Below are 52,454 nucleotides of genomic sequence, written 5' to 3'. Positions count from 1 at the left end.
GGTAGGCAGGGGGGCGCGTGGCGGGCCCTTCACGGGTTCTTCGCCCCTGCTCGTCCCCGTCCTGCGGGGCCGCGCCCGAGGGGCTGCAGCCGGGTGGGCCCGGCCGCCCGCGGGCCGCTCGCCGTCGCACCCCGCCCACTGCCGGAGGCCTTCCACCGGGTGCCGGGTGAAGATGGAGTCGAGAGGTGATGGAGGACTCTCGGGATTCTTGAGGACTCTCAGCGACTTCGGAGCGCGACGGAGAGGGCGGCCGTGGGCAGTCACGACGTGGACAATGGTGCCCGTCGGTGGTTCGACGTGGCGGATGCCGTGCCGCTGCTCCTCGACGCGCGCGGTGTGGTGACCAGCTGGACCAGGGACGCCGAGCGGCTGTTCGGCTATGCGGCCGCCGAGGCGGTCGGCAAGGACCTGGCCGGCCTGCTGACCGTCGGTGACGCCGCGCGGGTCCCCGACGTGCTGGAACTGTGCCGGCGGTCCGGCGGGTGGGCCGGGCTGCTGTCGGCCCGCCGCAAGGACCAGCACCCGGTGCCGGTGATGGCACGGTTCACCTCGGCGGACGAGCCCGGCGGCCCGGGGCGCTGGCTGGTCCTGGTGAACGAGATGGGCGAGGCGCACGGCTGGAGCATGAGCCGCTCCGTGCTGGAGCAGATGGTCTCCGGGTCACCGATCGGCATCGCGATCGTGGACACGGACCTGCGCTTCGTGTGGTCGAACGAGACCCTGGCCCAGTTCGGCGGCGGTGCGCCCGAGAGCCGCCTCGGGCTGCGGCTGGCGGACGTCCAGCCGGGCTTCGACGCGGAGGCGGTCGAGGCACGGATGCGGCAGGTGCTGGAGACCGGCGAGCCCGTCGTCGGCTACGAGCACGTCGGGCGCCTGCGGGCCGCGCCGTTCCGGGAGACGGCGCACATGCTGTCGTTCACCCGTCTCGACGACGACCGCCATCGGCCGATGGGCGTGTACTACACGGTCGTGGACATCACCGACCGGCACCGCGCCCGGCAGCGCCTCGCCCTGCTGGACCGGGCGGGCCGGCACATCGGCCGCAGCCTCGACACCGCCCGGACCGCGCGGGAACTCGCCGAGGTGGTGGTGCCGGGATTCGCCGACGCCGTAGCGGTGGATCTGCTGGAGTCGGTGCTGCGGGGCGCCGAGCCCGTGGTGGAGCGGGCCGAGGCGCCGGACGGGTCCGTCGCGCTGCGCCGGGCGGGGCTGCGGTCGGCGGGCGGTGGCCCGGAAGAGGGTGCCGGGGCCGTCGTGTCCCATCCCGCCGGGTCCCCCGTGGTCGGCTGTCTGACCACCGGGCTGGCCTGGCGCGCGCAGCGGCTCGGACCGGACGCCGCGGACGAGAACTGGTACCTGCCCCCGGTGGGCGCCGGGGCGGGGCCGCCCAGCGCGCTGATCGTGCCCGTGCGGGCGCGCGGCGCCACCCTCGGCGTGACCACGTTCCTGCGCCGCTCCACGCACGAGCCCTTCGACGAGGACGATCTGACGCTGGCCGAGGATCTCGTCTCGCGCGCCGCGGTCTGCCTGGACAACGCCCGCCGCTACACCCGCGAGCGCGACGCGGCCCTGGTGCTGCAGCGCAGTCTGCTGCCGCGCCGGCTGCCCGAGCAGGACGCGGTCGAGGTGGCCGCCTGCTACCGGCCGGCCGACACGCTGACCGGTCTCGGCGGTGACTGGTACGACCTCATCCCGCTCTCGGGAGCCCGGGTGGCCCTCGTCGTGGGCGAGGTGCAGGGGCACGGCATCGACGCCGCCGCGGCCATGGGACGGCTGCGCACCGCCGTCCGTACGCTCGCCGCCCTGGAACTGCCGCCCGACGAGGTCCTCGCCCACCTCGACGACCTGGTGTCCCGCGCGCAGGAGGACGGAGACGCCCCGGAACAGGGCGACGGGGAGCCGGCGCGGGCCGCGGAGGCCCTGGGGGCCGGGTGTCTCTACGTGGTGTACGACCCCGTCGACGGGCGGTGTGCCATGGCGGCCGCGGGCCATCCCGCCCCTGCGGTCGTCCTGCCCGACGGCACGATCACCTTCGTCGACCTGCCGCAGGGGCCGCCGCTCGGCGCGGGCGGACCGCCGTTCGAATCGACCGAGCTGTTGCTGCCGGAGGGCAGCACGCTGGCGCTGCACACGGACGGGCTGCTGTCCCAGGGCGAACAGTGGACGCCGGAGGCCGGGCGGGAGCGGCTGGTAGGAGCCCTGACGGCACGGGCGGACTCCCTCGACCTGCGCTGCCGGACGGTGATCGACGCGCTGGTCCCGGACCGCCCGCGCGACGACGTGGCCCTGCTGATGGCCCGCACCCGGCGCCTGTCCCCGGACCGGGTCGCTCAGTGGGAGCTGCCCGCCGATCCGGCCGCGGTAGCCGAGGCCCGCAAGGCCGCCGCCCGCCGGCTCGCCGACTGGGACCTGGCGGAGCTGGCGTTCACGACCGAGCTGGTCGTCAGCGAGCTGGTCACCAACGCCATCCGGTACGCCACCGGCCCGATCCGGCTGCGTCTGATCCGCGAGCGCGCCCTCGTCTGCGAGGTGCACGACGGCGGCGCCACGACCCCGCACGTACGCCATCCGCGCACCACCGACGAGGGCGGGCGCGGGCTCCTGCTGGTCTCGCAGGTCACCCGGCGCTGGGGCACGCGTTTCGTCCCCGACGGGAAGATCATCTGGGCCGAGCAGTCACTCACGGACCCCGGGGTCTGACAGAGCTATCGCCGCACAGCGTGCGAAAATAGCGCAATACCGGCAGATGGGGCGTGGTCATGGACGACTCGGCGATCGACTACGCGGCGGTCTTCCAGGCCCTGCCCGGCATGGTGGCCCTGATCACCCCGGCCCTGGTGTACGCCGACGCCAACGAGGAGTTCCTGCGGGTGTCGGGCCGGCGGCGCGATCAGGTGGTCGGCCGGCACCTGTTCGAGGTCTTCCCCGACAACCCGGAGAACCCCGGCGCCAACGGGATGCGCAACCTGGAGGCCTCGCTGCGCCGGGTCATGGCCACCGGCGAACGCGACGCGATGGCCCTGCAGCGCTACGACGTGGAGTCCCCGGACCGGCCCGGGGAGTGGGACGAACGGTACTGGAGTCCCATCAACGCGCCCGTACGCGGCCGCGACGGCTCGGTGGTCCTGCTGGTGCACCGCGTCGAGGAGGTCACCGAGCTGATCCGGGCCCGTGGCGGTGGCGCGCACGACCGTAGGGGAAGCGGCCGTACGGGGAGCCGGGCCCAAGTGCTGGAGGCCGAGCTGTACACCCGCGCGCGGGAACTCCAGGAACTCAACGACCGTCTGCGGCTGGCGCACGCCCGTGAGCGCGAGGTGGCCCTCGCCCTCCAGGAGGCGATGCTGCCCGCCCGCCGCCAGGTCGGGCACCACCGGGCGGCGGTGCGCTACCGTCCCGCGGCCGGCTCGCTCAACGTGTGCGGCGACTGGTACGACCTCGTCGACCTGGTCGGCGGCAACCGGTTCGGGGTGTCGGTGGGCGATGTCGTCGGGCACGGTCTGGCGGCCGCGGGCGTCATGGGCCAGCTGCGCAGCGCGCTCAGCGCCGCCTCCCGGGTCGCGGCGGGCCCCGCCCAGGCGCTGGACGTACTGGGCAGCTACGCCCACGTCGTGGACGGCGCCGAGTCGGCCACGGCGGTGACGACGTTCATCGACTGCGACCACCACACCATCACCTACAGCAGTGCCGGCCACCCCCCGCCGGCGCTGGTGCACCCGGACGGCCACGTGGAGTTCCTGGACCGGGCCACCGATCCCCCGCTCGACGCCCGGCCCGACCCGCGGCCCCGGCCGCAGGCGGTCACCGCCTACACCCCGGGCGCCCTGCTGGCCCTGTACACCGACGGCCTGGTGGAACGGCGGCGCGAGGACATCGACACCGGCCTGGCGCGTCTCGCCGACTCCCTCACCCGGCACCGGGGCGCGGACCCGGAGGAACTCGCCGACGCCGTCCTGCTGGAACTGCTGCCGCACGGGGGCGCGACCGACGACACGGCCCTGGTCATCGTCCGGCTCTGAGCATCCGCGGCACGACGCGGGACGTCCATGCGCGCGGGTTCCGGCCGCACCGGGCCCCGCCTAGACTTGCACCCCACACATGCCGGTTGACCTGCTGGAACACGGCGGTTGAGCCGATCCGCCGGATTGAGGAGCCACCCGTTGTTCTACTACCTCCTGAAATATGTGGTGCTGGGACCGCTGCTGCGCCTGGTGTTCCGGCCCCGCATCGAGGGACTCGAACATGTGCCGGCGTCGGGAGCGGCGATCATCGCCGGCAACCATCTGTCGTTCTCCGACCACTTCCTGATGCCGGCGATCCTCAAACGGCGCATCACGTTCCTGGCGAAGGCCGAGTACTTCACGGGCCCCGGCCTCAAGGGGAGGCTGACCGCGGCCTTCTTCCGCAGCGCGGGGCAGATCCCGGTCGACCGCTCCGGCAAGGACGCGGGCCAGGCGGCCATCCGTGAGGGACTCGGTGTCCTGAGCAAGGACGAGTTGCTCGGCATCTACCCGGAGGGCACGCGCTCGCACGACGGCCGCCTCTACAAGGGCAAGGTCGGCGTCGCGGTGATGGCACTGCGGGCCGGGGTGCCCGTCGTGCCCTGCGCGATGATCGGCACCTTCGAGGCCCAGCCGCCCGGTAAGAAGATCCCGAACATCCACCCCGTGGCGATCCGCTTCGGCGAGCCCCTGGACTTCTCCCGCTACGCCGGGATGGAGGGCGAGAAGGCCGTCCTGCGCGCGATCACCGACGAGATCATGTACGCGATCCTGACCCTGTCGGGGCAGGAGTACGTCGACCGGTACGCGGCCGAGGTCAAGGCGGAGGAAGCGGCGGCGGCGAAGGAGAAGGCACGCAAGTTCCCCCGGCTGCCGAGGCGTTGAAGACGAACCGAGGGTGAACGGCATGGATGAGGGGCGGCCGGAATGATCCGGCCGCCCCTCGCTGTCGTATCAGCCGCCGGCTACGGCTTGGGCGTGGCGTGCGGGGCGCAGGTCACGTCCGCGGCGTCCAGCCTGCCCGTGAGGAGGTAGGCGTCCACCCGGGAGTTGATGCAGGTGTTGACCAGGCCGGTCACGCCGTGCGAGCCGGCATCCTTCTCGGTGATCATGCGGGAGCCCTTGAAGCGCTGGTGCAGTTCGACGGCGCCCTCGTACGGCGTGGCCGCGTCATTCGTGGACTGCACGATAAGCACCTGGGGCAGCCCCTTGTGGGTCTTGACCTCCACCGGCGTCTGCTGCTTGACGGGCCAGAAGGCGCACGGCAGGTTCATCCACGCGTTGGCCCACGTCATGAACGGGTAGTCCTTGTGGAGCCGCGTGTTGTCGCTGTTCCACTTGCGCCAGCTGGTGGGCCACTTGGCGTCGGTGCACTCGACGGCCGTGTAGACGGCGTTGCCGTTCTCCGAGGAGATGTTGCCGGCCGTGTCCGTCAGGTCCGGGGCCGCCGCGTCGACGAGTGCCTGGGTGTCCCCGGCGACGTACTTGCTGAAGACGGTGGCGACCGGGATCCACGAGGAGTCGTAGTACGGGGCGCTCTGGAAGAAGGAGATCAGCTCGGCCGGGCCGACGAGACCGCCGAGGGGGCTCTTCTTGGCGGCGGCGCGCAGCTGGAGCCACTTGGCCTGGACGGCGGCACGGGTGGTACCGAGGTGGAAGGTCGCGTCGTTGGCGGCGACCCAGTCCTGCCATTCCTTCCAGCGGCCCTCGAAGGCGATGTCCTGGTCGAGGTTGGCCTCGTACCAGATCTTCTCGCGGGAGGGGTTGACCACGCTGTCGACGATCATGCGGCGCACGTGGCCCGGGAACATGGTGCCGTAGACGGCGCCGATGTAGGTGCCGTAGGAGACGCCCAGGTAGTTGAGCTTCTTCTCACCGAGGGCGGCGCGGATGACGTCCAGGTCGCGCACGGTGTTCGGCGTGGTCATGTGCGGCAGCATCTCGCCGCTGCGCTCGTAGCAGCCGTCGGCGTACGCGCGGGCGAGCTTGATCTGGGCGAGCTTGTCGGCCTCGGTGTCCGGGACCGGATCGGCCTTGGGCGCCTTGACGAACTCCTGCGGGTCGACACAGGAGATGGGCGCGGAGTGGCCGACGCCCCGCGGGTCGAAGCCCACGAAGTCGTAGGCCTTGGCGGTGTTGGCCCAGACGGGGGCCTTGGTGGTGACCCGGCGGGGGAAGCGCAGGCCGGAGCCGCCGGGGCCGCCCGGGTTGTAGACGAGCGCGCCCTGGCGCTCCTCCTTCGTCCCGGTGTTGCCGATGCGGTCGACGGCGATCTTGATCTGCTTGCCGTGGGGCTTGGCGTAGTCGAGCGGCACGGTCACATAGCCGCACTGGATGGGCTTCTCCAGCCCCCAGTCGGCCGGACAGTCCTGCCAGTCGATGCCGGCCTTCGCGGCCCGTTCGGCGGCGATCGCGGCGCCGCGCGTCTCGCGGTCCTGCCCCGACCGGTCGCCGGTCGCGCTCGCGGTCGGTGCCATGACGGCGCCGGCGACCAGCGTGGCGGCGACGAGCGCGCCGGCCGAGCCGAGCGCCGCCGTCCGTCTGGTCGGTCGTATGTCCCTCAAGTGGGCCCTCCCCGTATCTCAGTTCGTCAGTTGGTCAGCTGCAGAACGTCAGTACGGGGATCCTTGCTGCTGTGAGGTCCCTGAGAACAGAGGTCGTTGACCTTCTTTGCCAATCCGATAACCGGAGAAGCGCGTCCCGCTCACCGGATGAACGGCGGTTCAGGGCAAGGACTTGAGGGCCTCGTCCAGAACGCGTCGCAGTCGCAGACCGTCCGGCGCGACCGCGGTGACCAGGGCGGCCGGCCCGGCCAGCGGTACGAGCGTGGCGCTCTCGCCGAGCATCCGGGCGGTGACGGGCTCCGCCGCCAACTCCGGCCGTACGACGACGATCTGGCCGACGGCTCGATGTCCCGCGAGAACGGCGGGCCCGTCCCAGCCGCCGGGAGCACCCGGCCCGCAGGAGAGTTCCTGATCGAGGACGGCGCGTCCGCCCACCCGGACGACGAGCCGGCTCGTGAGGCGGCCGGGTTCCTCACCCGCCCGGCCGAGCACCTGCTCCTCACGCAGGACGAGCCGGGCGCCGGGCGCGAGGTCGGCGCGGGTGGTGACGTACAGGTCGCTGCCCCGTGCCGAGATCAACTGCTCGGGCAGCCAACGCAGTTCACCGCCTTCGGCGACGTCGAGCCGGACGGCGTAATGGGCCTCGCCCTTGACCTGGCCGGGCAGGGCGATGGTGGCGGCGGCTGAGCCGACGCGCAGCCGGGCACCGCTGCCGACGTCCGCCTCGACGGCGAAGCGGTCACCGCCGAGGGGCCCGCTCATCGCGCCGACCAGCAGGACACGGGCCTCACCGGCGTCACCGCGGGTCCGCCGCAGCGCGAGCGGCCCGTCGCTCTCCAGCACGGGCAGGGCGGTGCCGCCGCGGCCGTCGTCCCGCGCCATGATCCGCGCGGTGGCGTGCACACCGCTCATGTCACGCCGTCCACGCGGCGAGCTGCGCCCGCACCCACGCGGCGACCTCCCGCACCCCGTCCTGGCTCCTCAACGACTGGAACACGACGGGCAGTTCGGCTCGCTGCGCCTTGGCGTCGGCGGCCATCCGGGCGAGGTCGGAGCCGACGTACGGCGCGAGGTCGGTCTTGTTGACGACGAGGAGGTCTGCGGTGGTCACGCCTGGCCCGCCCTTGCGGGGGATGTCGTCCCCGCCGGCCACGTCGATGACGAAGATCTGCGCGTCCACCAGCCCTTTGGAGAAGGTGGCGGTCAGGTTGTCCCCACCGGACTCGACGAGCACGAGATCCAGCGGCCCGACCTCGTCCTCCAGGTCCTCCACGGCTTCCAGGTTGGCCGAGATGTCGTCCCGGATGGCGGTGTGCGGGCAGGCCCCCGTTTCGACGGCGGTGATCCGCTCGGGCGGCAGCACGGCCTCCCGCAGCAGGAACTCGGCGTCCTCACGGGTGTAGATGTCATTGGTGACGACAGCCAGCGAGAACTCGTCACGCAGGGCCCGGCAGAGCGCGGCGACAGTGGCGGTCTTCCCGGACCCGACGGGCCCCCCGAGCCCGACCCGCAGGGCACGGCGCCCTCCGTCGCCCCGCCGGGCATCGGCACTGACGGCGGCGGGCCCGTGGGAGGAATGGTCACGATGCATGTACGGCTCCTATTCGACTGGCTGGGATCGTCCAGCCCGTCCGGCGATCGAGGACGAGGCCGTTCAGGCCGAAAGCGGGGTCTGAGGGCGCAGCCCCCAGGGACGGGAAGGGAAGGGAAGGGGCGGCGGGGGCGGAACCCTCAGGACGCGAACAACCGCACACCCCACCCCGCATGCGCCTGCGCCCCGATCTCCAGCAACGGCGCGGACGCGGAAGGCAGCGCGTCGACCCCGTCGGCAAGGACAGCCTCCCCCGCCGACACCGCCCGATCGACCACCAGGTCCACCTGCGGAGCAACCCGCGCCAGCACGGCCGTAGCCTCGAACGGATCGAGACTCAACAGCCGCACCACCGCGGAAGCGGACCCGCTCACACTCTCGTACGCCGCGCAGTACGCCGCGTCGAGAGCCCCGAGTCCGGCCGCACGGGCCGTCAGCCCGAGTACCACCGGCTGATGCGCACCCTTGGGGAACCCCCGGGCGAGGGCGTCCAGTTCGGGGTCGGGCCAGGTGGCCCGCGCGGCCCGCATCAGCTGCCGTCCGAGCCGGCGCGCGGCCACTCGCAGCGCGGGCGACGGCGTCCGCGCGTCGGCGGCGGCGTCCAGTTCGACGGGGTCGGCGCCGGCCGCCGTGGCCGCGGCCAGGGCCGCCGCGACGAGTCCGGCCGTGTGCAGCCGGCCCCGGCAGAAGTCCTCCAGGCTCGCCGCGTCGGTGATCCGCCCCGCCTTGACGGCCTCCTCCGCCCCGCCGGAGTGCGCGTGCCCGCCGGCGGGGAAACGTCCGTCGGCCAGGACGAGAAGCGCGGCCCTGCTCATCGCCAACCCGTCTTCCGGCTCATCAGAAGAGGAAGTAACGCTGGGCCATGGGCAGTTCGGCCGCCGGCGTCGCCTCGACCAGTTCGCCGTCGATGCGTACGGCGAAGCTGTCGGGGTCGACCTCGACCCGCGGGCGGGCGTCGTTCTCCCGCATGTGGGCCTTGGTCACGCCGCGTGTGGAGTCGATGACGAGGAACTTCTTGCCGAGCTGGAGCCGTTCCGGGAGCCCGTCCTCGATCGCCGGCGGGGCCACGAAGTTGAACGAGTTGGAGGCCGGTGCCCGCCCGATGGCCCCGAACATGGGGCGAGGCAGGATCGGCTGCGGGGTGGGGATGGACGCGTTGGCATCGCCCATCTGCGCGTACGCGATCTGCCCGCCCTTGATGACGAGGTGCGGCTTGACGCCGAAGAACGCCGGTTCCCACAGGACGAGGTCGGCCAGCTTGCCGGTCTCGACGGAGCCGATCTCGCGCGCCAGGCCCTGCGCGAGCGCGGGGTTGATCGTGTACTTGGCGATGTAACGGCGTACGCGGTGGTTGTCCGCGTGGCCGTCCCCCGGCAGTGCGCCCCGGCGTCGCTTCATCACATGTGCCGTCTGCCAGGTCCGCAGGATCACCTCGCCGACCCGGCCCATCGCCTGGGCGTCGGAGGAGATGATCGAGATGGCGCCGAGGTCGTGGAGGATGTCCTCCGCGCCGATCGTGGAGGGCCGGATCCGGGACTCGGCGAAGGCGAGGTCCTCGGGCACCGCCGGGTTCAGGTGGTGGCACACCATCAGCATGTCGAGGTGTTCCTCGGCGGTGTTGACGGTGTACGGCCGGGTCGGGTTCGTCGAACTCGGCAGCACGTGCGGCTGGGAGACGACCGTCATGATGTCCGGCGCGTGCCCGCCGCCCGCGCCCTCGGTGTGGTACGCGTGGATGCCGCGCCCGGCGATCGCCGCGAGGGTGTCGCCGACGAATCCGGCCTCGTTCAGCGTGTCCGTGTGGATGGCGACCTGGATGCCGGTGCGGTCGGCGACCGTGAGGGAGGCGTCGATGACGGCAGGCGTGGAGCCCCAGTCCTCGTGCAGTTTCAGGCCCAGCGCGCCGCCCCGGATCTGGGAGAGCATCGCCTCGTGGGAGACGGTGTTGCCCTTGCCGAGGAAGCCGATGTTGAGCGGGTACTGCTCCATCGCCTCCATCATGCGGGCCAGGTGCCAGGGGCCGGGCGTGACGGTCGTCGCCTTCGAGCCCTCGGCCGGTCCGGTGCCGCCGCCGACCAGGGTGGTCACGCCCGAGGACAGCGCCTCGTCGGCGATCTGGGGGCAGATGAAGTGGACGTGCGCGTCGACCGCGCCGGCCGTGAGGATGCGTCCGTTGCCGGCGATGACCTCGGTCTCCGGCCCGATCACCAGGTCCGGGTGCACCCCGTCCATGGTGTCCGGGTTGCCGGCCTTACCGATGCCGGTGATACGGCCGTCGCGGATGCCGATGTCGGCCTTGACGATTCCCCAGTGGTCGATGACGACGGCACCGGTGATCACGGTGTCCGGGGTGCCCTCCGCGCGCGTGGCACGCGCCTGGCCCATCGACTCGCGGATGACCTTGCCGCCGCCGAACACGGCCTCGTCCCCGGCGAGACCGGGGCCGCCGCTGCGGTCCTCCTCGATCTCGACGATCAGATCGGTGTCGGCGAGCCGGATGCGGTCCCCGGTGGTCGGGCCGAACAGGTCCGCGTACACGGCGCGCGAGATCTCAGGCATCGAGGGCACCTCCGGTCTCCCCGCGCAGTCCGGGCACGATCCGGGCGCCGGCGAGCGGGACGAGTTCGACGTCGACGGGGATCCCGGGTTCGAAGCGCACGGCGGTGCCGGCGGCGACGTTCAGCCGCTTGCCGCGCGCGGCGGCGCGGTCGAACTCCAGGCCGGGGTTGGCCTCGGCGAAGTGGTAGTGGGAGCCGACCTGCACGGGCCGGTCGGCGGCGTTCAGGACGGTCAGCCGGGTGACCTCGCGGCCCGCGTTGCAGACGATCGGGTCCGAGGCGAACAGGAACTCTCCGGGAATCATCGAGGCCCCTCTCAGACGATCGGGTCGTGGACGGTGACGAGCTTGGTGCCGTCCGGGAAGGTCGCCTCGACCTGGACGTCGTGGATCATCTCGGGGATGCCCTCCATGACGTCGTCGCGGGTGAGCAGCTTGCGGCCGGAGGCCATCAGCTCGGCGACGGTACGGCCGTCCCGGGCGCCCTCCAGGATGTGTGCCGTGATGAGCGCGACGGCCTCGGGGTGGTTGAGCCTGAGCCCACGGGCCCGGCGCTTCTCGGCGACGTCGGCCGCCACATGGATCAGCAGCCTCTCCTGCTCGTGCGGGGTCAGTTGCACGTCCCACCTCACATCCTCGCTCCGGACCGTGCGGGGCCCGGTTGCCGCGGCCATTCGGCAAAGTGCCTGGTGGCGTGGAGGGGCAGGCTAGTTGGACCGCATTTCGGCGACGTTAACCGAGCGGTGATCCCGAAGGGCGCGGCTGTTCGGCCGGCACGCTCATCAGGGCGCGCAGGCCGTCGCGCAGGACGTCGACGGGGGCCGGGCCGAAGAGGGCCTGCTGGGCGATGAAGCCCGTCACGGCGGCGATCATCGTGCGGGCGACGTGGTCCGGGGCGATGTCCGTGCGCATCCGGCCGGCCTTCTGGTAGCCCTCGACGATGCGGCCCCAGGCCGCGCGGACCGAGTCGTACCCCTCGCGCAGGACTGCCGCCAGTTCGGCGTTGCGGGGGATCTCCGACCAGGCCTGGACGACCAGGCGTGGGAAGGCGGGCACACCGTCGACGATCAGGGACTCGCGGGCGGCGAGGGTGCGGCCGAGGACCGAGGCCACCAGGAGGTCGAGGGGTGGCGGCGGGCTCTGCCGGGCCGCCTCCTCGAAGGCCTCGCGGACCCCGCCGAGCACCTCGAAGACGATCGCGGCGATCAGTTCGTCCTTGCCGCTGAAGTAGCGGTAGACCGCTCCGGCCGAAAGGTCGGCCTCCTTGAGCACGTCCTGCATGGACGTGGCGTGGAAGCCGTTGCGGGCGAAGCAGAGCGCGGCTGCGTCGAGGATCTGCCGGCGGCGGGCGTCTAGGTGGGCCTGGGATACACGTGCCATGACGCCCAAACTAAAACGAACATTCCTTCTTGACAAGCCGCATCGATCCGGCGCACGGTGGTGGTCACCTAAAACGAACGATCCTTCTTTTTGATCGCCCTCCTGGAGGAACCCCATGTCCACCGCTTCCGCCCCCGCCGCGAGGGGCCCGGCCCTGCGAGCGATCGCGGTCGTCCTCCTCGTCCCGCTCCTTTCCGCGCTCGCCCTGTGGGCCTTCGCGTGGCCCGCCGCGCGCACCGCGCCCCGCGACCTCCCGCTCGGCGTGGCGGGACCGCCCGCCGCCACGGCGGGCATCGAGGAGAAGCTGACTCGGCAGCAGGGCGCCTTCGAGATCCATCACTACGCCGACGAGGCCGCCGCCCGCGCCGCCATCGAGGACCGGACCGTATACGGCGCCGTGGTCGTGACCGCCCAGGGCCCCGAGCTGCTCACGGCCTCGGCCGCGAGCCCCGTGGTCGCCCAGTTGCTGCAGCAGGCGGTGACCGGACAGGCCGCCGCCGAAGGGGGTGAGGTGCCGACGGTGGACGTCGTCGCCGCCCCGGCCTCGGATCCGCGCGGCGCGGCGCTCAACGCGAGCGTGCTGCCGCTGGCGATCGCCGGTATCGCGGCGGGCGCGGTGGTGACCCTGCTCGGGCTCCGCGGGGTCCGCGCCGCGCTCGCGCTCGTCGGGGCGGCGGCCCTGGTGGGCGTGGTCGCCGCGGCGCTCGCACACAGCTGGCTCGGCGTGCTCACGGGCCCGTGGTGGGCGGAGGCGGCGACGCTCGGCCTGTCCATGCTGGCGGTGGGTGCGGCCGTGGCCGGGTGCGCGGCCCTCCTGGGCCCGCCGGGCATCGGGGCGATGGCGTTTGTGGTGATGTTCCTCGGCAACCCCTTCTCCGGGGCGGCCTCGGCGCCGCAGATGCTGCCCGAGCCCGTCGGGGCGATCGGCCAGTGGCTGCCGCCGGGCGCGGGGAGCACGCTGCTGCGCTCCGTGGCGTTCTTCGACGGCGCGGCGGCGACCGGCCCCGCCCTGACCCTCACCTGGTGGGCCGTACTCGGCCTGGGTGCGGTCGGGCTGGGCGACGCACTCAAGCGGCGGCGCAAGGAGGACGGACCGACTCCGGAGCGCAAGCCCGCACTGGCCGGCTGAGGCACGCCACCCCGCGGCGCTGACCCGCGCCGAGGCCGAGCTGATCGACCGTTACCTGGAGGTGGTCGACCTGGTCGGCCGCATCAACCCCGCCCGGCACGGCGACACCTACGGCGGGCTGCGGGCCGCCCAGGCGCTGGTGAGCCGGGCGACCGCGCTGCGGGACGCGCTGACGCTGATGCATCAGCGGGGCGAGAGCGAACTGCACGCGCCGACGCTCGCGCGGGCGCTGCGCGTGCTCGACGGGGAGCGCCGTACGGCGCGCGTCACGATGCCGCCGCTCTCCGACAGTTGACCCGGGGCCATCCGGTCCGGGCGGCCGGCGCCGTGTGGGTGACGTCCGGGCCACGACTCAAACGGACCAAATGGCGTACCCCTGTTCGGAGTACAGGTGATTGCCTTCTCCGACGCCCAGAAGTTGCGCGCAGCGGGGAGGAAGTGGGCGGAATCCAGGGTTCCCGCGCTGGTCGGAGGCCCTATGGCACCTTGACACCTGATCGAACATCAGGGTGTCCACCCGAACGGGTGAGTGGTGAGTAACCCCACAAATCCCCGGTTCCGTTGGGATTTTCGGACATCGGTGAGCCAAGATCCCTGACTGACGACAAGCCCCCGCCACAAGCGGCGGGGCGGTCCGGGCGGACGCCGAGTCCTGCCGCCGCCCGGATGCCCGAGTCGACAGAAGTGCATCGGCAGGAGTGGAGGACCCGAGCAAGACGGGTCGCCGGACCGGAACGTCCCCGCGAGGGGAGGCGCCGGGCCGAGCAGCCCTTGGGGTGAAGCCGCAGCTGCGGCCGGGCAACTTCGCCAGCCCGAATCCGACAGGTCATCCTTCACAGGCGGCTGACGAAGGGTTGCGCATGACTGCGCTCAATCGTGTCCCGTCGCTCATGGCCCGGGCCGGTACGGCCTCGGCGTTCGCCATCGCCGCCGTGGGCGGCTCGATCGTGGTGCCGGGTGTCGCCTCCGATGCGGCGGCTGCCACGCCGGCGACGAAGGCACTTCAGATCGCGGCTTCGAAGAAGGGCTCCCCGTATCGGTACGGGGCCGTCGGGCCGAACAGGTTCGACTGCTCCGGGCTGACCATGTACTCGTTCAAGAAGGCGGGCAAGAAGCTGCCGCGCACCGCCGCCCAGCAGTACAACAAGACGCGACACATCTCCGCCGGCAGCCGCAAGGCCGGGGACCTGGTGTTCTTCCACTCGGGGTCGAACGTCTACCACGTCGGGATCTACGCCGGTAAGGGCAAGATCTGGCACTCACCGAAGACCGGGGACGTGGTGCGGCTCCAGAAGATCTGGACCAAGAGCGTCTGGTACGGCCGGGTCAAGTGATCTCCCGGGGCGGTGGCGGCGTCCTGACGCGCCTCCACCGCCCCGGGATCCACTCGTGGCCCCTGGGGCCCGCTTTGCGGGTGCCAGCGGCCCCTGGCGCCCGTCAGGGCTCCTGCTGCCCCACCGCCGGCACCGGTTCCACACGCCCGACGGGACCGGTCTGCTCGGCGGGGACCGTCCAGGGCAGCTCGATGAAGACGGTCTTGCCGCCCTCGCGCGTGGGGCGGACCCGGAGCCTGCCGCCGCACTCGGCGGTCAGCCATCTGATGATCACCATGCCTCGGCCGTTGTCCTGCTGGACGGCGGCCGGCAGTCGCTGGGGAAAGCGCGGATGACTGTCGGTGACTCCGATGTGCAGCCGCTCGTCACGGTCGAGGACCACGTCCACCGTGAAGGTGGGTGACTGCCCGAAGGTGTGCTGCACGGCGTTGGTGGCGAGTTCGGAGACGATCAGCCGGACGGTGTCGGCCAGCTCGGCGGTGGCGGGAAGACCCCACTGCGCGAGGGTGTCGAGCACGTAGTTGCGGGCCGTGGACACCGAGGCGGGATCGCTCGGCAGAGTGACGGATGCTTCCAGGTGGTCTGCCATGGCGACGTCGTCCCTTTCCCACGGGACCGGAGTCCGACACGGTGCGGATGGTTCGAGTACGGTCCCGGACTGGTGCTTCGTCGCCAGAGTGCCATCACCGCACCGGTCACGGGTGAGGATCCACCAAGATGTGCATATATCTGTCGCTCGATGCGGTGAACTCTGGTAGGGCGGAGCGTATATGGGGGGCCCTGAAGGAGTAAGGAGGATCCCATGCAGCACGGTCCCGCGGTGCGCCGCCGGAAGCTGGGCGCCGAACTGCGGGCGCTGCGGTCCCGCGCGGGGCTCACCAGTGGTGAGGCGGCCCGGCTCGTGGGCTGGCACCAGTCCAAGGTGAGCCGGATCGAGACCGGCACCAGCAGTACGAAACCGGCCGATGTGCGGTTACTGCTCGACGCCTACGGCGTGGACGACGCGCAACTGCGGGAACTGATGCTGGCTTTGGCCGGCTCGGTCGAGGGTGACGGGCGGGAGCACTGGTGGCACGCCTATCGCGGGGTCCTGCCGCCCACCTACCGGGACTTCATCAGCCTGGAGTCGCAGGCGAGCGCGATGCGCACCCTGGAGACGACCGTCGTGCCGGGACTGTTGCAGACCCCGGCGTACGCCCGCGCGGTGACCCGGGCCGCGGTGGAGGGCCTTGACGAGGACCGGCTGGACACGCTGGTGGAGGTGCGGCTGGCCAGGCAGGACGTCCTGCGGGCCCGGCCTCCGCTGAGGATGGACGCGGTGCTCGACGAGGCGGTGCTGCGGCGGGAGGTGGGCGGCCCCGAGGTCATGGCGCAGCAGCTGGAGCGACTGGTGGAGGCGGCGCGGTTGCCCCAGGTCAGGCTGCAGGTGCTGCCGTTCAGCGCCGGGGCGCACATCGGCGTCACCGGCCCTTTCGTAATCTTCTCGTTTTCGAGCGCTTCTGATCTGGATGTGGTTGTTCTCGACCACTTGACGAGTAGCCTCTATCTCGAACGGAAAGAAGACCTCCAGGCCTACACCGAGGCCTTCAACGCCCTTCGGGCACACGCTCTTTCGCCCGGGGACTCACTGGATTACCTCGCCGCGCTAGGTGACGCGCGTAAGGAGGCACCATGACCGCTCCGCCTCGCAACGTCCCCTCCAGCACCGATCCGCCCGGTCTCCCCCAGCCGTGTGAATTGCGGTGGCTGCGCAGCAGCTACAGCACGGGAGCCAACAACTGCGTCGAGACGGCCCGCCCGGCCTCCGGGCCATGGGCCGGTCTGCTCGCCGTACGAGACTCCAAGGACCCGGCCGGGCCCGCCCTGCTCTTCTCCCCCGAGAGCTGGACGGACTTCACGGCCGCGTTCCGCTGACCCCTGCCCGACCAGCGGCCACCGTCCGCCGGCGCCCGGCCGTGTCACGCCGACTCATGGTCGTGTCTCGCCGATCACCCGTACAGCGCGTTCGATCTGCTCCTGAGTGAGGTCGGCGCGGGCGGTCAGCCTCAGGCGTGAGATGCCGTCGGGCACGGAAGGAGGGCGGAAGCAGCCCACGGCCAGGCCTGCCGACCGGCAGTCCGCCGCCCATCGCAGGGCCCCCTCCGGGGACGGAGCCCGCACGGAGACGACCGCGGCGTCCGGACGCACCGCTTCCAGACCCGCGGCCGTCAGGCGTGCGTGCAGTTCGCCCGCCACCTCACGCGCGCGCGCCGCTCGTTCCGGCTCGCGGCGCAGCAGCGTCAGGGCGGCTAGGGCCGCGCCCGCCGCCGCCGGGGCGAGGCCCGTGTCGAAGATGAACGTCCGGGCCGCGTTGACCAGATGGTCGATCACGCGTGCGGGGCCGAGCACGGCGCCGCCCTGGCTGCCCAGCGACTTGGACAGCGTGAGGGTGACGACCACGTCGTCGGCGCCCGCCAGTCCCGCCGCGTGCGGGGCCCCCCGGCCGCCGCCGCCGAGGACGCCGAGGCCGTGGGCGTCGTCGACGACCAGCCCGGCGCCGTGCTCCCGGCAGACCTCGGCGAGGGCGGCCAGCGGGGCCGCGTCCCCGTCGACGGAGAAGACCGTGTCGGAGACCGCCACGGCCGGGCCCCCGTCCCAGGTGTCCAGCGCCTTGCGCACGGCGTCCGGGTCGGCGTGCGCGACGACCTGCGTCGTCGCGCGCGCCAGCCGGCAGCCGTCGATGAGCGAGGCGTGGTTGCCCGCGTCGGACACGAGCAGGGAGCCGTGCGGAGCCAGCGCGGTGACCGCGGCGAGGTTGGCGGCGTACCCGGAGGAGAAGACGAGGGCCGCCTCGAAGCCGCAGAAGTCGGCCAGTTCCCGCTCCAGTTCGGCGTGGAGTTCGGTGGTGCCGGTGACGAGCCGGGAGCCGGTCGCGCCACCGCCCCAGGTCCGCGCGGCCCTCGCCGCGCCCTCGGTGACCTCGGGGTGCCGGGCCAGGCCCAGGTAGTCGTTGCTCGCGAGGTCGAGGAGCGGCGACTCGGCCGGACGGGGGCGCAGCGTCCGTACGAGTCCGGCGCTCCGGCGCAGCCGCGCCTGCTCGTCGATCCAGCCGAACGCCATGGCTCGTCCTCCGCGGAATTTGTAGGCAGTGGACAGACACTAGCCGCACGGCTCGTATCCCATGGTGTGGCAATACCCACACCTCCAATGCCCTGTGTTGTACGAACTCTCCCTGGCCCGGAAACGGCCGGTAAGACAGGATCGGCTCTCATGGACCTGCTGAACACGCTGGTGGACAAGGGGCTTCGGCGCGAGCTGCCGACCCGCGAAGAGGCGTTGGCCGTCCTGGCCACGTCCGACGACGACCTGCTCGACGTGGTGGCCGCGGCCGGAAAGGTGCGCCGTCACTGGTTCGGGCGACGGGTGAAACTCAACTATCTCGTCAACCTGAAGTCGGGCCTGTGCCCGGAGGACTGCTCCTACTGCTCCCAGCGACTCGGCTCCACGGCCGGGATCCTCAAGTACACCTGGCTCAAGCCCGACGAGGCCTCGCGGGCCGCCGCCGCGGGGCTGGCCGGGGGCGCAAAGCGCGTCTGTCTGGTGGCGTCCGGGCGCGGCCCGACCGACCGGGATGTCGACCGGGTCTCCGAGACCATCAGGACGATCAAGGACCAGCACGAGAGCGTCGAGGTGTGCGCCTGCCTGGGCCTGCTCTCCGACGGTCAGGCGGAGCGGCTGCGCGAGGCGGGCGCGGACGCCTACAACCACAACCTGAACACGTCCGAGGAGACGTACGCGGACATCACGACCACCCACACGTACGCCGACCGGGTGGACACGGTGCAAAAGGCGCACGCGGCCGGTCTCTCGGCCTGCTCGGGGCTGATCGCCGGCATGGGCGAGTCGGACGAGGACCTGGTCGACGTCGTCTACTCGCTGCGCGAACTGGACCCGGACTCCGTGCCGGTGAACTTCCTGATCCCGGTCGAGGGAACCCCGCTGGCCACGGAGTGGAACCTCACCCCGCAGCGCTGTCTGCGCATCCTGGCCATGGTGCGGTTCGTCTGCCCGGACGTGGAGGTGCGCATCGCGGGCGGCCGTGAGGTCCATCTGCGCTCGATGCAGCCGCTCGCGCTGAACCTGGCCAACTCCATCTTCCTCGGCGACTACCTCACCACCGAGGGCCAGGCCGGACAGGCCGACCTCGACATGATCGCGGACGCCGGGTTCGAGGTGGAGGGCGCGGGCGAGGTGACCCTGCCGGAGCACCGGGCGAGTGCCGGCTGCGGGTCCCACGAGGCCGCAGGCGGCTGCGGTTCGCACCAGGGCGGCGGTGTCTGCGGGTCCCACGAGGACGGCGGCGGCGTCTGCGGGTCCCACGAGGACGGCGGCGGTGTCTGCGGGTCGGTTCCCGCGGCGCCGGCGAACGAGGCCCGTACGGACCTGGTCGCCGTCCGTCGCCGGGGCGCCGGTACGGACCTCGCTCCCAATGCCTGAGGGGGCCGTGTCCGAGCTGCTGGATCTGGACCGGCGGCACGTGTGGCATCCGTACGGTCCGATGCCGGGCAGGGTGGACCCGCTCGTCGTGGAGTCGGCGAGCGGGGTGCGGCTGCGGCTCGCGGACGGCTCGGGCGAACTGGTCGACGGCATGTCGTCCTGGTGGTCGGCGATCCACGGCTACGGCCACCCGGTGCTCGACGAGGCCGCGCGGTCCCAGGTCGGGCGGATGAGCCATGTGATGTTCGGCGGGCTCACCCACGAGCCCGCCGTCCGGCTGGCGAAGCTGCTTGTCGACATGTCGCCCGAGGGTCTTGAGCATGTGTTCCTCGCCGACTCCGGGTCGGTGTCGGTCGAGGTCGCGGTGAAGATGTGCCTCCAGTACTGGCGCTCGCTGGGCCACCCCCGCAAGCAGCGGCTGCTGACCTGGCGCGGCGGCTACCACGGCGACACCTGGCAGCCGATGACCGTGTGCGACCCCGAGGGCGGGATGCACGACCTGTGGACCGGGGTCCTGCCCCGGCAGGTCTTCGTCGGCCCGCCCCCCGCGGAGTACGACGAGGCGTACGCCGGTGAGCTGCGGGCGGCGATCGGGCGGCACGCCGACGAGCTGGCCGCGGTGATCGTGGAACCGGTGGTGCAGGGCGCGGGCGGGATGCGGTTCCACTCCCCCGCGTATCTGCAGGTGCTGCGCGAGGCGTGCGACGCGCATGACGTGCTGCTGGTGTTCGACGAGATCGCAACCGGTTTCGGGCGCACTGGCGCGCTGTTCGCGGCGGACCACGCCGGGGTGACCCCGGATGTGATGTGCGTCGGCAAGGCGCTGACCGGCGGCTATCTGACGATGGCGGCGACGCTGTGCACACCTCGGGTGGCCGACGGCATCTCGCGGGGCGAGGTGCCGGTGCTGGCCCACGGTCCGACGTTCATGGGCAACCCGCTGGCCGCGGCGGTCGCCTGCGCCTCGATCGAGCTGCTCCTCGGACAGGACTGGCTCGCCGAGGTCCGGCGGATCGAGACGGGCCTGCGCGAGGGGCTCGCTCCGGCCGTGGACCTGCCCGGCGTGAAGGACGTACGGGTGCTCGGCGCGATCGGGGTCGTCCAGCTCGACCACCCGGTGGACATGAGGACCGCCACCGAGGCCGCCGTGCGCGAGGGCGTCTGGCTGCGGCCGTTCCGCGACCTCGTCTACACGATGCCGCCGTACGTCACCGGCGACGAGGACGTGGCACGGATCGCGCGGGCGGTGTGCGCGGTGGCACGGGAGGGATGAACATGCCGATCCTGGTGATCACGGGAACGGGCACGGAGGTCGGCAAGACCGTCACGACCGCGGCCGTCGCCGCCTCCGCCCTCGCGGCGGGCCGCTCGGTGGCCGTACTGAAGGCCGCGCAGACCGGCGTACGGCCCGACGAGCGCGGTGACGCGGACGAGGTCGCGCGGCTGGCGGGCGCGGTCACCACCTCCGAACTCGCCCGGTATCCGGAGCCGTTGGCGCCCGCGACGGCGGCGCTGCGGGCGGGGATGGTGCCGGTGCGGCCGCGTGAGGTCGCCGACGCGGCGGCGAAGCTGGCCACCGAGCACGACCTGGTCCTCGTCGAGGGGGCCGGCGGGCTCCTGGTGCGGTTCGACGAGGCGGGCGGCACGCTGGCCGACGCCGCGGAGATGCTGCGGGCGCCGGTGCTCGTGGTGGCGTCGGCGGGTCTGGGCACGCTCAACACGACCGACCTGACGGCCCGTGAACTGCGGTCGCGCGGCCTGGAGTTGCTGGGGGTGGTGATCGGGTCATGGCCCGACTCGCCCGATCTGGCGATGCGGTGCAATGTCAGCGACCTGCCCGACATCGCCGGGGCCCCGCTGCTCGGCGCGCTGCCCGCCGGTTCGGGATCGCTCGCGCCCGCCGCGTTCCGTACGGCCGCGCCCGGCTGGCTCGCCTCACGGCTGGACGGGACGTGGGAGGCGGAGACGTTCCGGAGCCGGACCGAGCCCGAGCGGTGGAGCTGGTCCCGCACGCCCTAGGGCGTGTTTCGAAAGTAGCGTCGTCTGCCCGAAGGGCAGGCCGGGCGGCGTCTGGTGCGTGCGATCGCAAGGCGGAGGGTCGTCCCGATACTGGTTGTATCGGGATGATCCCGACAACGCGGCGAGCGTGCGTGCCAGGCGTCGCCCGGCAGGCGGGACTTTCGAAACACGCCCTAGTCGCCTCCCTCGGCCAGCAGTCGGACGAGTTCGATGCGGGAGCGGATGCCCAGGCGGTTGAAGACGCCGCGCAGGTGGTGGTCGATGGTGCGGGGGCTGAGGGCGAGGCGGACGGCGATCTCGCGGTTCGTCGCGCCCTCGGCGGCCATGAGGGCGACCCGTAGCTGCTGGGCGGTCAGGCTCGCCCGGGGGCTCTCGGACGGGCGGCCGGTGGTGGCGGGGGCGCCGAGGGCACGGAGTTCGGCGCGGGCCCGGTCCGCGCAGTGCGGGGCGCCGAAGGACTCGAACGACTCCAGGGCGCTGTGCAACCGTTCGCGGGCCTCGGTGCGGCGGCGCAGCCTGCGCAGGGCGCCGCCGAACAGCAGCTCGGTGCGGGCGCGTTCGACGGCGCGCGTGCCCTGCGCGTGGAGGTCGAGGGCGCTGCGGTAGTGCTCGACGGCGTCGGCGCCGGGGGTGACCAGGGCCCGGCAGCGGGCGCTGAGGGCCAGTTCGTCGGGGCTGCGGACGGCGTTGGCCCAGCGGTCGTAGTCGGCGTGCGCGGCGCGGGCCACGCGGGTGTCGCCGGTGTGGACGGCGGCCTCGACGTAGTGCGGGGTGGCCAGGTGGCGGATCGCGCGGTGCCCGTGGCCGGGGCCGGCTCCGGCCAGGGCGCGCAGGCGGGCCGCGGCGGCGTCGTGGCGGCCGTGGCCGAGGTCGAGGAAGGCGAGCGCCCACTGGGCGAGGGCGGCGGGCAGACCGAGGCCGTGCGCGAGGGCGTATCCGCGGGCGGCGGCGGCCCGTTCGCGGCACAGGTCGGTGTCGCCGGCGAGGGCCGCGAACATCGCGAGGGCGGCCTGCAGATGACAGGCGCCGCTGTCCTGCCCGGTGACCCTCGCCTGGCGCAGCGCGTCCAGGGCGGCGGCCTCGGCGGCGCGGGGCCGGCCGGTCCAGAAGTCGGCGTAGGCGCGGAACTCCGCCGCCTGGGAGACGGGCGGCACGAGTCCCCGGGCGCGGGCCGCGGCGGCCGACCGGTGGGTGGCGGTGGCGGCGCGGGGATGGTCGCCGAGCAGCAGGGCGGCGATCCCGGCGTGCAGGAGGAGGGTGGGGTCGCCGCCGGGGCCGCACCGTCCGGCGGTGGCCCCGAGCAGGTCGCGGGCGTCCGCGTAGCGCCCTTCGACGGCCGCGGCGAGTCCGCCGAGCACCCCCGGGGGGTCGATGCCGAGGCGTCCGGCGAGGCGGACGGCCTCGCGGCAGCGGCGCAGGTCGCCGGTGTACACGGCGGCTTCGGTGGCGCGGGCGAGAAGGTGTCCGGCGTGCTCCTCGGACCGCGCCGAGGGTCTTTTGCCCGCCGCCGCCTGGGCGGCGCCCGCGGTCAGCGCGTCGAACGCCTCCCCGGCGTGTCCGGTGCGCAGGGCGAGCACGCCGTGCAGGGCTTCGGCATGCGTGCGGGCGGCCAGGGCGCGGGCCCGGTCGCCGTCGCCCGCGTCCCAGGCGTCGACGGCGGCCCGCGCCAGCAGGCCGGAGCGATGGCGGGGGTCCGGGGTGAGGGCGGTGGCGCGTTCGGTGAGGGCACCGGACAGTGCGGGGTCGCCGGCGTCGCGGGCCCGGTCCGCCGCCGCCGTCAGCTCGGCCGCGAGCCTCCCGCTGGGGCCGAGGGCGCCGGCGCCCCGGTGCCAGGAGCGGCGGGCCGTCTCGCCCGAGCCGTGCAGGACACGGGCGAGCAGCCGGTGGACGTCGCGCCGGTCGGCCGGGCCCGCCGACTCGTACGCGGCGATCCGGGTCCAGGGGTCGGCGAAGCGGACCCCGCCCGCCGCGGCGTGGGCGAGTCCGGCCGTCTCGGCGGACTCCAGGCAGCGGGTGTCGAGGCGGGCGGCGGCGACGGCACGCAGGAACGCGTGGGTGGCGACCGGGTACTGGTCGGCGGCGGCGAGCAGGAGCAGCAGGCGGGTGTCGTCGGGCAGGGCCCGCAGCGCCCGGCGCCGGGCACGCAGCAACTCGGGGGCGAGGTCGGCTGGTTCGACGGGCAGCGGGTCGAGGCCGGCGGCCTGCCGTTCGGTGAGCCGCGCGGCGAGAGAGGCGGCGGCGCGCGGATCGCCGTACACCAGGCGCAGGACCCTGGTCCGGACGCGCTCGGGGAGCGCGGAGGCCGGGCGCGGCCACGCGTCGGCGAGCGTCGGTGGCGAAGTGCGGTCAAGAGGTGGGGGGTTCACCGGAGTCACCACCCACATCACGTTACCGATGGGTTACTTGAACCGTAAAGACCGGCGATTACACCGATGCGGCGCGCGTAGACCCGGCCGGACACTCCTGACAACCCCACCCGTTTCAGGAGGCATCATGCAGCGCGGCAAGCGTCGCATCGCCGCGGTCCTCTCGGCCGCGGTCTCTTCGCTCCTTCTGGCACTCTCCTTCGCCGCTCCCCCCGCACACGCGGCGACGCGCAACCCGGTCGTCCTCGTCCACGGCATCAGCAGTTCCGCGAGCAGTTGGAACGACTGGGTCGCGAACTTCAAGGCGGACGGCTACACGGCCGCCGAGCTGGACGCCTGGTCGTACAGCTGGTCCCAGTCGAACGTCACCACCGCCCGGCAACTGGCGACCGAGATCCAGAACGTCCTCGCGCGCACCGGCGCGACCAAGGTGGACCTCGTCGTGCACTCCATGGGCGCGCTCAGCTCCCGCTACTACCTGAAGAACCTCGGCGGTACGGCGTACGTGGACGACTTCGTCTCCGTCGCCGGCACCAACCACGGCACGTCCACCGCCTCGCTGTGCGCGTGGCTCTACACCTCGTGCGCGGAGATGCAGACCGGCAGTTCGTTCCTGGCCGCGCTGAACTCCGGCGACGAGACGCCGGGCGCCGTGACCTACGCGAGCTACTGGTCGAACTGCGACGAGGCGATCAACCCGGACTCCTCGGCACTGCTGAGCGGGGCGGCCAATGTCGGCGTCGGGTGCGTGTCCCACACGGACACCAACAACGACCCCGGCATCTACGAACAGGTGCGTGCCTTCGTCCAGTGACACCGATGTGCGTCAGCGGGGGTGCGGCGGGCCCGTACGGGGGACAATCCTGGTAGGCCCGTCCTGCCCGGGAGGTCGCCATGCCGCTACGGTCCACCGGCTCCGGCAAGGTGCCCGGTGATCCCGTCCACCACCCGCTGTTCGCGCGCTGCTACGCCCGGATCAGCGTGACCGCGGAGACCCGCGGGGGCCTGGCCGCACTGCGCGGCAGGCTGCTCGCGGGGCTCTCCGGCCGCGTCATCGAGATCGGCGCGGGCAACGGCCTGAACTTCGCCCACTACCCGCCTACGGTCTCCGAGGTCGTCGCGATCGAACCGGAGCGGCTGCTGCGCACGCTGGCGGTGGAGGCCGCCCTGCGGGCCGAGGTGCCGGTCGATGTCGCGCCGGGCGCGGCCGAGGCCCTGCCGGTCAAGAGCGAGGCCTTCGACGCGGCGGTGCTCTCACTGGTCCTGTGCAGCGTCCGGGACCTGCCGCGGGCCCTCGCCGAGGTGCGGCGGGTGCTGCGGCCCGGTGGCGAGGTCCGGTTCCTGGAGCACGGCAGGGGCGGCGGCCCGGCGATGGTCTTCACCCAGCGTGCCCTGGACCGGACGGTGTGGCCGCTGGTCAGCGGCGGCTGCCATCTCTCCCGCGACCCGGTGGGCGCACTGCGCGGGGCCGGGTTCGAAATCGGCCCCTACCGGCGGCTGCTGGTGCCGGAGAACGGGCCGGTCCTGCCGGCGTCGTACTGCAGGCTGGGCACGGCCTGGCGGCCGGTCGCCGACGGGACGCGGGGTTAGGGGCTGTCGACCGTCAGAGGCTTCCGGCGCGGGATGCGCCCGGGGCGTTGCCGTTCACTGGCTCCACCGGCGCAGTTCCTGCGTGATGTCGTACACCGACGCCTCGCCGCTCTTGACCAGCCGGGCCAGGTCGCGGACCTGCTCGGGCGAGGTCACGACCTTCGCGCCGCTCGCCACCAGGTACGCGTAGGCGACGGCGCAGGCGAAGAGGGCGTTCGATCGCTCCAGCGCCGGGACGTGGAGCAGGAGTTGGAGGAGCGAGGCGGCGCGGGCGTGCGGCGAGTCGTACACGGGGACGTCGAAGATCTGGGCGTCATGGCGCGCCACCGCCGCCACCAGGGCTCCCCAGTCGGTGACCTGGGGGTCTCCGGGTGTCTTCTGTTCGGCGATCATCAGGAGCCATGCGAGGTCGATCGTGAGGTCGCTCAAGGGGTCAGCGGCGACCTTCGTGGGTGCCGCCCTCGCGGGCCGCGCCGAACTCCTCCGCGAACACGTTCTCGTACTGCTTCATGAAGTCGGCGGCGGCCTCGACGAACGTGTGGCCCGTTTCGCCGGCGTCCTGCCTGACCAGCTCCTCGATGTAGCGGTTCACGCTCATGCCGCGCGCGGTGGCGCGCTCGCGGGCGGCCTTGGCCGTGCCCTCGTCGACGCGTACGTTCAGCTGGGTCTTCGCCATACCTCGAAGCTAGCGCCGAACCGCTAGCACCGGCAAGGGCGGACTCGCGGGGAAAAGAGATACCGGGTGTGCGCCCCGTCACACTACGCTCGGGCGGGACGACGAGACCCGGCACGTCCACGCGAGCGAGGAGGCAGCCTTGTCCACACCTGCTGCGCAGCACGCCCCCGGTCTGGCCTCGGCCGAGGACCTGGCGGCGCGCGCCCGGGGTCTGACGAAGGCGTACGGCTCGGGCGAGACGACCGTGCTCGCCCTGGACTCGGTGGACGTGGACATCGTCCGCGGGCGTTTCACCGCGGTCATGGGGCCCTCGGGCTCCGGAAAGTCCACGCTGATGCACTGCCTGGCCGGACTCGACACCGTGTCCGCGGGACAGGTGTGGCTGGGCGACGCCGAGATCACAGGCCTGAAGGAACGGGAGCTGACCCGGCTCCGGCGCGACCGGATCGGGTTCATGTTCCAGTCGTTCAATCTCATTCCGACGCTCAACGCGGTCGAGAACATCACCCTGCCGATGGACATCGCCGGCCAGAAACCGGACCAGAAGTGGCTGGACCAGGTGATCGACACGCTCGGCCTGCGCGACCGCCTGAAGCACCGGCCGTCCCAGCTCTCCGGCGGGCAGCAGCAGCGCGTGGCCTGCGCCCGCGCACTCGCCTCCCGCCCGGAGCTGATCTTCGCCGACGAGCCGACCGGCAACCTGGACTCGCGCGCCGGTCTGGAGGTTCTCGCGTTCCTGCGCCAGGCGGTGGACGACCTGGGCCAGACGGTCGTCATGGTCACCCACGACCCCGGCGCCGCCACCCACTCCGACCTCGTGCTCTTCCTCGCGGACGGCCGGCTGGTGGACGAGATGCAACGGCCCACGGCCGAGGCGGTGCTGGAGCGCATGAAGCGCTTCGACCTGATCCGCGCCCAGGCGGGCGCGGCCCCCGAGGAGGACTGAACAGGTGCTGAAGGCGACGCTGCGGAGCTTCCTGGCGCACAAGGGGCGGCTGCTGCTGTCCGCCCTCGCCGTCGTGCTGTCGGTGGCGTTCGTCGCGGGCAGCCTGATCTTCTCCGACACGGTCACGCGCACCTTCGACCGCCTGTTCGCGTCCACCTCGGCCGACGTGACCGTGGAACCGCGCGACGACCTCGACTCCTCCGTGCCGACCGGCGCCGTCCAGACCCTGCCCGCCGCGCTCACCGGCCGGGTGGCCGCCGTCGCCGGGGTGTCCTCGGCGCACGCCGACGTGAGCGTGCAGAACATCACCGTCGTCGACAGCGCGAACAGGTCCGTGGGACCGACCACCGGCGCGCCCACCATCGCCACCGACTGGTACCTCACCGACCGCAGCCCGGTGGAACTGACCTCCGGACACGCCCCGCGCGGCGCGGGCGAGGCCGTGCTCGACGCCGACACCGCCGACAAGAAGCACGTGAAGACCGGTGACACGCTGACCGTGATGGCCCAGCCGGGCTCGTTCCGGGTCGAGGTCGTCGGCATCGCCACCTTCAGGACCACCAACCCCGGCGCCGCCCTGGTCTTCCTCGACCCCGAGGTCGCCGCGACCCGGCTGCTGGGTTCGGCGGACCTGGCCACGAGCGTCTCCGTCGAGGCGGCGGACGGCGTCACCGACGCGGAGCTGAAGAAGCGGATCGCCGCCGCGCTCGGCTCCGGTCCCTACGACGTGCGCACCGCCGACGAGCAGGCCAAGTCGGCGGCGGAGAACCTCGGCGGGTTCCTCGATGTCATCAAGTACGTGATGCTCGGATTCGCCGGGATCGCCGTGCTGGTGGGCGTGTTCCTGATCGTCAACACCTTCTCGATGCTGATCGCTCAGCGCACCCGCGAACTGGGCCTGCTGCGCGCCCTGGGAGCCGACAGACGCCAGGTACGGCGCTCGGTCCTCACCGAGGCCCTGCTGCTCGGCCTGGTCGGCTCCACGGTGGGCCTCGCGGCCGGCATCGGCCTGGCGGCGGGCCTGATCCGCCTCATGAGCGCCTTCGGCATGAACCTCAACACCGCCGAGATGGTCATCGGCTGGGTCACCCCCGTCTCGGCGTACGCCGTCGGCGTCGGCGTCACCTTCGTGGCCGCCTACCTCCCGGCCCGCCGCGCGGCCACGGTGTCGCCGATGGCGGCCCTGGCGGACGCGGACGTCGCCGGCGTGGGACGGCCGCTGAGGGTGCGCGCGGTGGTCGGGGCCGTCGTCGGCGCCCTGGGCGTGGCGGCCCTGGTGGGCTGCGTGACCGCGTCGGAGACCGCGTCCGCGGCCTCCCTGCTGGGCCTCGGCGTCGTCCTCACCCTGATCGCGACGGTCGTCGCGGGCCCACTGCTCGTCCGCCCGGTGATCCAGGTGCTCGGCGGGGCCTTCCCCGCCCTGTTCGGGTCGATCGGCCGGATGAGCCAGCGCAACGCCCTGCGCAACCCGCGCCGCACCGGCGCCACCGCCGCCGCGCTGATGGTGGGCCTCGCCCTGGTGGGCGGCATGTCGGTGGCGAGCGCCTCGATGTCGAAGTCCTTCGACCAGCAGATCGACGACACCCTGGGCGCCGACTTCGTCATCCAGAACACCAACCTCACCCCCTTCTCCCAGGAGGTCACCGACCGGGTCCGCGACACCGACGGCGTCGGCCTCGTCGTACGCCAGCGGTTCGCGCCGGTGGCCGTGCGCCTGCCCGACGGCGAGCGCGTCAAGACGACCGCCGCCGGGTACGACGGCCAGGTCGACGAGGTCGCCCATGTGACGTACGCGCGTGGGGACACGGCCGCCGCGCTGGCCGACGGGGCGATCGCCATGGACGTCGACTTCGCCGAGGACCACGGCGTGCGGGTCGGCAGCGTCCTGCCCGTCGAGTTCCCCGGCGGACGGACCGCCTCGTTCCGGGTGGGCGCGCTCACCGACCAGGACGCCGCCGAGGGATTCGGCATGCAGGGCGGCCTGTTCTTCGGCATCGCCACCGTCGAGAAGTACGTGCCGGGCGGGCAGGACTCCGTGCTGTACGTCAACGCGGCCGCCGGCACCGACGCGGACCAGCTCAGGCCCCGGCTGGAGCGGACCCTCGACCCCTATCCGCAGGTGCAGGCGCGTGACCAGGCGGACTACAAGGAGCTGGTGCACGACCAGATCGCCGTGCTGCTGTACCTCGTGTACGCGCTGCTCGGCCTGGCGATCGTGATCGCGGTGCTGGGCGTGGTCAACACCCTCGCACTGTCGGTGGTCGAGCGGACCAGGGAGATCGGACTGCTGCGGGCGATCGGGCTGTCCCGGCGGCAGTTGCGCCGCATGATCCGGCTGGAGTCGGTGGTGATCGCGGTGTTCGGCGCGGTCCTGGGAGTGGCGCTGGGACTGGTGTGGGGCGTGTGCACCCAGCAGGTGCTGGCCCTGCAGGGCATGAAGGCACTGGCGATCCCGTGGACGACGATCGTCGCGGTCGTCGTGGGCTCGGCGGTGGTCGGCGTGGTGGCGGCCCTGCTGCCGGCGCTGCGGGCCTCGCGGATGAACGTGCTGGCGGCCATCGCGCACGAGTGACGGGCGCGAGGCCGTGCGCGGTCCCCCGCCTCAGGTCGGGCGCGGGTGAGGGGCTCGGTCCCCCTGCCCGGGATCGCGTACGAGTGAGGGAGCGCTCGGCCGACCGGGCCTCCGGCGCGTGGGCCGCGACGCCCCGAGGCCCGGTCGGCCGTCCCGGTGCGCAGGGGGCCGCGGCCGTCCGGATGGTGGAATTCCGCGTCGCGGTGTGCCGCGCGTGATGGGATCTGCCCATGTCTGATCTGCGGATACGGGCCGCGACGCCCGACGACCTCGACACCGTGCTGGCCTTCTGGAAGACGGCCGCCGAGGGCACGAGCATCAGCGACGACCGCGACGGCGTGGAGCGGCTCGTCGCTCGCGACCCCGGCGCGCTGATCCTCGCGGAGCGCGGCGGTGAGCTGGTCGGCACGGTCATCGCCGGGTTCGACGGCTGGCGCTGCCACCTCTACCGGCTCGCGGCGCATCCGGCGTACCGCCGCCAGGGCATCGGCTCGGCGCTGCTCGCCGCGGCGGAGGAACGGTTCGTCCGGCTCGGCGGGCGGCGCGCCGACGCGATGGTGCTGACCCGGAACGAGACGGCCCACCATGCGTGGCGGGCGGCGGGGTACACGCCGGAGGAGAAGTGGCGGCGCTGGGTGAAGCCGCTGACCGGCTGACCCGGGAGCGACCGGCCATGCCGGGGGCGAACCGACACCCTTTGCCGATCCTTTACCATGAGGGGGCCGTACGGACCCTACGGTCCCCTCATCCGTACGGTCCGAGTCATCGATGCGGTCCCCTCATCGATTCACCGACTTCTCGAAAGGTGTGAGCGTCCGCCCATGGGCGAGCCTCCCAGTATCCGACACCGCGCGATCCTGCCTGCCCTGTCCGATCATGGGACGGAGGTGAACCGGTGATGGAACTGCTCCTGTTGTTGGTGGCGATCCTGCTGTCGCTCGCCTGCGGTGCCTTCGTCGCCGCGGAGTTCTCGCTGACCACGGTCGAACGCGGCGAACTGGAACGGGCCGTGGAGCGCGGCGAGCGGGGCGCGGCCGGCGCCCTCAAGGCAGTCCGCAACCTCACCTTCCAGCTCTCCGGCGCCCAGCTCGGCATCACCGTCACCAATCTGGTCGTCGGCATGCTCGCCGAACCCTCGATCGCCAAGCTGATCTCCGGCCCGCTGGAGTCCCTCGGTCTGTCGAGCACGGCGGCGAGTACGGTCGCCCTGGTCCTGGGCACGGCGCTGTCGACGGTGTTCCTGATGGTCGTCGGCGAACTGGTGCCGAAGAACTGGGCGATCTCCAGCCCGCTGGCCGTGGCCAAGCGGGTGGGCAACGCGCAGCGCTGGTTCAGCGCCGCCTTCCGGCCGTTCATCAGCCACCTCAACAACACCGCCAACCGGGTCGTACGCCGGTTCGGCCTGGAGCCCGCCGAGGAGCTGGCCTCCGCCCGCGGCCCCCAGGAACTGGCGGCACTGGCCCGGCACTCGGCCCGGCAGGGCGCCCTGGAGGCGGACACCGCCGAGCTGTTCGTGCGCACCCTGAACCTGGCCGACCTCACCGCCGAGAACGTGATGACCCCGCGCGTGCAGGTGATCGCCCTCGACGCACAGGCCACCTGCGAGGACGTGGCCAACGCGACCCGGGCGACGGGCCTGTCCCGCTTCCCGGTGTACCGCGGCGGCCTGGACACCGTCGTCGGCACCGCGCACATCAAGGACGTCCTGGCCGTGCCCGCGGAGAACCGCGCGCGTGTGCCCGTCGCCGAGCTGATGCGCGAACCCCTGCTGGTCCCCGAGTCCCTGACCGTGGACCGGCTCCTGGACCGCCTCTCCGGCAAGCGGACGATGGCCGTGGTCATCGACGAGTACGGCGGCACCGCGGGCGTGGCGACCCTGGAGGACATCGTCGAGGAGGTCGTCGGCGAGGTCCGCGACGAGCACGACCCGCACGAGACGCCCGACCTGGCCCGCGCCGGCACCGACGACGAGGGCCGCCAGACCTACTCGGCCGACGGCGCCGCCCGCACCGACCAGCTCGCCCGAGTGGGGCTGCACGCCCCCGAGGGCCCCTACGAGACCCTCGCCGGCCTCGTCGCCACCGAGCTGGGCCGTATCCCGGCCGTCGGCGACAGCGTGGACGTGGCCGGCTGGCGCATGGACGTCGTCGACGCGTCCGGGCGCCGGGCCGCGCGCGTCCTGCTGCACGCCCCGCTCACCAGGAACCCCGCGGAAGGAGCGGACCGGTGACCGCCGTCCAGCTGCTCATCGGCCTGGCGACCCTGGTCGTCAACGCCTTCTTCGTCGGCGCCGAGTTCGCGCTGATCTCCGTCCGCCGCTCCCAGATCGAGCCGTACGCCGAACAGGGCGACCGGCGCGGCAAGAGCGTGCTGTGGGGGCTGGAGCACGTGTCCGCGCTGCTGGCCGCGGCCCAGCTCGGCATCACGCTGTGCACCCTGGTCCTCGGTGTGGTCGCCGAACCGGCGATCGCGCACCTGCTGGAGCCGGTGTTCCACGCGGTCGGCGTCCCCGAGGGCGCGGGCCACGCGGTGTCGTTCGTGATCGCGCTGAGCCTGGCGACGTATCTGCACATGCTGCTCGGCGAGATGGTGCCGAAGAACATCGCGCTCGCCGAGCCGGTGCGCAGCGCGCTGCTGCTCGGACCGCCGCTGGTCGCGCTGTCCCGCGGACTGCGGCCGGTGATCTTCACCATCAACGCCTTCGCCAACGTCCTGCTGAAGCTGCTGCGCGTCGAGACGAAGGACGAGGTCACGGCCACGTTCTCGGACGCGGAACTGGCCCAGATCGTGCGGGACGCCGGCGAGGCGGGCCTGCTCGACGACCGCGCCCAGGAACGGCTGCACGACGCCCTGGAGCTGGGGCGACGCCCGGTGCGTGACGTCGTCCTGCCGCTGGAGCGTGTCGTCTACGCGCGCGTGGGCGTCACCCCGGAGGAGTTGGAACGGCTTGGCGCCGAGTCCGGGTTCTCCCGTTTCCCCGTGGTGGACGAGGGGCGGCGGATCGTCGGCTACCTGCACGTGAAGGACGCGCTGGACGCCTCGCCGCGGGACGAGCCGTTCCGGGTGGGGGACCTGCGGCCCATCGCCCGGGTGCGGGAGACGACGCCGCTGGACGACGTCCTCACCGCGATGCGCGGCAGCCGCACCCACCTGGCGGCCGCGCTCGGCTCCGACGGGCGGCTCGCCGGGCTGGTCACCATGGAGGACGTGCTGCGGGAGCTGTTCGGGCAGCGGGCCTGAGACCGGGCGGCGGGGGGTGACCGACCGCTGGGTATGGCGTGCGGGTTACCATCGCTGACGCCATGCAGACGAACACCACTCCCCCGCACTCCAGCCTCGTCGCGGTCGGCGACTCCTTCACCGAGGGCATGTCGGACCTGCTGCCCGACGGCACCTACCGCGGCTGGGCGGACCTCCTCGCCGGCCGGATGGCCGTGCACGCCCCCGGCTTCCGCTACGCCAACCTCGCGGTGCGCGGCAAGCTCATCGGCCAGATCGTCGAGGAACAGGTGCCGGTCGCGGCCACCATGGGCGCCGACGTGATCACCCTGGTCGGCGGCCTCAACGACACGCTGCGCCCCAAGTGCGACATGGTCCGGGTGCGGGACCTGCTGACGGAGGCGGTGGAGCGGCTCGCCCCGTCCTGCAAGCAGCTCGTGCTGATGCGCAGCCCCGGCCGGCAGGGCCCGGTCCTGGAGCGCTTCCGGCCGCGCATGGAGGAGCTGTTCGCCTGCGTCGACGACCTCGCCTCCCGGCACGGCGCACTGGTCGTCGACCTGTACGGCGCCCCGTCCCTGGGCGACCCGCGGATGTGGGACGTGGACCGGCTGCACCTGACGGCCGAGGGGCACCGCCGGATCGCCGAGGCCGTCTGGCAGGGCCTCGGGTACGACCCCGAGGACACCGAGTGGCGCGAGCCGATGCCCGCGACGGTGCCGCCGGCCTGGGTCGCCCGCCGGGTGGCCGACGCCCGGTTCGCCCGGCAGTACCTGCTGCCGTGGATCGCCCGCCGCCTCACCGGTCGCTCCTCGGGCGACGGCCTCCCCCCGAAGCGCCCCGACCTGCTGCCGTACGAGGGACCGCGGCGGTAGTCGTGGGTGACCCGGTCCGCGGCGGCCGTGGTCGTGCGTGACCTGGGTCTCGTAGGTTCCGCCGAACAGGGCGATGGCACTGGCCTGCACGAATCGCCAGTAGAATCCGTACACGTGACTTCTGCTCCCGCCAAGCCCCGCATCCCCAACGTTCTCGCCGGACGCTACGCCTCCGCCGAGCTCGCCACGCTCTGGTCGCCCGAGCAGAAGGTGAAGCTGGAGCGTCAGCTCTGGCTCGCCGTGCTGCGGGCGCAGAAGGACCTCGGGATCGAGGTGCCGGATTCGGCGATCGCCGACTACGAGCGTGTCCTCGACCAGGTCGATCTGGCCTCCATCGCCGAGCGCGAGAAGGTCACCCGGCACGACGTGAAGGCGCGGATCGAGGAGTTCAACGACCTCGCCGGGCACGAGCAGGTCCACAAGGGCATGACGTCCCGCGACCTCACGGAGAACGTCGAGCAGCTCCAGATCCGGCTGTCCCTGGAGCTGGTCCGCGACCGTACGGTGGCCGTGCTGGCCCGGCTGGGCAAGCTGTCCGGCGAGTACGCCGAGCTGGTGATGGCCGGCCGCTCGCACAACGTGGCCGCGCAGGCCACCACCCTGGGCAAGCGGTTCGCGACCGCGGCCGACGAGCTGCTCGTGGCGTACGGGCGCGTCGAGGAGCTGCTCGGCCGCTACCCGCTGCGCGGCATCAAGGGACCGGTCGGCACCGCCCAGGACATGCTCGACCTGCTCGGCGGCGACGCGGCCAAGCTCGGGGAGCTGGAGCAGCGGATCGCCGGGCACCTCGGCTTCTCGCAGGCGTTCACCTCGGTCGGCCAGGTCTACCCGCGCTCGCTGGACTACGAGGTCGTGACCTCGCTGGTGCAGCTGGCGGCGGCGCCTTCCTCGCTCGCCAGGACGATCCGGCTGATGGCCGGGCACGAGCTGGTGACCGAGGGCTTCAAGCCGGGCCAGGTCGGTTCCTCCGCGATGCCGCACAAGATGAACACCCGCTCCTGCGAGCGCGTGAACGGCCTGATGGTCATCCTGCGCGGCTACGCGTCGATGACCGGCGAACTGGCGGGCGACCAGTGGAACGAGGGTGACGTGTCCTGCTCGGTGGTGCGCCGGGTCGCGCTGCCGGACGCGTTCTTCGCGCTCGACGGTCTGCTGGAGACGTTCCTGACGGTGCTCGACGAGTTCGGTGCCTTCCCCGCCGTCGTCGCCCGTGAACTGGACCGCTACCTGCCGTTCCTCGCCACCACGAAGGTGCTCATGGGCGCGGTGCGGGCGGGCGTGGGCCGGGAGCTGGCGCACGAGGCGATCAAGGAGAACGCGGTGGCCTCCGCGCTGGCGATGCGCGAGGCCGGCGCCGGGCGCAACGAACTGCTCGACAAGTTCGCCGCCGACGAGCGCATCCCGCTGGACCGCGCACAGCTCGACGCGCTGATGGCCGACAAGCTGTCCTTCACGGGTGCCGCGGCCGACCAGGTGGCCGTCGTCGTCGGCCGGATCGAGGAGATCGTCAAGCAGCGGCCGGAGGCCGCCGGTTACACGCCGGGGGCGATCCTCTGACCCGCTTCACCCAGGCGGAACTGGAGGCCGCCCGCGACCGTCTCGTACCGGACGTCGTCGCGGGCGGCCTCCGTGTCCTCTTCTGCGGCATCAACCCGGGCCTGATGACGGCGGCGACCGGCCACCACTTCGCCCGCCCGGGCAACCGCTTCTGGCCGGTGCTGCACCTGTCCGGTTTCACGCCCCGGCTGCTGAAGCCGGCCGAGCAGGGGGAACTGCTGTCGTACGGCCTCGGCATCACGAACGTGGTGGCGCGGGCGAGCGCGCGCGCGGATGAGCTGACGGCGGAGGAGTACCGCGAGGGCGGCAAGCTGCTGCGGGAGAAGGTAGTCCGGCTGGCACCGCGATGGCTGGCGGTGGTGGGCGTGACCGCGTACCGGGTGGCGTTCGACGACCGGACGGCGCAGGTGGGCCCGCAGGAGCGGGTGATCGGGGGCACGCGTGTGTGGGTGCTGCCGAATCCCAGTGGGCTCAACGCGCATTGGACGGCCGCGACGATGGCGGAGGAGTTCGCTCGGCTGCGGGTGGCGGCCGAGGACTGACGGCCGGGCCGCGGTGCGGTGCGGTCAGGGTTGGTGCGGTCAGGGCGGGGCGGTCTCGGTGACCAGCAGGAGGAGCCGGACCTCGTCGTCCTGGTCGAGGTCGGCGACGCCGAGGGCGGCCCAACGGCCCTGCGCGGGCAGCTCCCAGAGGTGGACGTCCCCCACGAGGAGGCTGAGCCGGGCCCAGGGCTCGGGTATCTCCTCCTGCGCGGTGCGCAGCCGGATCGTCTGGAGGCCGACGCGGTACGGCTCTCCCCAGCGCTCGGTCAGTTTCCCCGCCAGGACCTCCCCGTCCTCGTGGAACCGCTCCGCCTCGGCGACGCGCACCGCGCGGTCCGCCACCCGCAGGCCGTGGCTCGCCGCTAAGGGCGCGAGATGGAAACCGGGACCGCCCTCGCCGACGTCCGACGCGCAGTCCTCCGCGGGAAACCCCCGGGAGGACAGCACGTCCGCGAGAGCGAGGTACTTCTCCATGTCCATGTGATCCAGTAAACCCGCCGCCACTGACAATTGGCGCCGCGTCAGTAAGCGGGCCCGCTCAGGCGTCCCGGCGCTGTGTCCGCCACGCTCCCGCCGCGAGGGCGGCGGCCGTCCACAGGGCGGTCACCGCGAGGCCGGTCCACGGCCCCAGCGAGCCCTCCCACGTGCCGTGCAGGGCGACTTGGCCGGCCCGGTCGGGGAGGAAGTCGGCGTCGGAGCCGGACATGTCGCCGACCACGAAGGACACGATCAGCAGGAACGGGATGAGGATGCCGAGCGTGGCCGCCCCGCTGCGCAGAACGGCCGTCAGGCCGGCGGCGAGCAGGGCCATCAGCGTGAGGTAGAGCCCGCAGCCCACGGCCGCTCGCAGTCCCTCGGCCGTGCCGAACGTCTCGGCCCGGTCGCCGAGCGCCGCACGCCCCACGGCCCAGGTCAGCAGGCCGGTGATCAGACCGACGGCGAGGACGGGCAGGGCGATCGCCGTGGCCTTGGCGGCGAACCAGCGGCCCCGGCGCGGGACCGCGGCCAGGGACACGCGCAGTGCGCCGCCCTGGAACTCGGCCGCCACCGCCGTCGTCCCGAAGGCCACCGCGGCGATCTGGCCGAAGCTGACGCCGAAGAAGGCGGAGAACAGCGGATCGGCGTCCGCTCCCTCCGTGTCGGCCGCGGCGAGCAGGGAGAAGGCGACGGTGGCGAGGAGGATGGCGCACAAGGTCGCGGCCTGTGACCGCAGCGTGCTGATCTTGATCCACTCGGCGTGGAGTGCGGGGGCGAATCCCATGTCAGGCCTCCTGGGGAGCGGCAGCGAACTCGGTTTCGGCGGCGGTCAGATCGAGGTAGGCCTGCTCCAGCGTGCCTTCCTGCGCGGTCAGTTCGAGCAGCGGGACGCCGGCCTCGGACGCGAGACGGCCGATGTCGTCCACGCGCGCGTGGTCCACCGTCCAGTGCCCGTCGTCGTGGGCGACTCCCTCGTGGCCCTGCCGGGTGAGGGCCTTCTCCAGGGCGGCGGGGTCGGAGGTGCGGACCCGTACGCGGGGCCGTACGCGCGCGTCGATGAAGTCCCGCATGGGGGTGTCGGCCAGCAGGCGGCCCCGGCCGAGGACGACGAGATGGTCGGCGAAGGAGGCCGTCTCGTTCATGAGGTGGCTGGAGACCAGGACGGTGCGTCCCTCGCCCGCGAGACGGCGCAGCAGTCCGCGGATCCAGACGATGCCCTCGGGGTCGAGGCCGTTGGAGGGCTCGTCGAGCAGCACCACCTCGGGGTCGCCGAGCAGGGCGGCGGCGATGCCGAGCCGCTGCCGCATGCCGAGGGAGTACGTCTTCACGCGGCGGCGCGCGGCCGGCGCGAGCCCGGTCTCCTCCAGCACCTCGTCGACCCGGCGGAATGGGATGCGGTTGCTCGCGGCGAGGGCCCGCAGATGGTCGCGGCCGGTGCGGGAGCCGTGCGCAGCCTGCGCGTCGAGCAACGCCCCGACGTGGCGCAGGGGTTCGGACAGCGTGGCGTAGGGGCGGCCGTCGATCCTGGCGGTTCCCGACGTCGGCCGGTCGAGGCCGAGGACGAGGCGCAGAGTGGTGGACTTGCCGGCGCCGTTGGGGCCGAGGAAGCCGGTGACGCGGCCGGGCAGGACGCGGAAGGTGAGCTGGTCCACAGCTCGCCTGGGGCCGAACTCCTTGGTGAGGTCGAGGACGTCGATGCTGGTCATGACCCTACGATCGCCGCCCGGTCCGGTACCCGGCCTCCCCCGTCGGCGGGGTCCGTCTCCCCCGCCCGGGGGAGGCCCGTTGTCGGTGGTGCCTGGCACGATGGCCGCATGGGCCGATTCCTGCGCCCGCTGCTGCGGGGGACGACGTACACGCGACTGGTGCATCTGTGGGTGCCGATGCTGGTCGTGAGCGTCTGGCTGTTCGTCGACGTGTCGAAGCCGTGGGTGCCGGCGCTGGCCCTGATCCCGCTCGGGCTGATCCCCGCGGTGCGCACGGGTGAGGGGGTGCAGGCGCAGTTGCTGCTGTCTCCGGGCGTGCGGGACCCGGGGTTCTCGGTGGCCAGGGCGACGGGCTGGCGGGACCGGCTGCGCACAGTGGTGTGGCTGGAGGTGCGGATGGCGCTCGGGGTGGTGACCAGCATCGCCTGTGTCTGGCTGCCCGTCCTCGCCTACCTGCTGGCCGGCCTCGCGGGTGGGCGCGTGCCCCACGACGTGCCGGTGCTCGCCGAGGCGACGCCGCACTGGTGGTACGCCCTCCTGGTGCCGCTGCCCCTCCTCACCCTGTACGGCGTCGTCGTCGGGCTCGGCTCGTGGGTCACCGCTCTCGCGCGGCGGCTGCTCGGGCCCTCGGCGAGCGAGCGGCTCGCGGCCCTGGAGGAGCGCACCGAACAACTCCTGGAGCGCAACCGCATCGCCCACGAACTGCACGATTCCATCGGGCACGCCCTGACGGTGGCCGTGGTGCAGGCGGGCGCGGCGCGGGCGGCGGGCGATCCGGCGTTCACCGACCGGGCGCTCGCCGCGATCGAGGAGACCGGCCGGGCCGCGCTGGAGGACCTGGAGCGGGTCCTCGGGGTGCTGCGCGAGGCGGAGCGGCCGGTGAGCGCCCGGCCGACGCTTGCGGACGCCGACCGGCTGCTGGAGTCGGCGCGCGCGTCGGGTGCCAAGGTGGACGCCGAGCTGACCGGGGCGCTGGAGGCCGTGCCCGGTCCCGCGTCCCGCGAGGGCTACCGCATCCTCCAGGAGGCGCTGACCAACGCGCTGCGGCACGCGGGGTCCGTTCCGGTCCGGGTGAGCATCGAGGTCGCGGCCGGCGTGCTCAGCCTGGAGGTCCGCAATCCGCTGACCGGGCACATACCGGCCCCGGTCCGGGGCAGCGGACTGCGGGGCATCCACGAGCGGGCCGCGCTGCTCGGCGGACGGGCGTCCACCGGACCGGACGAGGGCGACTGGCAGGTGCGTGCGGAGCTGCCGCTGAGCTGATCTACGCTGGCCCGATGCCGATCACCGTGCTCCTCGTCGACGACGAACCTCTGGTGCGCGCCGGGCTGCGGGCCGTGCTGGAGGCGCAGCCCGACATCGAGGTGGTCGGGGAGGCGGCGGACGGGGCGGCGGTGATCCCGCTGGTGCGGCGGCTGCGGCCCGACGTGGTGGCCATGGACGTACGGATGCCGTTGATGGACGGGATCGAAGCCACCCGCGCGGTGCTGCGGACGGTGGACGGGCCGCCGCGGATCCTCGTCGTGACGACCTTCGAGAACGACGAGTACGTGTATGAGGCGCTGCGCGCGGGGGCGGACGGGTTCCTGTTGAAGCGGGCCCGGCCCGCCGAGATCGTGCACGCCGTGCGGCTGGTCGCCGAGGGCGAGTCGCTGCTGTTCCCCGCGTCGGTCCGGCGGCTGGCCGCCTCGTACGGCGACGGGCCGGGGAAGCGGGCGGCGCGCGACCTGGTGGAGCGGGCGCGGCTGACCGAGCGGGAGGCCGAGGTGCTGCGGCTGATGGCCCGTGGACTGTCCAACGGGGAGATCGCCGCGCGGCTGGTCGTCGGCACGGAGACCGTCAAGTCGCATGTGAGCGGGGTGCTGGCGAAGCTGGGGGCCCGCGACCGCACGCAGGCGGTGATCACGGCGTACGAGTCGGGGTTCGTCTCGGCGGGCCGGACCGGCGCGTGAGGCGGACCGGGGTGCGGGCCGCGCTCGCCGGGGTGCCCCGCGCCGAGTACGATCCGCCCCACACGCGCGATAGCTGGGAGGACGGACGTTGGGGCGGCTGACCGGCGGGGATCCCTCGCTGCTGCGAAGGATCAATTCCGCGGTGGTGCTGCACGCGCTGCGTGCCACCGACTGCGCGACGCTCACGGAGATCACCCGGGTGACGGGGCTGTCCCGGCCGACCGTCGAGGGGGTCGTCGAGGACCTCATAGGCGCCGGACTCGTCGTCGAGAAGGCCGCCGAGGAGGGGGCTGCCCGGCGGCAGGGGCGTCCGGCACGCCGGTTCCGGTTCCGGGCCGAGGCCGGTCATCTGCTGGGCCTGGAGATCGGGGCGCACCGGGTGGCCGTGCTGCTGGCCGACCTGGACGGGCGGGTGCTCGGCGCGCAGGCGAAGGACGTCGACGAGCGCGCGCCCGCCGACGAACGGCTCGAACGGCTGCGGACGGCGGTCGCCGAGCTGCTGCGGCGGGCCGGGGTTGCGCGCAGTTCCCTTCGGGCCGTCGGCGTCGGCACGCCGGGCATCGTGGAGGCGGACGGGACCGTACGGCTGGGCACCGCCCTGCCCGAGTGGACGGGGCTGCGTCTCGGCGAGCGGCTCAGCCGTTCCTTCAAGTGTCCGGTGCTGGTGGAGAACGACGCCAACGCGGCGGCCGTGGCCGAGCACTGGAAGGGCTCCGCCACCGAGTCCGACGACGTCGTGTTCGTGCTGGCCGGGCTGAGTCCGGGCGCGGGTTCGCTGATCGGCGGGCGGCTGCACCGCGGGTACGGCGGGGCGGCCGGGGAGATCGGCGCGCTGCACCTGCTGGGGCGCGGGGTGACTCCGGAGACGCTGCTGTCCACGACGGACGAACCGCTGCATCCGCTGGACGAGCAGGCGGTCGCCGAGGTGTTCACGCAGGCGCGCAAGGGCGACCAGCAGGCGCGGGCGGCCGTGGAGCGGTTCATCCAGCGCCTCGTGCACGACGTGGCCGCGCTGGTGCTGGCCCTCGATCCCGAACTGGTGGTGATCGGCGGCTGGGCGGCGGGACTGGACGGCGTACTGGAGCCGCTGCGGCGGGAGTTGGCCCGCTACTGTCTGCGTCCGCCGAAGGTGGCCCTGTCCCTGCTCGGGGAGGCGGTCGTGGCGACCGGGGCCCTGCGGCTGGCGCTCGACCATGTGGAGGAGCAGCTCTTCGCGGTGGAGGGCACGGTGACGGGGCGTGTCTGAGGGCGCCTGCCGAGGGCGGGTACGCGAGCGCGCCCCGGAAGGCTTCCGGGGCGCGTTCCTTCGTGCGGCGGGTGACCGGGTGCAGGCCGTTCAGGGGGTCTGCCGTGCGGTCACCGGGTGGTCAGGACGCCTGGCGTTGCGGACCGTGGTGGATCTCCACGTTGCCCGAGGCGCCGAAGGTCAGACGGCAGGTGTCCGCCCGGTACGTGGCCAGGGAGAGTGCCGCGGTGCGGCCCCGCGTGAAGAAGCGGGTGGTGACGACGAGGACGGGCGCGCCGGGAAGCCGGTCGAGCTCCTTCGCGTCGTCCGCGCGGGCCGAGCCCAGCTCCACCGCACGGTCCTGGCCCTCCAGTTCCAGGCGCTCCAGTTCGCGTAGTACCGCACGCGCGCGCGGCGCACCGGACGGGGCGTCGATCGCGGTCAGGCCGGGCACCGACGAGCCCGGGACGTAGAGCAGTTCCGCGGCGACGGGCTGCCCGTGCGAGACGCGTGAGCGGCGCACGATGTGCACGGCCTCGTCGCGGTCGGTGCCCAGGGCGTCGGCGACGGCCGGCGGCGGCGCCGCGAGCGTGCAGTCGACGGGCTGCCAGGCGTCCTCGGAGGCGCCGGGCCAGGCCTGCCGCTCGGCTCCGACGTCGACGCCCACCCGGGGCGGTGCGACGGTCGTGCCGACACCGCGGCGGCGCTGGAGCCGCCCCTCCAGTTCGAGCTGCTCCAGGGCCTGCCGGAGCGTGGCGCGGGCGACGCCGAAGCGCGCGGCCAGGTCCCGCTCGTTGGGCAGGATCTCGCCCACGGTGAACTCCGAGTCCAGTGCCTCGCTGAGCACGGTCCTCAGATGCCAGTACTTCGGTTCCTGTACCGATTCCAGTTGCGTGGTCCCCACCCTGTCCTCCGCAATCGCCGTGGTACGGCGGCTTTTTCGCGCCCTTGTTTATTAAAGGTTGTTGTACTTCTCTGCGACCATAGGACGGCCCCCACCCTTGGTCAAGACCAATCGTCGATCCCCGGCGGAGCCGACAGGTGCCCGACAGCGAAGGGTTCACGAGGCGTTCGCACCCGCCCGTTCTCGTGACATCACGGCAAGGCCCCCGTCGTGCTGCCGAGGGGGGCCGTGGGTGCCTGAGGGGACCTACGCGGTCAGCGCGCGCAGCTTGTCGGGGTTGCGGACGGCGTAGACGGTCTGGACGCGGCCGTCGGCCACGTCGAGCTGGAGGACGCTGTCCGGTTTGCCGCCGGACAGGACGAGGACGGCGGGGCCGCCGTTGAGTTCGAGTACGAGCACGGTCAGGTCGGGAACACTCTTGCGGGTCACGCCGACGAGGAAGCGGCCCACGTGGTCGGCGCTCTCCAGCACCCGCAACGGGGCCTTCGACTTGCCGCCGCTGTCGCCGACGAGCCGCACGTCCGGCGCGAGCAGGTCCAGGAGCCCTGCGAGGTCGCCCTCCGCGGCGGCGGCGAGGAACCGTTCGGTCAGTTCGCGGCGCTGGACGGGGTCGACGTCGTAGCGGGGCCGGCGTTCGTCGACGTGCCGGCGGGCGCGGCCGGCGAGCTGGCGGATTGCGGACTCGGACCGGTCCAGGACGGCCGCGATGTCGGCGTGCGGATAGCCGAAGGCCTCGCGCAGCACGAACACCGCGCGTTCCAGCGGGGACAGCGACTCCAGCACGACGAGGACGGCGAGGGAGACGGAGTCGGCGAGGACGGCGCGTTCGGCGGTGTCCTGGACGGTGTCGCCGAAGTCGGTGACGTACGGCTCGGGCAGCCAGGGGCCGACGTAGGCCTCGTTGCGGGCCTTGATGCGGGCCAGCCGGTCCAGGGCGAGGCGGGTCACGACGCGGACCAGGTAGGCGCGGGGTTCGCGGACGTCGCCGCGGTCGGCGGCGGCCCAGCGCAGCCATGCGTCCTGGACCACGTCCTCGGCGTCGGCGACCCGTCCGAGCATGCGGTAGGCGACGCCCAGCAGGAACGAGCGGTGCTCTTCGAAGACGTCGGTGAGGGTGTCTGCGGTCACCCTCCCATCCCATCCCGAGGCCCGGGGCCGTGTCCAGACGGCGGGCCCGCCGGGGGCTACCCGTCGGTAGTAATTGCTGACAAGCTGTCTGCGCGACCGGCCGTCGGCCCGCCCCGCCGCCGTAGGCCCGTACCGCGTCCGCCTGTTCAGACGAGGAGCACCCCCATGTCCGCCACCGTCTCGTTCCCGGTCCCCACCCCCGACGGGCCGCGGCCCGTCACCGTCTCCTACGCGCGCGTGGGACGCGGTGAGCCGCTGCTCCTGCTGCACGGCATCGGGCATCACCGGCAGGCCTGGGACCCGGTGGTGGACATCCTGGCCACCGAGCGCGACGTGATCACGGTGGACCTGCCCGGCTTCGGCGCGTCCCCGTCGCTGCCCGAGGGACTGGCTTACGACCTGGCCACGACGACCGCGGTGTTCTCCGCCTTCTGCGAGGCCCTGGAACTGGACCGCCCGCACGTCGGGGGCAACTCGCTGGGCGGTCTGCTGGCCCTGGAACTCGGCCGGGAGAAACGCGTACGGTCCGTCACCGCCCTGTCCCCGGCCGGGTTCTGGTCGGAGGCCGAGCGGCGCTACGCCTTCGGGGTGCTGCTGACGATGCGGCAGCTCTCCCGGCGGATGCCGCTGCCTCTGGTGGAGCGGCTGTCCCGGTCGGCGGCCGGCCGCACCGCCCTCACCAGCACCATCTACGCCCGCCCGGCGCGTCGTTCACCCGAGGCCGTGGTCGCCGAGACGCTGGCGCTGGCCGGGGCGACCGGGTTCGACCAGACCCTGCGCTCCGGTGCGACCGTCCGCTTCACCGAGGACATCCCCGGCATCCCGGTCACCGTCGCCTGGGGCAGCCGCGACATGCTGCTGGTGCGCCGCCAGGGCGTCCGCGCGAAGCAGATCATCCCCCGCGCCCGTCTGGTGCGGCTGCCCGGCTGCGGGCACTGCCCGATGAACGACGACCCCGCGCTCGTCGCGCGCGTGCTGCTCGACGGCAGCCGCTGAGACACCCCGGGGACGGCTCAACACCCCTGCGCCCAGGGCGACTCCGGCCCCCACGAGGGCGCTGCCCACGGCCTGTGCGGGGCCGTAGGAGCCCGTTGCGACGAGCGGGGCCGTACAGGCGGCGGCGACCGGGATGAGGCCGGAGAACAGCGTGGCGCGCTCCGCGCCGATCCGCTGCATGCCCATGTACCAGCACACGAAGCCGATGACGGTGACGACGACCGCCTGCCACAGCAGCGCGGCCGCCTCACCGGCGTCCGGCCGCCGCAGCCACCCGCCGCCGTCCAGGATCAGTCCCACGGCCGTGGACTCGACGGCGGCCAGGGCGCACACGGTGGCCGACAGCAGCCGCGGACCCAGGGGCCGCAGCACGGGCACGGCGAGCACCGCGAATCCGACCTCGCCGCCCAGCGCGCACACCGAGTAGGCGAGACCCGCGCCGTCCGTCCGGCCCCAGCCCTGCACGGTGAGCGCGCCGACGGCGACCAGTGACGCGCCGTACAGGACGGTACGGCGCGGGCGGCGTCCCTCGATGAGCGGGACGAGGACGGCGACGACGACGGGCGCGCAGCCCACCAGGACGCCGGGGACGGCCGGTTCGGCGGAGCGTTCGGCGGCCAGGACCGCGAGGTTGAAGCCGACCATGCCGACGGCGGCGAGCAGGGTGAGGCGGGCCCACTGGCGGGCGGTGAGCGCGCGCAGGCGGGGCAGTGCGCCCGCGCCGGCGAAGGGCACGAGCAGCAGGCACGCGAGGCCGTAGCGCAGGGCCTGCCCGCCGGCGTACGGGTAGGCGCCCAGGACGCTGTTGGCGGTGAAGGACGCTCCGACGAGGACGCAGGCGAGCGCGGCGAGGAGGGAGCCGCGCGTGGTGGTGACGTTCATGACGGTGACGTTAGGAAGCGCGGCGGCCCGGATTAAGGTCCACTTCCATGACGTCATCGGGGACCAATCCGGGCGGGGACGCCGAAGAGGACAGCGGCGGGAACTCCGGCGGGAACTCGGTGTCCGCCGCGTGGGAGGTGCTGCTGCCCGCCGTCTCCGCCCCGCCCCGCGCGCGGGGCCGCACCCTCCAGGCGGCCCTGCGGGAGGCGGTCCGCTCGGGGCGGCTCGCGCAGGGCACCCGGCTGCCGTCGAGCCGGGACCTCGCCGCCGACCTCGGGGTGTCACGCGGGCTGATCACTGAGGCGTACGAGCAGTTGACGGCCGAGGGCTATCTGCGCAGCGGGCGCGGCGCCGGGACCTGGGTGGGCGGCGCCGTGCGCGCGGCGCCGCCCCGCGCGCGTGACCTGGCGCCGCGCTCGCCGGCCGCGCGGGCCGACTTCGTGGCCGGGACGCCGGATCTTTCGCTGTTCCCGCGGGCGGCCTGGGCCGCCGCGCAGCGCGGGGTGCTGGCCGAGCTGCCCCATCAGGAGCTGGGCTACCCGGACCCGCGCGGGCTGCCCCGGCTGCGCACCGCGCTGGCCGCGCTGCTCGCCCGGAGGCGCGGCGTGGTCGCCGACCCGGAGCGGCTCGTGGTCGTCTCCGGGGTGGCGCAGGCGACGGCCCTGTTCGGGCTGGTCCTCCACGCGCGCGGGATCGACGCCGTCGGCGTGGAGGACCCCGGCAGTCCGCAGCACAGCGCCCTGTACGCGGCGTCGGGTGTCAGCGCCGTCCCCCTCCCCCTCGACGAGGAAGGCCTCGCCCTCGGGCCGCTGGAGGCGTCGGGCGTACGGTCCGTCGTGACGACGCCGGCCCACCAGTTCCCCACGGGAATCGCCTACTCGGCGCGGCGGCGCACCCGGCTGCTCGACTGGGCGCGGTCCGTGGACGGGTTCGTGCTGGAGGACGACTACGACGGCGACTTCCGCTACGACCGTGCTCCCGTGGGCGCGTTGCAGGGGCTGGACCCGGAGCGGGTGGCGTACACGGGGTCGGTCAGCAAGTCCCTCGCGCCGGGGCTGCGGCTCGGCTGGCTGCTGGTGCCCGAGGCGCTGGCCGACGAGGTCGTCGAGCGCAAGCGGACCCTGGACCTGGGTCATCCCGCCCTGGACCAGGCGCTGTTCGCCCGTTTCGTGGAGCGCGGCGACTACGACCGTCAGCTGCGCCGCTGCCAGCGCGCCTACCGCGACCGGCGTGACGCCCTCGTGGCGGCGCTCGGGGAGCACTTCCCCGGCACCCGCGTGACCGGGATCGCCGCCGGACTGCACGTCATCGCGGCGCTTCCGGGCCACTACGGGCCCGAGGCCGGGTTCGCCGAGCGCGCGTCGGCCGCGGGCGTCGCCGTCCGCACTCTGCCGCAGTACAGCCACACGGATACCGCCGCCGGGCCGGCGGTGCGGCTGGTCCTCGGGTACGCGCATCTGTCACCGGCGCGAATCCGGGAAGGCGTACGTCTGCTGGCGGGGGCCGTGCGCGCGGGGTGACCGGCAAGTCCGCGCGGTGCCGCGTCCAGTTGCTCATCCGTGGTTCGCGTGCGCGCTGCGGTGTGCCAGCAGGTGTGGCGGTGCACACCGGCAGTTCCCCGTTCCAGGAGACCCACCCATGTCATCTCGTCCGTTCCCCGGCCGCCGCGGCGTCCCGCGCGGCTCGCTCGCCGCGCCCGCCGCCCTGCCCCTGCCCGTCGGCCTCGGCGCGGCGCCCGCCCTCGCCTGCCGGGACGGCGAGGCCGACATCGACGGCGAGAGCGGGGAGCTGACGGTGCGACTGCACGAGCAGGACGGCACCGTACTGTTCACCAGGTCACTCCAGCCGGGACTGGTCGGCCAGTGATCCCCGGGACCTGAACTCCCTTATGGTGGAAGACGCTCCGCGCACCGGCGTCATCTCCCGGTGCGCGGCACTTTCGGCCGGGTCGGCGCGCCCGGGGAACGTAGAAGAATCAATAAAAAGGACATTTGTATCCTTTACCTGACAGTCACAAGCTGTTCGTGATCACGCAACACCGTTCCTTCACAGTGGCGGCATGACTCGAGACATGTCTGATGTGACGCGCGCGAAGCACGGCCGCCCGGTGCACCACTGGCGGCGGGACGTCGTGGAGCTGGCCGCCCTGTTCACGGCGGTCGCGGTGGCGGACATGGCCGCCAACCTCGTCGTGCACGGCCCGGACGGCCCACGGCTGCTGGCGATCTCGGCGGCCGCCCTGGTCGTCACGGCCGGATTCCACATCTGGTGGTCACGACGCCACGGCCAGGCACCACCCACCAGTGATACCGATGCCCGGCCGCCCTCCGCCGAGGCGCAGGCCGGGCCGTCCGCACTCCCCGACGGCGTCGCCCAGGAGAGCACCCTGTGGCGGATGCGGACGACCGTGAAGGATGCGCCGGGATCGCTGGCCGCGCTGTGCACGGCGCTGGCCGAGCACAGCGTCGACATCCTGAGCCTGCAGACGCACCCGCTGGGCGAGGACACCGTGGACGAGTTCCTGCTGCGGGCACCCGGTTCGCTCCCCGCGGCCGGGATCGGCCGCGCCGTGGCCCTGGCGGGCGGCTCCCGCACCTGGATCGAGCGCGCCGACGCCCACGACCTGGTCGACGCGCCGACCCGGGTCCTCGGCCTGGCCACCCGGACCGCCCTGGACGCCGCCGAACTGCCGCTCGCCCTGCGCCAGTTGCTGGGCCGCTGCACCATCCGTTCACTGCCCGCCGCGGTGCGGGGCGGGGGACGCGGGCCGGACGGCGTGCCGGTGGAAGGCGTCCTGGAGGAGACCGTGATGCGCCTGCGGGCACCGGAAGGCGGAGCGATCACCGTGGAGCGGCCGTACCTGCCGTTCACCCCGACCGAGTTCGCGCGGGCGCGGGCCCTGGTGGAGCTGGACGCCCGGCTGGGTCCGCGCGTCCCGCCGGGCCAGGACGTGCTGACGCTGCCGGAGGGCGATGACATCACCGTGCGCCGGGCCGACCCCGGCGATCTGGCGGCGGCCAAGGCGATGCACGAGCGCTGCTCGTCGCGCACCCTGGGCATGCGTTACCACGGGCCGGTCGGTGACGCCGACCGCTATCTCACCCACCTGCTCAGCCCCCGCTTCGGCCGCACCCTCGCCGTGCGGACGCCGTCGGGACGCATCGTCGGCCTCGGCCATCTGCTGTGGGACGGCGACGAGACCGAGGTCGCGCTGCTGGTCGAGGACGAGTGGCAGCGGCGCGGGATCGGCGCCGAACTGCTCGGCCGGCTGGTCGCGATGGCGCTCGAGGCGGGCTGCGAGAGCGTGTACGCGGTGACGCAGGCCTCCAACACCGGCATGGTCGCCGCCATGCGCGGCCTGGACCTCCCCCTCGACTACCAGATCGAGGAGGGCACGCTCGTCATCACCGCCCGCCTGGACACGGCCGCGGCCGGCGCCCGGCGGTCGTACGGGCCGCTCGGGGAGCGGACCGCCCGCGACTGAGCCGGACGGGCCGCCTCGCGGAGGCAAGGCCAACGAACTCGAAGGGCCCGGCGACGCGCATCTTGCCGGGCCCTTCAAGCCGTCACAATCAGCGGCCACGCGCTGCCGCCACGCGCTGGCGAACGTCACCTCACGGCGACCGAAGCCCCGTTCAGTGCGCCGTCCAGGTCCGCCCACAGGTCGTCGACGTCCTCCAGACCCACCGACATCCGCAGCAGCCGGTCGCTCACCCCGGCGCCCCGGCGTTCCTCCGCGTCCACGATGCGGTGGCTGATGGACGCCGGGTGCTGGATCAGGGTGTCGACGCTGCCGAGGCTCACGGCCGGGGTGATCAGGCGTACGCCGGCGATCACCTCGTGCGGGTCGCCGTGCACCTCGAAGGCGATCATCGCGCCGCCGATCCGCGGATAGTGCACGCGGGCCACGCGCGGGTCGGCGGTCAGGCGGCGGACCAGTTCGGCGGCGGTCAGGGAGGCCGCGCGCACCCGGACCGGAAGCGTCGCCAGGCCCCTCAGCAGCAGGTAGCCGGCCAGCGGATGGAGCACCCCACCCGTGGCGAAACGTATCTGCCGCAGCCGTCCTGCGAACTCCTCGTCGCAGGCCACCACACCCCCCAGAACGTCTCCATGACCGCCGAGGTACTTCGTGGCACTGTGCAGCACCAGGCGTGCACCGTCCTCGGCGGGGCGCTGCAGCACCGGTGTGGCGAAGGTGTTGTCGGCGAGCAGCGGCACCGAGCCGCAGGAGTGCGCGACCGCCCGCAGATCCACCTCGGCGAGGGTCGGGTTCGCCGGCGACTCGACCATGACCAGGCCCGTGTCCGGGCGCAGCGCGTCCGCGATGCCGGCCGGGTCGGTCCAGGTGACCTCCGAGCCGAGCAGCCCGGCGGTCAGCAGGTGGTCGCTGCACCCGTACAGCGGGCGGACCGCGACCACGTGCCGCAGCCCCAGGGAGGCGCGGGCCAGCAGCACCGCGCTCAGCGCGGCCATGCCGCTGGCGAACGCGACCGCGCTCCCGGTGCCCTCCAGCCGGGCCAGTGCGGTCTCGAAACGGGCGACGGTCGGATTGCCGAGCCGCCCGTAGACGGGCGGGCCCTCCGGTTCGGCGCCGGTCGCCGCGAACGCGTCGATGCGGGCGGCCTCCGCGCGGCTGTCGTAGGAGGGATACGTGGTGGACAGGTCGATCGGCGGGGCGTGCAGGCCCTGTCGGGCCAGGTCGTCCCGGCCGGCGTGCACGGCCTCGGTGGCCAGTGCGCGGGGCGCGGACATGCGTACGCCGTCATACGCACGTTCCTCGGTGGCCGGTGCGCGGGGCGCCCCGGTCGTGCCTGCGCCGTCGTACGCGTGCGTGCCCGCCGGGTCCGGGTACGCCTGAGTGCTCGCTGAGGCTGAGTCCATGGACGGCAGGGTGAACAACGGGCGGGCTTGGTGGCGCGTAGACCGTGCTACGTTCGGCCGATGGCCGAATCCGTCGTACTCGACCCGGTGGACCTCCAGCTGCTGCGGCTGCTCCAGAACGACGCCCGGACGACCTACCGCGATCTCGCCGCGCAGGTCGGGCTCGCACCGTCGACCTGCCTGGACCGGGTGACGCGGCTGCGCCGCTCCGGCGTGATCCTCGGAAACCGGCTGCGGCTCGATCCGGCCAAGCTGGGCCGAGGGCTGCAGGCACTGCTGTCCGTGCAGGTGAGACCGCACCGGCGGGAACTGGTGGGCCCGTTCGTGGAGCGCATCCGAGGACTGCCGGAGGCGCTGACGGTCTTCCACCTCACCGGACCCGACGACTACCTCGTCCATGTCGCCGTCGCCGACATGAGCGACCTCCAGCGGCTGGTTCTCGACGAGTTCACGGCGCACCGGGAGGTGGCCAGGGTGGAGACGCGGCTCATCTTCCAGCAGTGGGACTGTGGTCCGCTGCTCCCACCGACGACTTCGGGACAAACGCCGTGACGTGCGGCACCGCCTCGTACCAGGATGGTGCCCATGTCACAGACCAACAGCCCGCTGCCCCGTGAGGTCGCCGACGCCTACGTCGACGACTTCATCGCCCTCGACCCGGTGACCGGTACCTTCCTCGGTGTGCGGGAGAGTTCGAGCCGACTGCCCGACTTCTCGCCGGCCGGCCAGGAGGCGCGCGCGCAGCTCGCGCGCGACACCCTCGCCAAGCTCGCCGAGGCGGAACGCGCGCCCGGCGCGGACAGCGACATCGAGCGCCGGTGCGCGCGCCTGCTGCGCGAGCGCCTCACCGCCCAACTCGCCGTCCACGAGGCCGACGAGGGCCTGCGCGAGGTCAGCAACCTCTCCTCGCCGGCGCATCATGTGCGCGAGGTGTTCACCGTGACGCCCACGGAGACGGACGAGGACTGGGCGGCGATCGCCGAGCGGCTGCGCGCGGTGCCGGCGGCAATGGCCGGCTACCGGGAGTCCCTGGCGCTCGGTCTGGAACGCAAGCTGTACGGGCCTCCCCGCCCGGCCGTCACCTTCGTCGGACAGCTCACCGAATGGATCGACACCGACGGCTCGGGGCGCGGCTGGTTCGAGGACTTCGTCTCTCCCGGCCCCGAGGCGCTGCGCGCCGAACTGGACTCCGCGGCCCGGACCGCGAACGCCGCCCTCGCCGAACTGCGGGACTGGATGCGCGACGTGTACGTGCCTGCCGTGGACGGCGCCCCGGACACCGTCGGGCGGGAGCGCTACGCCCGCTGGTCGCGCTACTACAACGGCACCGACCTCGACCTCGACGAGGCGTACGCCTACGGGTGGGCCGAGTACCACCGGCTCCTCGCCGAGATGCGGAAGGAGGCGGAGAAGGTCCTGCCGGGCGCCGCGACACCGTGGGTGGCGCTCGCGCACCTCGACGAGCACGGCAAGCACATCGAAGGCGTCGACGCGGTCCGCGACTGGCTCCAGGGGCTGATGGACCAGGCGATCGACGCGCTGGACGGCACCCACTTCGAACTCGCCGATCCGGTACGCAGGGTCGAGTCGTGCGTCGCGCCGCCCGGCGGCGCGGCGGCCCCCTACTACACGCCCCCCTCGGAGGACTTCTCCCGCCCCGGCCGCACCTGGCTGCCGACGATGGGACTGACCCGCTTCCCCGTCTACGACCTCGTCTCCACCTGGTACCACGAGGGCGTCCCCGGCCATCACCTCCAGCTCGCCCAGTGGACCTATGTCGCCAAGAGCCTCTCCCGCTACCAGGCCACCCTCGGCGGGGTCAGCGCCAACGCCGAGGGCTGGGCGCTGTACGCGGAACGCCTGATGGACGAGCTGGGTTTCCTCACGGACGCCGAGCAGCGGCTCGGCTATCTGGACGCGCAGATGCTGCGGGCCGTACGCGTCATCATCGACATCGGCATGCACGCGGAGCTGGAGATCCCGGCCGGCTCCCCCTACCGTCCGGGCGAGCGCTGGACGCCGGAGCTGGCCGAGGAGTTCTTCAACGCGCACAGCAGCCGTCCCGGGGACTACGTGGCGAGCGAGCTGACCCGCTATCTGAGCATCCCCGGTCAGGCGATCGGCTACAAGCTCGGCGAACGCGCCTGGCTGCTCGGGCGGGAGCGGGCCCGTGAGCGGCACGGTGACGCCTTCGACCTCAAGGCGTGGCACATGGCGGCCCTTTCGCAGGGGTCGCTGGGGCTGGACGACCTGGTGGACGAGCTGGCGCGGCTGTGACGCCGGGGGCGGCCGGGGGTGTCATGGCCCTGTTCGCTCGCCCCCGCCGCCCCTTCCCGTCCCGACCCTGATGGCTGCGCTCTCAGACCCCGCTTTCGGCCCTGAAGGGGCCTCGTCTCGTCCCCATAGGCCGGACGGGCTGAAGCGCTGCTCAGCAACCGCAGTCCGCCGATTCCGCCGGTGAGGTCAGCGGGTCGGCCTCGCGCCGCTCCGTGCCCTGCCAGGTCTCGAACGCGAAGCCCTCACGCGCCCAGTACTCGAAGCCGCCGAGCATCTCCTTGACCTGGTGGCCGAGTTCGGCGAGCGCGAGGGCGGCGCGGGTCGCGCCGTTGCAGCCGGGACCCCAGCAGTAGGTCACGACCGGCACGTTCTTGTCGAGGAGCTGCTCGGCCTGCGCGGCGATGAGCGCGGTGGGCAGGTGGATCGCGCCGGGGATGTGGCCCTGGTCCCAGGACTCGGTGGAGCGGGAGTCCAGGACGACGAAGCCGGGGTCGCCGTCGGCCTTCAGCGCGGCGGCCACGTCGGAGACGTCTGCGTGGAAGACGAGGGAGGCCCGGAAGTAGGCGGCGGCGTCGGCCGGGGCGGCGGGGGCGACGCCGCCGCCTACTTCCGGGCCTCCCTCGTCTTCCACGCAGACG

50 protein-coding genes, 1 pseudogene and 1 riboswitch are annotated in these 52,454 nt (G+C 73.1%); of the genes and pseudogenes, 30 read left to right on the top strand and 21 right to left on the bottom strand.

The genetic code is table 11. From position 1 onward, the window contains the following. Window positions 1-252: 252 nt before the first annotated feature. From P1P75_RS09240 to P1P75_RS09230, 3 genes are all read left to right on the top strand, one after another. Window positions 253-2,700, top strand: coding sequence for a SpoIIE family protein phosphatase (locus P1P75_RS09240; RefSeq protein ID WP_319253380.1), 2,448 nt, complete (start codon window positions 253-255; stop codon window positions 2,698-2,700). A gap of 59 nt (window positions 2,701-2,759) precedes the next feature. After that, window positions 2,760-4,016: a SpoIIE family protein phosphatase gene (locus P1P75_RS09235; protein WP_319253378.1), complete on the top strand. Its 1,257-nt coding sequence runs from the start codon at window positions 2,760-2,762 to the stop codon at window positions 4,014-4,016. A 141-nt stretch (window positions 4,017-4,157) separates the two neighbouring features. Continuing rightward, a complete protein-coding gene (locus P1P75_RS09230) occupies window positions 4,158-4,883 on the top strand; it encodes a lysophospholipid acyltransferase family protein (protein WP_319253376.1) in 726 nt (241 codons plus the stop codon). Window positions 4,884-4,963: 80 nt separating this feature from the next. Here P1P75_RS09230 and P1P75_RS09225 read toward each other — a convergent pair whose 3' ends face one another. From P1P75_RS09225 to P1P75_RS09190, 8 genes are all read right to left on the bottom strand, one after another. Continuing rightward, complete coding sequence (locus P1P75_RS09225) at window positions 4,964-6,562, bottom strand: alpha/beta hydrolase (RefSeq protein ID WP_319253373.1); 1,599 nt, start codon at window positions 6,560-6,562, stop codon at window positions 4,964-4,966. A gap of 159 nt (window positions 6,563-6,721) precedes the next feature. Next, window positions 6,722-7,474 carry an urease accessory protein UreD gene (locus P1P75_RS09220; protein WP_319253371.1) on the bottom strand — a complete coding sequence of 251 codons (753 nt, stop codon included), beginning with the start codon at window positions 7,472-7,474 and terminating at the stop codon, window positions 6,722-6,724. Between the two features lies 1 nt (window position 7,475). Then, window positions 7,476-8,153 carry an urease accessory protein UreG gene (gene ureG / locus P1P75_RS09215; RefSeq protein WP_319253369.1) on the bottom strand — a complete coding sequence of 226 codons (678 nt, stop codon included), beginning with the start codon at window positions 8,151-8,153 and terminating at the stop codon, window positions 7,476-7,478. Window positions 8,154-8,293: 140 nt separating this feature from the next. Further along, the gene (locus P1P75_RS09210; RefSeq protein WP_319253367.1) at window positions 8,294-8,968 is read right to left on the bottom strand and encodes an urease accessory UreF family protein; all 675 of its coding nucleotides are present in this window, start codon (window positions 8,966-8,968) and stop codon (window positions 8,294-8,296) included. Window positions 8,969-8,990: 22 nt separating this feature from the next. Then, window positions 8,991-10,712 carry an urease subunit alpha gene (locus P1P75_RS09205; protein WP_319253365.1) on the bottom strand — a complete coding sequence of 574 codons (1,722 nt, stop codon included), beginning with the start codon at window positions 10,710-10,712 and terminating at the stop codon, window positions 8,991-8,993. Continuing rightward, a complete protein-coding gene (locus tag P1P75_RS09200; RefSeq protein ID WP_319253363.1) occupies window positions 10,705-11,016 on the bottom strand; it encodes an urease subunit beta in 312 nt (103 codons plus the stop codon). Before P1P75_RS09200 ends, P1P75_RS09205 begins: the two co-directional genes overlap by 8 nt. A gap of 11 nt (window positions 11,017-11,027) precedes the next feature. Beyond that, window positions 11,028-11,330: an urease subunit gamma gene (locus P1P75_RS09195; protein WP_067256018.1), complete on the bottom strand. Its 303-nt coding sequence runs from the start codon at window positions 11,328-11,330 to the stop codon at window positions 11,028-11,030. Window positions 11,331-11,442: 112 nt separating this feature from the next. Next, on the bottom strand, window positions 11,443-12,090 hold the full coding sequence (locus P1P75_RS09190; protein ID WP_319253359.1) for a TetR/AcrR family transcriptional regulator: 648 nt from the start codon (window positions 12,088-12,090) through the stop codon (window positions 11,443-11,445). 115 nt (window positions 12,091-12,205) lie between these two features. On the opposite strand from P1P75_RS09190, the gene P1P75_RS09185 reads away from it, so the two are divergent. From P1P75_RS09185 to P1P75_RS09175, 3 genes are all read left to right on the top strand, one after another. After that, window positions 12,206-13,219: an ABC transporter permease gene (locus P1P75_RS09185; RefSeq protein WP_319253357.1), complete on the top strand. Its 1,014-nt coding sequence runs from the start codon at window positions 12,206-12,208 to the stop codon at window positions 13,217-13,219. A 19-nt stretch (window positions 13,220-13,238) separates the two neighbouring features. Further along, complete coding sequence (locus tag P1P75_RS09180; protein ID WP_319253392.1) at window positions 13,239-13,514, top strand: hypothetical protein; 276 nt, start codon at window positions 13,239-13,241, stop codon at window positions 13,512-13,514. Between the two features lie 417 nt (window positions 13,515-13,931). After that, window positions 13,932-14,076, top strand: a riboswitch (cyclic di-AMP (ydaO/yuaA leader). Between the two features lie 3 nt (window positions 14,077-14,079). Continuing rightward, on the top strand, window positions 14,080-14,553 hold the full coding sequence (locus tag P1P75_RS09175) for a C40 family peptidase (RefSeq protein ID WP_319253355.1): 474 nt from the start codon (window positions 14,080-14,082) through the stop codon (window positions 14,551-14,553). A 103-nt stretch (window positions 14,554-14,656) separates the two neighbouring features. On the opposite strand, the gene P1P75_RS09170 is transcribed toward P1P75_RS09175, so the two are convergent. Then, window positions 14,657-15,142, bottom strand: a complete 486-nt coding sequence (locus P1P75_RS09170; RefSeq protein ID WP_319253353.1) for an ATP-binding protein — start codon at window positions 15,140-15,142, stop codon at window positions 14,657-14,659. A gap of 213 nt (window positions 15,143-15,355) precedes the next feature. On the opposite strand from P1P75_RS09170, the gene P1P75_RS09165 reads away from it, so the two are divergent. Both P1P75_RS09165 and P1P75_RS09160 read left to right on the top strand, forming a co-directional pair. Continuing rightward, window positions 15,356-16,228, top strand: a complete 873-nt coding sequence (locus tag P1P75_RS09165) for a helix-turn-helix transcriptional regulator (protein WP_150469875.1) — start codon at window positions 15,356-15,358, stop codon at window positions 16,226-16,228. Continuing rightward, window positions 16,225-16,467 carry a DUF397 domain-containing protein gene (locus tag P1P75_RS09160; RefSeq protein ID WP_319253350.1) on the top strand — a complete coding sequence of 81 codons (243 nt, stop codon included), beginning with the start codon at window positions 16,225-16,227 and terminating at the stop codon, window positions 16,465-16,467. Before P1P75_RS09165 ends, P1P75_RS09160 begins: the two co-directional genes overlap by 4 nt. Window positions 16,468-16,521: 54 nt before the next feature. On the opposite strand, the gene P1P75_RS09155 is transcribed toward P1P75_RS09160, so the two are convergent. Beyond that, on the bottom strand, window positions 16,522-17,652 hold the full coding sequence (locus tag P1P75_RS09155; RefSeq protein ID WP_319253348.1) for an 8-amino-7-oxononanoate synthase: 1,131 nt from the start codon (window positions 17,650-17,652) through the stop codon (window positions 16,522-16,524). Window positions 17,653-17,802: 150 nt separating this feature from the next. Between P1P75_RS09155 and bioB the strand changes: the two genes are divergently transcribed. From bioB to bioD, 3 genes are read left to right on the top strand one after another with little or no spacing between them, the layout of a single operon-like run. After that, complete coding sequence (gene bioB / locus P1P75_RS09150) at window positions 17,803-19,029, top strand: biotin synthase BioB (RefSeq protein WP_319253346.1); 1,227 nt, start codon at window positions 17,803-17,805, stop codon at window positions 19,027-19,029. Then, a complete protein-coding gene (locus tag P1P75_RS09145; RefSeq protein WP_319253344.1) occupies window positions 19,022-20,302 on the top strand; it encodes an adenosylmethionine--8-amino-7-oxononanoate transaminase in 1,281 nt (426 codons plus the stop codon). Before bioB ends, P1P75_RS09145 begins: the two co-directional genes overlap by 8 nt. Before the next feature lie 2 nt (window positions 20,303-20,304). Then, complete coding sequence (gene bioD, locus P1P75_RS09140) at window positions 20,305-21,048, top strand: dethiobiotin synthase (protein ID WP_319253389.1); 744 nt, start codon at window positions 20,305-20,307, stop codon at window positions 21,046-21,048. 173 nt (window positions 21,049-21,221) lie between these two features. Here bioD and P1P75_RS09135 read toward each other — a convergent pair whose 3' ends face one another. Continuing rightward, window positions 21,222-23,432, bottom strand: a complete 2,211-nt coding sequence (locus P1P75_RS09135; protein WP_319253342.1) for a helix-turn-helix transcriptional regulator — start codon at window positions 23,430-23,432, stop codon at window positions 21,222-21,224. A 109-nt stretch (window positions 23,433-23,541) separates the two neighbouring features. Between P1P75_RS09135 and P1P75_RS09130 the strand changes: the two genes are divergently transcribed. Continuing rightward, complete coding sequence (locus P1P75_RS09130) at window positions 23,542-24,228, top strand: triacylglycerol lipase (protein ID WP_319253340.1); 687 nt, start codon at window positions 23,542-23,544, stop codon at window positions 24,226-24,228. A gap of 80 nt (window positions 24,229-24,308) precedes the next feature. Then, window positions 24,309-25,004 carry a class I SAM-dependent methyltransferase gene (locus P1P75_RS09125; protein WP_319253338.1) on the top strand — a complete coding sequence of 232 codons (696 nt, stop codon included), beginning with the start codon at window positions 24,309-24,311 and terminating at the stop codon, window positions 25,002-25,004. Between the two features lie 54 nt (window positions 25,005-25,058). Here the strand turns inward: P1P75_RS09125 and P1P75_RS09120 are convergent, their stop codons facing one another. Both P1P75_RS09120 and P1P75_RS09115 read right to left on the bottom strand, forming a co-directional pair. Then, window positions 25,059-25,433, bottom strand: a complete 375-nt coding sequence (locus P1P75_RS09120) for a fic family toxin-antitoxin system, toxin component (protein WP_086769576.1) — start codon at window positions 25,431-25,433, stop codon at window positions 25,059-25,061. Window positions 25,434-25,437: 4 nt separating this feature from the next. Beyond that, a complete protein-coding gene (locus P1P75_RS09115; protein ID WP_086769577.1) occupies window positions 25,438-25,680 on the bottom strand; it encodes a toxin-antitoxin system HicB family antitoxin in 243 nt (80 codons plus the stop codon). Window positions 25,681-25,819: 139 nt separating this feature from the next. Between P1P75_RS09115 and P1P75_RS09110 the strand changes: the two genes are divergently transcribed. The 8 genes from P1P75_RS09110 to mug all read left to right on the top strand — a co-directional run bounded on the left by P1P75_RS09110 (window position 25,820) and on the right by mug (window position 35,388). Then, window positions 25,820-26,626 (top strand): ABC transporter ATP-binding protein, encoded by an 807-nt coding sequence (locus tag P1P75_RS09110; protein ID WP_319253336.1) that lies wholly within the window; start codon window positions 25,820-25,822, stop codon window positions 26,624-26,626. Between the two features lie 4 nt (window positions 26,627-26,630). Continuing rightward, complete coding sequence (locus P1P75_RS09105) at window positions 26,631-29,198, top strand: ABC transporter permease (protein WP_319253335.1); 2,568 nt, start codon at window positions 26,631-26,633, stop codon at window positions 29,196-29,198. A gap of 230 nt (window positions 29,199-29,428) precedes the next feature. Further along, window positions 29,429-29,854: a GNAT family N-acetyltransferase gene (locus P1P75_RS09100; protein ID WP_319253333.1), complete on the top strand. Its 426-nt coding sequence runs from the start codon at window positions 29,429-29,431 to the stop codon at window positions 29,852-29,854. A gap of 239 nt (window positions 29,855-30,093) precedes the next feature. After that, window positions 30,094-31,428 (top strand): hemolysin family protein, encoded by a 1,335-nt coding sequence (locus P1P75_RS09095; RefSeq protein WP_319253331.1) that lies wholly within the window; start codon window positions 30,094-30,096, stop codon window positions 31,426-31,428. Then, complete coding sequence (locus tag P1P75_RS09090; RefSeq protein WP_319253329.1) at window positions 31,425-32,438, top strand: hemolysin family protein; 1,014 nt, start codon at window positions 31,425-31,427, stop codon at window positions 32,436-32,438. Before P1P75_RS09095 ends, P1P75_RS09090 begins: the two co-directional genes overlap by 4 nt. A 62-nt stretch (window positions 32,439-32,500) precedes the next feature. Then, window positions 32,501-33,289: an SGNH/GDSL hydrolase family protein gene (locus tag P1P75_RS09085; RefSeq protein WP_319253327.1), complete on the top strand. Its 789-nt coding sequence runs from the start codon at window positions 32,501-32,503 to the stop codon at window positions 33,287-33,289. A 114-nt stretch (window positions 33,290-33,403) separates the two neighbouring features. Then, a complete protein-coding gene (gene purB / locus P1P75_RS09080; protein ID WP_319253325.1) occupies window positions 33,404-34,846 on the top strand; it encodes an adenylosuccinate lyase in 1,443 nt (480 codons plus the stop codon). Beyond that, a complete protein-coding gene (gene mug / locus P1P75_RS09075) occupies window positions 34,843-35,388 on the top strand; it encodes a G/U mismatch-specific DNA glycosylase (RefSeq protein ID WP_319253386.1) in 546 nt (181 codons plus the stop codon). The genes purB and mug overlap by 4 nt, the downstream gene beginning before the upstream one ends. A 39-nt stretch (window positions 35,389-35,427) precedes the next feature. Here mug and P1P75_RS09070 read toward each other — a convergent pair whose 3' ends face one another. From P1P75_RS09070 to P1P75_RS09060, 3 genes are read right to left on the bottom strand one after another with little or no spacing between them, the layout of a single operon-like run. Next, window positions 35,428-35,868 carry a hypothetical protein gene (locus P1P75_RS09070; protein ID WP_319253323.1) on the bottom strand — a complete coding sequence of 147 codons (441 nt, stop codon included), beginning with the start codon at window positions 35,866-35,868 and terminating at the stop codon, window positions 35,428-35,430. Window positions 35,869-35,926: 58 nt separating this feature from the next. Continuing rightward, the gene (locus tag P1P75_RS09065; RefSeq protein WP_319253321.1) at window positions 35,927-36,649 is read right to left on the bottom strand and encodes an ABC transporter permease subunit; all 723 of its coding nucleotides are present in this window, start codon (window positions 36,647-36,649) and stop codon (window positions 35,927-35,929) included. Window position 36,650: 1 nt separating this feature from the next. After that, complete coding sequence (locus tag P1P75_RS09060) at window positions 36,651-37,571, bottom strand: ATP-binding cassette domain-containing protein (RefSeq protein WP_319253319.1); 921 nt, start codon at window positions 37,569-37,571, stop codon at window positions 36,651-36,653. 108 nt (window positions 37,572-37,679) lie between these two features. On the opposite strand from P1P75_RS09060, the gene P1P75_RS09055 reads away from it, so the two are divergent. The 3 genes from P1P75_RS09055 (at window position 37,680) to P1P75_RS09045 (ending at window position 40,769) form a co-directional block, all read left to right on the top strand. Then, on the top strand, window positions 37,680-38,834 hold the full coding sequence (locus P1P75_RS09055; RefSeq protein WP_319253317.1) for a histidine kinase: 1,155 nt from the start codon (window positions 37,680-37,682) through the stop codon (window positions 38,832-38,834). Between the two features lie 14 nt (window positions 38,835-38,848). After that, a complete protein-coding gene (locus tag P1P75_RS09050; protein ID WP_319253315.1) occupies window positions 38,849-39,523 on the top strand; it encodes a response regulator transcription factor in 675 nt (224 codons plus the stop codon). An 88-nt stretch (window positions 39,524-39,611) separates the two neighbouring features. Continuing rightward, window positions 39,612-40,769 carry an ROK family transcriptional regulator gene (locus P1P75_RS09045; RefSeq protein ID WP_319253313.1) on the top strand — a complete coding sequence of 386 codons (1,158 nt, stop codon included), beginning with the start codon at window positions 39,612-39,614 and terminating at the stop codon, window positions 40,767-40,769. 121 nt (window positions 40,770-40,890) lie between these two features. On the opposite strand, the gene P1P75_RS09040 is transcribed toward P1P75_RS09045, so the two are convergent. Both P1P75_RS09040 and P1P75_RS09035 read right to left on the bottom strand, forming a co-directional pair. Further along, window positions 40,891-41,652 (bottom strand): GntR family transcriptional regulator, encoded by a 762-nt coding sequence (locus P1P75_RS09040; RefSeq protein WP_319253311.1) that lies wholly within the window; start codon window positions 41,650-41,652, stop codon window positions 40,891-40,893. A gap of 246 nt (window positions 41,653-41,898) precedes the next feature. Next, window positions 41,899-42,780 carry an RNA polymerase sigma-70 factor gene (locus P1P75_RS09035; protein WP_319253309.1) on the bottom strand — a complete coding sequence of 294 codons (882 nt, stop codon included), beginning with the start codon at window positions 42,778-42,780 and terminating at the stop codon, window positions 41,899-41,901. A 165-nt stretch (window positions 42,781-42,945) separates the two neighbouring features. Between P1P75_RS09035 and P1P75_RS09030 the strand changes: the two genes are divergently transcribed. Next, on the top strand, window positions 42,946-43,776 hold the full coding sequence (locus P1P75_RS09030; RefSeq protein WP_319253307.1) for an alpha/beta fold hydrolase: 831 nt from the start codon (window positions 42,946-42,948) through the stop codon (window positions 43,774-43,776). Between the two features lie 45 nt (window positions 43,777-43,821). Here P1P75_RS09030 and P1P75_RS09025 read toward each other — a convergent pair. Continuing rightward, window positions 43,822-44,658, bottom strand: a pseudogene (locus P1P75_RS09025) (DMT family transporter); the annotation flags it as partial. A gap of 47 nt (window positions 44,659-44,705) precedes the next feature. Here P1P75_RS09025 and P1P75_RS09020 point away from each other — a divergent pair. The 3 genes from P1P75_RS09020 to P1P75_RS09010 all read left to right on the top strand — a co-directional run bounded on the left by P1P75_RS09020 (window position 44,706) and on the right by P1P75_RS09010 (window position 48,142). Continuing rightward, window positions 44,706-46,178 (top strand): PLP-dependent aminotransferase family protein, encoded by a 1,473-nt coding sequence (locus P1P75_RS09020; RefSeq protein ID WP_319253305.1) that lies wholly within the window; start codon window positions 44,706-44,708, stop codon window positions 46,176-46,178. Window positions 46,179-46,296: 118 nt separating this feature from the next. Then, complete coding sequence (locus tag P1P75_RS09015; RefSeq protein WP_319253394.1) at window positions 46,297-46,524, top strand: hypothetical protein; 228 nt, start codon at window positions 46,297-46,299, stop codon at window positions 46,522-46,524. A gap of 205 nt (window positions 46,525-46,729) precedes the next feature. After that, window positions 46,730-48,142, top strand: coding sequence for a GNAT family N-acetyltransferase (locus tag P1P75_RS09010; RefSeq protein WP_319253303.1), 1,413 nt, complete (start codon window positions 46,730-46,732; stop codon window positions 48,140-48,142). 125 nt (window positions 48,143-48,267) lie between these two features. Here the strand turns inward: P1P75_RS09010 and P1P75_RS09005 are convergent, their stop codons facing one another. Beyond that, window positions 48,268-49,410 carry a PLP-dependent transferase gene (locus P1P75_RS09005; RefSeq protein ID WP_319253384.1) on the bottom strand — a complete coding sequence of 381 codons (1,143 nt, stop codon included), beginning with the start codon at window positions 49,408-49,410 and terminating at the stop codon, window positions 48,268-48,270. Between the two features lie 189 nt (window positions 49,411-49,599). On the opposite strand from P1P75_RS09005, the gene P1P75_RS09000 reads away from it, so the two are divergent. Together P1P75_RS09000 and P1P75_RS08995 are read left to right on the top strand one after the other, a co-directional pair. Next, a complete protein-coding gene (locus tag P1P75_RS09000; RefSeq protein ID WP_319253301.1) occupies window positions 49,600-50,091 on the top strand; it encodes an Lrp/AsnC family transcriptional regulator in 492 nt (163 codons plus the stop codon). 33 nt (window positions 50,092-50,124) lie between these two features. Continuing rightward, the gene (locus P1P75_RS08995; protein ID WP_319253299.1) at window positions 50,125-51,816 is read left to right on the top strand and encodes a DUF885 domain-containing protein; all 1,692 of its coding nucleotides are present in this window, start codon (window positions 50,125-50,127) and stop codon (window positions 51,814-51,816) included. A gap of 151 nt (window positions 51,817-51,967) precedes the next feature. On the opposite strand, the gene P1P75_RS08990 is transcribed toward P1P75_RS08995, so the two are convergent. Beyond that, window positions 51,968-52,447 carry a rhodanese-like domain-containing protein gene (locus P1P75_RS08990; protein ID WP_319253382.1) on the bottom strand — a complete coding sequence of 160 codons (480 nt, stop codon included), beginning with the start codon at window positions 52,445-52,447 and terminating at the stop codon, window positions 51,968-51,970. Window positions 52,448-52,454: the final 7 nt, after the last annotated feature.

It is taken from the genome of Streptomyces sp. ID05-39B, from assembly GCF_033794725.1.
In the GTDB taxonomy this organism is placed as follows: domain Bacteria; phylum Actinomycetota; class Actinomycetes; order Streptomycetales; family Streptomycetaceae; genus Streptomyces; species Streptomyces bobili.
The sequence above is the reverse complement of the archived record's forward strand: the minus strand, read 5'-3'. Positions and strand labels throughout refer to the sequence as shown.

Coding starts and splice junctions, on each gene's coding strand:
- P1P75_RS09200 (WP_319253363.1), bottom strand. CDS start 11,016: ATGATTCCCGGAGAGTTCCTGTTCGCCTCGGACCCGATCGTCTGCAAC.
- P1P75_RS09005 (WP_319253384.1), bottom strand. CDS start 49,410: ATGTCCGCGCCCCGCGCACTGGCCACCGAGGCCGTGCACGCCGGCCGG.
- P1P75_RS09070 (WP_319253323.1), bottom strand. CDS start 35,868: ATGGACATGGAGAAGTACCTCGCTCTCGCGGACGTGCTGTCCTCCCGG.
- P1P75_RS09220 (WP_319253371.1), bottom strand. CDS start 7,474: ATGAGCGGTGTGCACGCCACCGCGCGGATCATGGCGCGGGACGACGGC.
- P1P75_RS09065 (WP_319253321.1), bottom strand. CDS start 36,649: ATGGGATTCGCCCCCGCACTCCACGCCGAGTGGATCAAGATCAGCACG.
- P1P75_RS09235 (WP_319253378.1), top strand. CDS start 2,760: ATGGACGACTCGGCGATCGACTACGCGGCGGTCTTCCAGGCCCTGCCC.
- P1P75_RS09170 (WP_319253353.1), bottom strand. CDS start 15,142: ATGGCAGACCACCTGGAAGCATCCGTCACTCTGCCGAGCGATCCCGCC.
- P1P75_RS09115 (WP_086769577.1), bottom strand. CDS start 25,680: ATGGCGAAGACCCAGCTGAACGTACGCGTCGACGAGGGCACGGCCAAG.
- P1P75_RS09130 (WP_319253340.1), top strand. CDS start 23,542: ATGCAGCGCGGCAAGCGTCGCATCGCCGCGGTCCTCTCGGCCGCGGTC.
- ureG (WP_319253369.1), bottom strand. CDS start 8,153: ATGCATCGTGACCATTCCTCCCACGGGCCCGCCGCCGTCAGTGCCGAT.
- P1P75_RS09000 (WP_319253301.1), top strand. CDS start 49,600: ATGGCCGAATCCGTCGTACTCGACCCGGTGGACCTCCAGCTGCTGCGG.
- P1P75_RS09020 (WP_319253305.1), top strand. CDS start 44,706: ATGACGTCATCGGGGACCAATCCGGGCGGGGACGCCGAAGAGGACAGC.
- P1P75_RS09210 (WP_319253367.1), bottom strand. CDS start 8,968: ATGAGCAGGGCCGCGCTTCTCGTCCTGGCCGACGGACGTTTCCCCGCC.
- P1P75_RS09085 (WP_319253327.1), top strand. CDS start 32,501: ATGCAGACGAACACCACTCCCCCGCACTCCAGCCTCGTCGCGGTCGGC.
- P1P75_RS09030 (WP_319253307.1), top strand. CDS start 42,946: ATGTCCGCCACCGTCTCGTTCCCGGTCCCCACCCCCGACGGGCCGCGG.
- P1P75_RS09145 (WP_319253344.1), top strand. CDS start 19,022: ATGCCTGAGGGGGCCGTGTCCGAGCTGCTGGATCTGGACCGGCGGCAC.
- bioD (WP_319253389.1), top strand. CDS start 20,305: ATGCCGATCCTGGTGATCACGGGAACGGGCACGGAGGTCGGCAAGACC.
- P1P75_RS09165 (WP_150469875.1), top strand. CDS start 15,356: ATGCAGCACGGTCCCGCGGTGCGCCGCCGGAAGCTGGGCGCCGAACTG.
- P1P75_RS09185 (WP_319253357.1), top strand. CDS start 12,206: ATGTCCACCGCTTCCGCCCCCGCCGCGAGGGGCCCGGCCCTGCGAGCG.
- P1P75_RS08995 (WP_319253299.1), top strand. CDS start 50,125: ATGTCACAGACCAACAGCCCGCTGCCCCGTGAGGTCGCCGACGCCTAC.
- P1P75_RS09160 (WP_319253350.1), top strand. CDS start 16,225: ATGACCGCTCCGCCTCGCAACGTCCCCTCCAGCACCGATCCGCCCGGT.
- P1P75_RS09055 (WP_319253317.1), top strand. CDS start 37,680: ATGGGCCGATTCCTGCGCCCGCTGCTGCGGGGGACGACGTACACGCGA.
- P1P75_RS09190 (WP_319253359.1), bottom strand. CDS start 12,090: ATGGCACGTGTATCCCAGGCCCACCTAGACGCCCGCCGCCGGCAGATC.
- P1P75_RS09155 (WP_319253348.1), bottom strand. CDS start 17,652: ATGGCGTTCGGCTGGATCGACGAGCAGGCGCGGCTGCGCCGGAGCGCC.
- P1P75_RS09135 (WP_319253342.1), bottom strand. CDS start 23,432: ATGTGGGTGGTGACTCCGGTGAACCCCCCACCTCTTGACCGCACTTCG.
- P1P75_RS09010 (WP_319253303.1), top strand. CDS start 46,730: ATGTCTGATGTGACGCGCGCGAAGCACGGCCGCCCGGTGCACCACTGG.
- P1P75_RS09175 (WP_319253355.1), top strand. CDS start 14,080: ATGACTGCGCTCAATCGTGTCCCGTCGCTCATGGCCCGGGCCGGTACG.
- P1P75_RS09050 (WP_319253315.1), top strand. CDS start 38,849: ATGCCGATCACCGTGCTCCTCGTCGACGACGAACCTCTGGTGCGCGCC.
- P1P75_RS09060 (WP_319253319.1), bottom strand. CDS start 37,571: ATGACCAGCATCGACGTCCTCGACCTCACCAAGGAGTTCGGCCCCAGG.
- bioB (WP_319253346.1), top strand. CDS start 17,803: ATGGACCTGCTGAACACGCTGGTGGACAAGGGGCTTCGGCGCGAGCTG.
- P1P75_RS09125 (WP_319253338.1), top strand. CDS start 24,309: ATGCCGCTACGGTCCACCGGCTCCGGCAAGGTGCCCGGTGATCCCGTC.
- P1P75_RS09205 (WP_319253365.1), bottom strand. CDS start 10,712: ATGCCTGAGATCTCGCGCGCCGTGTACGCGGACCTGTTCGGCCCGACC.
- P1P75_RS09015 (WP_319253394.1), top strand. CDS start 46,297: ATGTCATCTCGTCCGTTCCCCGGCCGCCGCGGCGTCCCGCGCGGCTCG.
- P1P75_RS09100 (WP_319253333.1), top strand. CDS start 29,429: ATGTCTGATCTGCGGATACGGGCCGCGACGCCCGACGACCTCGACACC.